Source organism: Lactobacillus sp. ESL0237 (assembly GCF_003692985.1).
Classification (GTDB): Bacteria; Bacillota; Bacilli; order Lactobacillales; family Lactobacillaceae; genus Lactobacillus; species Lactobacillus bombicola.
In genome coordinates this window covers 173,015-230,685 of the sequence record NZ_REHE01000010.1, presented here as the reverse complement: position 1 = coordinate 230,685, position 57,671 = coordinate 173,015, and the positions used below count along the sequence as shown (strand labels likewise).

The following is a 57,671-nucleotide window of genomic DNA, read 5'->3' as shown; positions in this document are numbered from 1 at the left end:
AAATTTTGATCAAGCAGCTAAGTCAGGTTATGATACAATTTATTGGTTATATGTTGAAAGATGCTGTTAAGGCAGCTGCTAAGAAAAATTTTGTTATCATTGATGACATAATTACCAAGCAAAAAAAAAATGTTACATCCGTAACTTTTAAAAGTAATGAAGTGGCTTATCTAGCTGGAGTGGCGGCGGCCTATACAACTAAAACGAATAAAGTTGCTTTTATTGGTGGAGCTAAGGCTGTAACAATTGAATCTTTTGCAAGTGGTTTTAAACAAGGTGTTACTGATACAGCTAAGGCGCTAAATAAAAAAATTGAAGTTACCGAGCAATACATCGGTAACTTCACTGCAACTGATAAGGCAAAATCAATGGCGCAATCGCTATATGCTAATAAATATGATGTGATTTTTCATGCCGCTGGCTCAGCTGGAAATGGCGTTTTTCAGGAGACCAAAGCATACAATCAAATGAGATTGGCTAGCCATAGAGTCTGGGTTGTTGGCGTTGATGTTGATCAAGCAAAACTAGGAAATTACAAGTCAAAGGATGGGCAAAAGGTAACTTTACTCTAACTTCTGTTTTAAAAAGATTAGATGTTGCAACTAAGTCAATTGCAAATCAAGCGGCAAAAGATAAGTTCCCCGGTGGTAAACATTTGGTATATTCTTTAAAGGATAATGGTGTATCCGTGACTAAGGGAAGTATGTCACCTAAGGCTTGGGCTGCCGTGCAAAAAGCCAAGGCACAAATTGTATCTGGTCGAGTTAAGGTGAAATAATAAAAAGTAATTAGGTAAAATAAAAACTCTTTGTGGATACAAAGAGTTTTTTATAAAAGGAAATAGGGCTAAATGAAAAACACGACTAACGTAATTGAAATGCGCCACATTGTCAAAGACTTTAATGGCTTTAAAGCTAATAACGATATCAATCTTACTTTGCAAAAAGGTGAAATTTTAGCACTCCTTGGGGAGAATGGTGCTGGGAAGTCTACTTTGATGAGTATTTTATCGGGGCTTCTTACGCCATCTGCTGGTGAAATAGTTGTTCGTGGGGAAAAAGTCACCATTAAAAATCCGACAATTGCTAAAAAATTAGGAATTGGTATGGTACATCAGCACTTTATGTTAATGGATTCTTTTACTGTATTGGAAAATATTATTTTAGGGCATGAAGTTACTAAAGGGCTAAGGTTAGATTTTAAGAAGGCACAACAGGAAATTAAAGAGTTGTCGCAACGTTATAATCTAAATGTTGATCCTTTAAAAAAAGTTAGTGAAATTACAGTGGCCCAACAGCAACGTGTTGAAATTCTTAAAATTTTATATCGCGGTGCAGATATTATGATTTTTGATGAGCCGACAGCTGTATTGACACCCCAAGAAATTACTGAATTTATTCAAATATTACATGGGTTGGCTAACGAAGGTAAATCAATAATTTTAATTACTCATAAGTTGGAAGAAATTAAGCAAGTAGCCGATCGAGTAAGTGTTATTCGTGCGGGTAAAAGTGTTGGTAATTTTAAAGTTGCTGATGTAAGTAATAATCGCTTAGCTGAATTAATGGTGGGACGACATGTTAATATGCAATTAGATAAAGCTCCTGCCATAATTGGTAAAACAATTTTAAAAGTTGCTAATTTAAATGTTAAAAATAAGCAAAATATTCCTGCTTTAAAAGGATTATCTTTTAATTTACGAGCGGGAGAAATTTTAGGTGTTGCAGGTATTGATGGTAATGGTCAAGATGAGTTAGTACAAGCTTTAACCGGCTTAACACATATTGATTCGGGTCATGTTCTAATCGATGACCAAGAAACAACTAATCAAGAAGTCCGTAAAATTACCGAAAAAGGTGTTTCATGTATTCCTGCTGATCGTCAAAAGTTTGGCTTAATCTTACCCTTTTCAATTGCTGATAATTTAGCTATCCAGTCATATTATAAAAAACCTTATTCTCACCATCATGTACTTAATCATGATTTGATAAAGCAGCATGCTCAAAAATTAGTTAGCCAGTTTGACATTCGGACTACAGGAGTTGAGTCACCAGTGAGTGATCTATCTGGTGGAAATCAACAAAAAGTGATTATTGCTAGAGAATTGAGCCGAGATAGTAATTTGATTATTGCTTTTCAACCGACAAGAGGGCTGGATGTTGGTGCAATTGAATATATTCATCACCAACTGCTAGCTCAACGAGCTAAAGGAAAAGCAATTTTATTAATTTCGTATGAACTAGATGAAATTATGCAACTATCGGATCGGATAATTGTTTTACATGATGGTAATATTTCTGGTGAAGTTAAACCAGATGATACTAGTGATAAGGAATTAGGTTTATTAATGACTGGAGTTAAGAAAGAAGGTACAACTTTTGCTTAAAGTAACTTCCAAGACTAAACAGAATTTAGTACTAATTATTTCAATTTTGGCGGGCTTTTTAGTTGGGGCAGTTATTATGCTCGTTTGGAGTTATAACCCGCTACAAGCATATTCATCAATGTTTATGAGTGCACTGGGGAATATGAATGGGCTTGGTGAAACCATTCGTGAAGCAACACCATTAATTTTCACAGCGATTGGCTTCGCAATTGCTTCAAATGCTGGTTTTTTTAATATCGGTTTACCAGGTCAGGCACAGGCAGGGTGGCTAACCTCGATTTGGCTTGTGTTAGCTAATCCTAATATGCCTAAGTTTGTGCTACTTCCACTAGCAATCGTTGCGGGTGTAATAGCTGGAGCAATTGTGGCTGGTATTGCCGGTTGGTTACGGGCACAATTTGGAACTAATGAAGTTATTACCACCATCATGTTTAACTACATTGTGCTTTATTCTTCGCAGTATTTGATGCAACAAATTATGCCAAGTCGTTTGCGGATTGATACTGACACAACAAAAACAATTTCAGCTAATGGTAGTTTGAAAATTAATTGGTTAAGTTCAATGTTTGGTGATTCCAGAATTAATGCTGGCATTTTTCTAGCAATAATTGCTGTTTTTCTTTATTGGTATTTGATGAAGAAGACAACGATTGGTTTTGAAATTCGGTCAGTTGGAACTAATCCTTTTGCCAGTCGCTATGCTGGAATGTCGACTAAAAAGAATATTATCCTTTCGATGTTGTTATCCGGAGGTTTTGCTGGCTTAGGTGGTGTAGTACAGGGACTGGGGACTTATCAGAATTACTTCACGCAAACAACTAGCCTAGATATTGGCTGGGATGGCTTGTCAGTTGCCTTACTTGGTGGTGGTACTGCAGTTGGTATATTGCTTGCTGCGTTATTGTTTTCTATTTTAAAAATTGGTGGTCTAGGTATGCAGACAATTGCCGGTATCCCCTATGAAATAGTTTCAATTGTGATTGCTGCAATTATCTTCTTTGTTGCCATTCAATATGTAATTGGCTTGTTATTTAAGGATAAAGGCTCAACCCCAGATATAGAAAAAGTCTCACATATTACTGAAGGAGAGCAATAATGAATTTAGTTGCAATTTTATCTTTGATAGTGTCATCAACCATTGTATATTCAACTCCCTTAATTTTTACTGCTCTTGGTGGAGTGTATAGTGAAAATTCAGGAATCACTAACATTGGACTTGAGGGAATCATGACCATGGGAGCTTTTTCGGCAGTGGTTTTTAATTTAACTTTTGCTACTTCTTTCGGCAAATTGACCCCATGGTTGGGGTTAATTGTAGGAGGAGTAGTCGGTTTGCTGTTCTCACTTTTGCATGCTGTTGCAACGATTAATTTTCATGCCGACCATGTCATTAGTGGTACTGTACTCAATCTGATGGCACCACCATTAGCCGTGTTCTTGATTAAAGCAATTTATGATAAAGGGCAAACAGAAAATATTACACAAAGCTTTGGGTATTTTAGCTTTCCTGGATTAGCTAAAATACCGCTTATTGGACCAATTCTTTTTGAAAATACATTTGCTCCAGCTTGGGTTGCAATTTTTGTAGCGGTTTTTTTGTGGTGGATTTTATATAAAACTCGTTTTGGTTTACGATTACGCTCTTGCGGTGAAAATCCCCGAGCAGCTGATACGCTGGGAGTTAATGTTTATGGTATGCGCTATGCTGGTGTATTAATTTCAGGCTTTCTTGGTGGTATTGGCGGTGCAGTATTTGCCCAAGCAATTTCGGGTAATTTTTCAATTTCGACGATTGTCGGTCAAGGTTTTATGGCTTTGGCAGCTATGATTTTTGGTAAGTGGAATCCTTTAGGAGCAATGCTTGCTTCGCTATTTTTTGGTTTCGCCCAAAGTATTAGTATTATAGGCAATCAGTTACCATTTTTTAATCATATTCCGTCTGTTTATATGCAAATTGCTCCTTATGTAATTACAATTGTAATTTTAGTGTTATTCTTTGGTAAGTCAGTTGCTCCAGCAGCTGATGGCCAAAATTATATTAAGTCAAAATAGGAAGATAAAAATGAAAGAAATTTATTTTAATCATGATGGCAATATTGACGACTTAGTGTCATATTTGTTGCTATTACAAGCACCAGAGATTAAGCTACTTGGTGTTAGTGCAATTGACGCCGATGGTTATCTTGAGCCATCAGTAGAAGTTTGTCGAAAAATGACGGATCAATTTAATTTGCGTGGTGATAAGCTAGCGATTGCTAAGTCGAATTCGCGGGCAGTTAACCAGTTTCCAGAAGCGTGGCGTACGGCATCTTATTCCTTTAATTCACTACCATTACTAAATGAGTCTGGAAAAATAACAACTGGTGAAGCGGCTGAGCCAGCGCATTTAGATATGATTGATAAACTAAGAAAGGCAGCTAAGCCAGTTACTTTAGTTATGACAGGTCCTTTAACTGACTTAGCTCGTGCTTTAGAAGTTGATCCCAAAATTGAAACAAAAATTGATCGTTTATTTTGGATGGGTGGTTCACTTGATGGTCATGGAAATGTGGTACAAGTAAATGCTGATGGAACACAAGAATGGAATGCTTTTTGGGATCCATTTGCGGTTGATCGAGTCTTTCAATCTGAGATTCCAATGCAAGTCATCGGACTAGAGAGTAGTGAAGAACTACCACTAACCAATCGACTTAAGATGCACTGGGCAAGTTTGAGAAAATATCCGGTAGTTGATTTAGTAGGTCAAGCATATAGCTTATTAGTAAATCCTCCAATTCAAAGTGCCCAACTTTATTTTTGGGATGTATTGACGACAATTAATGCTTTATATCCAGAAGTGGTTATAGCTTCGGAAAAGCGAACAGTTAAAGTACGTACCGTGGGTGATGCCGCGGGTCGCTTGGAAGATGATGAAAACGGGCGGGAGATTACTTTAGTAACCAAAGCTGATAAGGACTTCTTCTTTAAAAAGTTTGATGAATTAATGATGCAGACTAAGTAAAACTATAAAACAGTTCCAGTTTAGAGCTGTTTTTTTGCTTATTATAAATAAAGTGAGTATATATACTTACTTATAGCGATTTATATCATTTAGTACAAAAATGAGAAGATAGTTAATTAGAAGAGTAGTCTACCTAGATACAAGGATGAAAAAGCAAAATGTAAGCAAGTAGTTAGGAGTCAACCAAAAAGACTAACTCAATAAAATACTGAGTTAGTCTTTTTATTTATAAAACTGGCTAATTTTTTAGAAGCAATCTGTACTAGAATCCTCGCCGGCTTAAGCCAATGAATCCCAAGCTGGTAATTCAGTTGCAGAGCCTTCGGCTAAGGTGATTTGTTCAGAAGTTAGATACTTCTTATGAACAGCAACTTCATAAACGTATTCTTTAAACCATTCATTGTTCATTACAAAAAAGCCCTTGTCACCATTTTTTTCACCCCAGGAATTTTCTACTTTCCACTGGCGAATGTGACCCTGATCTTCGTCGACGCCAACAAGAGCCATGGCGTGACTAAAGTAGCCGGCACCAGTTCGCAAGCGATCAGCTTTTGACATTTTTAAATCAACCCCAAATAGGTCACTTAATTGATATAAGTTGCTGTCTAAATAGCCTTTTTGCCGATCACTTTGCTCACCAACATCATTGCCAAACCAAACAGCTTCGCCATCCTTTAACTGGTTAACACTAGCACGTTCTAAGTATTCAATGGGAACATTGAGCCATTGAATGTGACAAGTGCCATCAATGTTATTGGCATCAGGCAAACTATAAAGTTTATTGTATTCATGGTCGGGAGCGTTAGCTAGAAGTACATAATCATTAAAGTCAACATCGCCCATATATTTATGTAGAAATTCTAGTGGGGTTAATTCTTTGTCTAAGTGATAATTTTTGTCATCATCACGATATTCTAAATCAAACTTCTTAGGTGGCTCTCCTACAGCAATAGCTGTCATTCGATAAACCTCACTTAGGAATTGTTCACGAACGAGTTTGATTTTTTCATCTTCTCCTGCTTGTTTTAATTTGCGGAGAACCAGTGCGTCTTTTTTAAGTTTATCGCCTAAGGCTTTGCCAAAGCCCGCTGTATTATTTGCATTAAAGCTTTCTGGCATCGCATATGAAGGTACAACACCATACTTTTCAATTAAGGCTGTTGCCATTTGAAAATGCCCGCCATCTTCACCAGCATTATTTAGATGGGTTTTAACAATACGAGAATTGAGTGGCTCACTAGCTGTTGCAATAATATAGTTATAGAAATTATTAGTTCGTTCAATTTTGTCCCAGAAAAAGTTATAACTTTGGGAAAAAGTAAAGTTTTTACAATGATACTTTTGCCCAAAATTATGACGTAAAATATTTAGCGTCGCAAATTCCCAGCAGCGACCAGATTGACGTTGATTGGTTACATTATCAGTAGCTAATTCTGTTGAAAAAACGCGGGTTAGTTCATTTTGCACCCGATCATTATAAGCAGCAGCCAAGACACCACTTTTTTGTGCAGCTCTAGCAATAACCTGATTTTGTGGGCTTTTATTAAAATCAGCTGAAAACTTTTCTAATTCTTGTAAGGTAAGTTTGTATCCCATAGGTGAATCTCCTTTTAATTTAATTTTAAATCACTTCATATTTTAATCTAAAAGAAAAACGAGTTCAATAAGTGAACTCGTTTTTAGGAATTATAGGGTTGATAGTTTTGTCAGAATTGTGTTATTTAAGTTAGTCAATTTTTATTGAATTATCATTTTTATCTGTACTTTGCTTTGGTAAGACGACGGTTAAAACACCATTTTCATATTTGGCACTGATTTCATTAGCAGCGACATTTGGCAATCTAAAGCTTCTAGAAATGTGACCAATACTTCTTTCACGGTGAATAATACTACTATTGTGGGAAACATCCTTAAATGCTTTCCTCGACCCAGCAACACTTAAAATACCATTATTGTAGTTTAAGCTAATATCATCTTTATTCATACCTGGCATATCAATATTAATTACATAATCATGATCATTTTCAGCTACATCAGACTGCATTAATTTTGTTATTTCAGTCTCATCAAAAAATTTTCTCGGAAGATCAAACCAATCATTCATTGCATCGAAAAAGTCATTGTGACGATTTATCATTTCATTTGTCATAGTAAAAACTTCCTTTCAAAATTAAATTAATTTATTACAGAAGACTTTCAATTCCTCTGTACAATTATTATTATAGTATTCAGCTCTTAAAAATAAAAATAATTAGCACTCTTATTTTTTAGTGCTAATTATGTGGTAGCTATCCTTTTATTATAAGGATTATAGCTTGTGGATTATTAAAAATGAGGAGAAGAAGTTTTGACTTATTATCAAAAGATGACCCCAGAAGGCTATCGAAAAATTGAGATGGAAATTGCTCGTTTAAAAAAAGAGCGTCCAAGACGAATTAAAATTTTGCAGGCAGCTCGAGCATTAGGCGATTTATCAGAAAATACCGAATATACTGAAGCTAAGCGCGAGTTAGGACATTTACAAAGTAGATTACGTTATTTAAATAAGCAGTTGAATTATGCTGAAATTATTAAAAAAACTACTGATGGTAAAGTTGATTTAGGCAAAATAGTCACACTTGAGATTGGTCAAGAAAAAGAAACTGAGACATACCAAATTGTTGGTCGGATGGAAGCCGATGTCACTAAGGGTAAGCTTGCCTTTGATTCACCATTGGGACAAGCAATTATGAAAAAAACTGTAAATACGACTGTAGAGGTAATAGCTCCTGCGGGAAACTATCAAGTAACAATTAAAGCAATCGATTAAAGACACCCTATTTAGTCGTACTTAATGTTAGTAATATAGTGTCCTATTAGGAATTAGTTGTGTCATATCTGAATTTAGATATTAAGTTTCTAGGAAGGGATTAGAAATCTTATCGAAATGGATGGTCGAAAAAGCTGGCTATTTAAGAAAAGTTAATGGTCATTTCATAAAATTACTTTTTTTTGCTATAATATGGATTTTGGAGAGTATACAATTAGTTAGATAGAGGTAGTTTTGTGAATACACCAGCATCAAGAGAAGGTAACCTAATACGCTATATTGTTTATTTTATTGGCTATTTAATGACAGCTGGCGTAATCAAGCTAGTTATTGAAAATCTGCCAATTCATGTTTGGAATTTTATCTTATTTGCAACAATTTCCTTAATGGTTCTGTTATTTTTTATTTATCGCTTTAATCGCGAGCAACGCTTTTTTGCTCCGGGATTAGCCGGTTCATGGATTAGTAATTTTGCGCTTATTATTGGCATGACCCTGCTAATTACTGTATTCAGAATCAGTATTTCTTGGCTGCAATCGTATAATCACTTGCAGTTGTACGGTATGCAAACAACATATTTGCACCATGAAGGGGTGGCAAATTATTGGTTCTTTGTGATTGCGTTAGGAATAGTTTTACCGATATTACAAGAGTTTTTAATTACTGGCTTTTTGTTTAACTATGCTTTTAGGCGTGATAATGTACCTACCGCTATTTGGGGGATTATTACATCTGGAATTTTATTTAGTTTGCTTAATTGGCAAAATTCAGCAACATTATTATTAGTTAATTTCTTTTTTGGCGCTATTTTTGCTTGGTCTTATTTGTATACACAAACTTTATGGATGCCGATTTATTTATCTGTTTTAAATGGTGTTTTACTTTTAATTATGACGTAAATTTATGAACCAATGTATTTAAGATAACTAAATTGCTTGGTCTGTTTTGGGGCCAATTATAAGAATTAAATTACATAAAAAACGTAGGTTAAACCCTTAGGATTGACCTACGTTTTTTATATAGTATTAAGCGGATAGCGTGAATCGAACCCGCATCTTCAGCTTGGGAAGCTAACATTCTACCATTAAACTATACCCGCATTTCTTCTATATTTTACCATAGTTTTTTAGAAAAACCAACTTTCGGTAAAATTTATGGTTAATGGACCATTTTGGTGGCAACTAGATTTACGTCACGCGTAATTAGTGCGGAAAAATTTTGAAATAACCACTGGCGTAGTTCATCTGGCTCAATAACTAATGGCATCCGATCATGGATTGGTTGCATTATTTGATTAGCGGTGGTAGTAACCATTGAAAAATAATCGTTTTGGTAAATACCAGCAATTAAAGTCAGGGGCTCGTTAGAATTATGAAAACTATATTGTTCATGTGCTTGTTTACCGTATTTAGTAATATAAGTTTCCTGTGCTGTTTCAAAAAAGCAGTTTGTAACAATGATGCATCGTCTACGTGCAAAAGATGAATCCCACATAGATGGACGTTGATTGAAGAAACGCTCTATCCGAGCATTGAAAATAACTTGATTTTGTTTCATTGGCTTGGGATAGCCCCAAGTTTTAGGAATTAAAAGTAACTGATTATTTTGATATAAGAGTACAGGGGCCTTGTTTTTGGGAAAAATATTAGAATTTTGCGGTAGATTCGAATCTGGTTCTATTAATGGTAATTTTAAATCGGTAATTAAGTATTTTTTGATTTCAGCTAAGCTTGGTATTTGGAATTGATGACACATTTGATCCTCTGTATTTTATCATGGCTTGATTTTTGGTAGAATTAGTTGTAATTACTGCATTAAAAAGATTTTAAAATTTTTTTCAACTTTAGGCAAGGAGGATACTAATGAAAAATAAAATACTACTTACGGGTGATCGTCCAACTGGTAAATTACACGTTGGACATTATATTGGTTCATTAAGAAATCGAGTTAAATTACAAGATTCTGGTGAATATCAGCCATATATTATGATTGCCGATACTCAAGCACTTACGGATAATGCACGTAATCCAGAAAAGGTTCGTAATAGTTTAATTCAAGTTGCGCTTGATTATTTGGCTGTCGGTATAAACCCAGATAAATCAACCATTTTTGTTCAATCACAAATTCCCGCCTTATTTGAATTAACAGCCTATTACATGGACTTGGTTACAGTTAGTCGCTTGGAACGAAACCCTACTGTTAAGGCAGAAATTAAGCAAAAAGGGTTTAATGATTCAATTCCAGTAGGTTTTTTGAATTATCCTGTTTCACAAGCTGCTGATATTACGGCTTTTAAGGCCACAACTATACCAGTAGGTGATGACCAAAAACCAATGTTGGAACAGACAAGAGAAATTGTTCGAACTTTTAACCGTATATATAATTGTGATATTTTGGTGGAACCAAAGGGTTACTTTTCGATTAAAGGACAGGGAAGATTGCCTGGGCTTGATGGAAATGCTAAGATGTCAAAATCTTTGGGCAATGCAATTTATCTTTCAGATGATGCAGCAACTGTCCAAAAGAAAGTTATGTCGATGTATACTGATCCTGGGCATATTCATGTACAAGACCCTGGTAAGATTGAGGGTAATATCGTCTTTACTTATCTTGATATTTTTGATTCTGATACAGCCAAAGTGGCAGAATTGAAGGAAGATTATCAAAAGGGTGGATTAGGCGATGTCAAAATAAAACGATATTTAAACAAAGTATTAGAGCAGGAATTAGCACCAATCCGTGAACGTCGGCTCCAATATGAAGAAAAGATTGATGAGGTTTATGAGATGCTCGAAGCAGGCTCTAAACAAGCTAATATTGTCGCAAATCAAACATTGTCTGAAGTACGTGATGCAATTGGCTTAAACTACTTTAAGAGGTAAAAAATGCGTGATCGGATTCCTTGGAAACAATACTTTATGATGCAAGCTTTAGTAATTGCGCAGCGTTCTACTTGTGATCGTGCCTTAGTAGGCAGTGTTTTGGTAAAAGATAATAGAATTATTGGAACTGGTTATAATGGGTCAGTTACCAATGAGCCACATTGCGATGATATTGGGCATCAAATTGTTGCTAATCATTGTGTGCGAACAATTCATTCAGAAATGAATTCATTGATTCAGTGTGCGCGCAACGGTGTTTCAACAGATCATACGGAAATTTATGTTACACATTTTCCTTGTTATAATTGTGCTAAGGCTTTAGTTCAAGCGGGTATTAAAAAGATAAATTATTACTTTGATTATCATGATAATCCCTTGGCAATAGCGCTTTTTAAAGATTGTGAGGTTCCTTATGAGCAAATTAAAATTAATCGCAACTATGTTGAACAGCTGGCACATAAGCTTGAAGATGTTGAAAACTAAATTAAGTTCTATAGTTGTATTAGTTAGTCTATTTTTAACGATGACCGCATTTTCTAATCCTAATATTAAGGATGAATGTCACCTGTTAGATAAAGAAACTAGCCATTTAATTGTTGCTAAAAATGGTCGGTATTTACAAACTAGTGAGCAACCTCAGATTGTGGTGCAAACGGTTCAACGAATAAATGATTTGACGCCGCATCGTTTAGCTAAGGCTAAAAAAACTGTCTTTATCGTTGTAGGGGTCAAAAAAGAAAAGCGGAATGTCCAAATTTATTCTAGTAAGGATTTGCATGGTGCTTTTACAGCAGATGTGCGGGGAAATATTATTCGATCACAGTCTGCCGCATTACTTAGCAAGGACAAAAAAGAATTTAACAAGGGCTTGAGATTTGTTTTTCGCGCTTGTGCAACGACCATTGATCAACGCTACCAATATGCCCTTGATAAATATGATTTAACTAGTAAGGAACGGGCGCAAGTCATTCATCCGCATCGATTGGCTTTGCCGATTGCTATGGCTTTAGTTATTGTAATTGCTGGTCTAGCGTATTTTTTCAAAAGTAATTTACATATAAAAAATAAGTAAAAGGATTGACCACCTTAAGCGTGTGTGTTACTATCGACTTGCTAATTAAATAAAACAAATAAACTGTTAGGTGAGACTCCTACGTGAACATATGCTATCGCTCAGAAACATCCAGAGATGCCAATGAGTCAAATAGTTATCGTCGATTTAAGGCGCTAACCAGATAGCTAGCTTAAGGCTTACGTCACGTAGTGTTAAAACTGAACGACGAGTACTTGATAATACCTTGTTTAAAAGGAGGGAGCGCCTAGCGGATAAAGCAGATTGGGGCTCCCTTTTAGTTTGTTTGAATTTTGGAAAAGAAGGAGTGAGAATAATGTTAAAAAAAGCCAATGAATCAGCTACTAACCAAGATTTAGAGCTGGTTAAAAGTATTGCTAAGGAAAGTAGAACTGAGACACTAGCACGACTACATACTAGCAGTGATGGGTTAACAAGTGAACAAGCTGTTCGCAATAGAGAAGAATATGGTGCAAATACAATTACGTCTAACAAACATAATTCTAAATTGCATTTTTTGACAGAAGCTTTTATTACTCCTTTTAGTTTAGTATTAATTGTTTTAGCATTTTTATCATTATGTACCGATTATATTTTTGTTCCAGCCGGTGAAAAAGATTTAACAACGGTAATAATTATGTTAACGATGGTCTTTATTTCAGGGATAACTAATTTCATTCAGAATATCAGATCATCAAATGCTGTTGATTCACTCTTAAAGATGGTTTCAATTACAACTGACATTATTAGAGACGGTAAGGATCAAGAAATTGATACTAGTGAAGTGGTAGTTGGCGATATAATTCGGCTTGCAGCTGGTGATATGGTTCCAGCTGATATGCGTCTTTTAACGAGTAAAGATTTATTTTGCTCATCGAGTTCATTAAACGGAGAATCGAATCCAGTTGAAAAGATTGCAACCAAGAAACCTAAAATTGGTGCAGATCGTGATTATTTAGATTACCCAAATATTCTTTATGAAGGGACAACGATTGTTTCTGGATCTGGACTTGGTGTTGTATTTGCTACAGGTGAGCGGACAATGTTCGGCAAGCTGGCACATGATATTTCAAATCAAGATGTAAAAAACACTGCATTTGATGTGGGAATTAAAAATGTGTCTAAGCTATTAATAATTATGACGGTTATTATTGCCCCATTGGTTTTTATTATTAATGGTTTAACTAAGGGAGATTGGGTTAATGCCTTAATTTTTTCAATTGCAACTGCAGTTGGGTTGACGCCAGAAATGCTGCCTGTAATTGTGACAACTAATTTAGTCAAAGGTTCAATTGAAATGTCCAAAAAGGGCACAATTGTTAAAAAGATGAATTCGATTCAAAATTTTGGCTCAGCCGATATTTTGTGTACTGATAAAACAGGAACTTTGACTCAAGATAAAGTGGTTTTAGAACGGCACTATGATCTAAATTTACATGAAAATCCCCATATTTTAGAATTAGGGTATCTTAACTCATATTACCAGACTGGAATGAAAAATTTGATTGATAAAGCAATCATTGAGGCAGCTGGTGATGAATTAGATATTAATGAAATTCAACGTGATTATAATAAGATTGATGAAATTCCGTTTGATTTTTCTAGAAGAAGAATGAGTGTAGTCGTTGAAAATGCTGATCTTGAACATGGCGCACACTTGCTAGTAACTAAAGGTGCTTCTGAAGAGATGATGGCTGTTGCCACTAAAATTGAAGTCGATGGGCAAATTTTACCGTTAACGCCAGAACGTAAACAAAAAGTAATGGAAAAAGTTAACGAAATGAATAGCGATGGATTGCGGGTCATCATGTTGGGTTATAAGCGTAATCCAGCTCCTGTGGGAGAATTTTCTGTTAAAGATGAAGAAGACCTGATATTATGTGGCTTCTTAGCCTTTCTTGATCCCCCAAAGGAAAGTGCCAAAGCGGCTTTGGCAAAGCTTAAAGAAGACGGCATTACAGTTAAAATTTTAACTGGCGATAATGAAGCAGTTACGCGAACAATTGGTCTACAAGTAGGTTTAAATGTAGATACGGTTTACTCTGGGGCTGATTTAGAAGGGAAAAAACCGGATGAATTGGCAAAGATGGTAGAAGAATGTAATATTTTTGTGAAGTTATCACCAGAAGACAAAACTAAGATTATCAACTTGTTGAAACAAAATGGTCATACAGTAGGCTACATGGGTGACGGTATTAATGATGCACCAGCAATGAAAGCGGCAGATGTTTCGATTTCAGTAGATACAGCTGTAGATATTGCGAAAGAATCAGCCGATATTATTTTGCTACATAAGGATATGAACGTCTTAGAAACAGGTGTTAGAATTGGACGTAAAGTCTTTGGTAATACGACTAAATACATTAAGATTACCCTATCTTCAAACTTTGGTAATATTTTATCGATTCTAGTTGCATCCTCATTTTTACCATTTTTACCAATGCTGCCCTTGCAATTATTGGTTTTAGATTTATTATATGGAACTAGCTGTTTATCATTACCATTTGATGAAATGTCTGATGATTATCTCAAAGAGCCACGAATTTGGTCGACTAAGAAATTACCAAAATTTATGTTTTACTTTGGTCCAACTTCTTCAGTTTTTGATATTCTAACTTTTGGCTTATTATACTTTATAATTTGTCCGTATTTAGTTGGTGGTAGCTTTAATGCAATTAGCCCTAGTCAAAAAATAGCTTTTATAGCCTTATTCCATACGGGGTGGTTTATTGAATCACTGTGGACGCAAGAAATGGTTATTCATGCCTTGCGTGACCGGCGCTTGCCGTTTATTAAGCAACATGCTACAACCACTGTTGTCTTGTCTACTTTCGGTGCTGGGATTATCGGAACGTTAATTCCATTTTCCTCTTTTGCAAATAAGCTTGGTTTTGGTAAGATGCCATTAAGCTTTATGTGGATTATTTTAGGAATTTTAATCCTTTATATCTTACTGACGACTTTGGTAAAGCATTTTTACTTAAAAGATGAAAAATTTCTAATTTAGAAAATATGGCTAAAGGTTAAAAAGGGAATTCCAGGAGGAATTCTCTTTTTTGTTGGTGTAGTATTATATAATATAATGAATTATACGAATCTTAAGGAGAAAAATGAAAATGGCTGATAAAAAAACTTTTTACATTACGACCCCAATCTATTATCCATCTGGCCGCCTGACCATTGGTAATGCTTACACTACTATTGCTGCTGATGTTATGGCCCGATACAAGCGTAGTCAGGGTTATGATACTTTCTTTTTAACTGGAACTGATGAGCACGGGCTAAAGATTGAGCAAAAAGCTGAAAAGCAAGGAATCAAGCCACAAGAGTTTGTTGATAGTATGGCAGCAGATTACAAAAAATTATGGAAAAGCCTGGATATTTCTTATGATAAGTTTATTCGCACCACTGATGAGCAACATGTTAAAGGCGTTCAAAAAATATTTGAACGTTTGTTAAAACAAGGTGATATTTATCTTGGTGAATATACTGGCTGGTATTCAGTTGAAGATGAAGAATATTTTACTGAGTCACAATTAGCTGAAGTTTATCGTGATGCTGCGGGCAAGGTAATTGGTGGCAAGGCGCCATCCGGTCATGAAGTTCAACTGGTTAAGGAACCATCCTATTTTTTCAAAATGAGCAAGTATGCTGATCGACTTTACCGCTACTATCAAGATCATCCTGAATTTATTCTGCCTAATTCGCGCGAAAAGGAAATGGTCAATAATTTTATTAAGCCGGGGCTAGAGGATTTGTCGGTTACTAGAACCACAGTTTCTTGGGGAATTCCGGTACCAAGTGATCCTAAGCATGTTGTTTATGTCTGGATTGATGCTTTATCAAACTATATTACCGCCTTGGGTTATGGCTCCGCCGACGACTCTTTGTTTAAAAAATATTGGCCAGCTGATGTTCACTTGGTTGGTAAGGAAATTGTTCGTTTTCATACAATTTATTGGCCAATTATGTTAATGGCTCTTGATTTACCGCTACCTAAACATATTATTGGTCATGGTTGGGTATTAATGAAGGATGGTAAGATGTCTAAATCAAAGGGTAATGCCGTTTATCCGGAGTCAATTACCAGCCGTTATGGTGTAGATGCTTTACGTTACTACTTAATGCGAGCATTACCATTTGGTTCTGACGGTATTTTTACACCGGAAGACTTTGTTGAACGAGTTAACTATGATTTAGCCAATGATTTAGGTAACTTGCTAAATCGGACCGTTTCGATGATTAATCAGTATCAAATGGGTCTTGTTAAGCCAGTTAGTGAACAAGATGAATTAGGCAAAAATTTAGCTGAAACTGCGCATAAAGTGATTAATAGTTATCAACAGGAAATGGACACGCTTCACTTTACGCAAGCAATTGATGACATATGGCAATTAGTCAGTCGTGCTAATAAATACATTGATGAGACAGCGCCTTGGATCTTAAATAAAGAAGACAAAAAGAATGATTTAGCGCGGGTAATGGCTAATTTAGCAGAAAGTTTACGTATTATTGCATTATTAATCGCGCCGATTATGACGCGGACTGCAGGCAAAATATACAAGCAATTAGGACTTGATTGGAATATTCCTGCGCAAAAGCAACTCGCATTTGGTGGCTACGATTGGAATATCAAAGTTGCTGCAAAAGCACAGCCAATTTATCCACGTTTAAAGCCAGAAGAAGAAATTAAATATATTAAAGATGAAATGGCAAAAGCTAAGCCCAAGAAGCAATCCCGCAGTGAAAAAGAGCAAAGCAAAGAAATTACAATTGATGATTTTGCTAAAATTAAAATTCAAGTTGGGCAAATTTTAGCAGTTGAGCCAGTTAAGGGCTCTAATAAGTTATTACAATTCCAATTAGATTTTGGTGCAGGAAACAAACGTCAAATTTTAAGTGGAATTAGGAAATATTATCCAGAAGCAAGTGAATTAGTAGGTAAAAAAGTACTGGCAGTAACTAATTTAAAGCCACGTAAGATGCTAGGAAAACTTAGTCAAGGCATGCTTTTATCTAGTGAAAAAGCAGGACAAGTAAAATTAGCTATTGTTGGTGATGAGCATGAAATTGGGGCAGAATTAGGTTAATGGAATTAATTGATAATCACACCCATTTACAAGACAAACCTTTTCAAGGAAAAGAAGAGTTTTACCTTGAACGTGCACATAAATTAGGGGTAACCAAAGTAATTTGTGCTGGGCAAGACCCTACTTTTAACCAACAAGCAATTGCCTTAAGCCAGCGTTTTGATCAAGTTTACGCAATGGTTGGCTATTGTCCTGATATTGCTAAAACTTATAATCAAAAGGCTGAAGACTTATTAATTGAGCAGTTGCAAACTCCTGGTGTAGTAGCGATGGGAGAGATTGGGCTCGACTATTATTGGGACGAAACGCCGCGAGAAAAGCAAAAAGAGGTATTTGCTCGACAAATTGAGGTTGCACATGAATTAAAAATGCCAGTTGATATCCATACGCGTGACGCTTTTGCGGATTGTTACGAAATTCTCCGGCATAGTAATCTAGAATATGGTGCAGTCTTACATAGTTTTAATGGTAGCGTTAAATGGTTAGCAAAGTTTTTAGCTTTAAATGTTAACTTCTCCTATTCAGGTGTGGCATCTTTTACTAAAGCGACGCAGGTGCATGAATCTGTCAAAAATACCCCACTAGATCGGTTACTGATTGAAACGGATGCACCATTTTTAACACCTAAGCCATATAGAGGCAAGCAAAATGAGCCGGGTAACGTTTATTATGTTGCGCAAGCTATTGCTGAATTGAAAGATATACCAATACAAGAAGTTGCTCAAGCAACTTATGCTAATACAATGAGGATTTATGGGCTTAACTAAAAAACATTTTAATGCAGTAGTTGTTGTTGAAGGAAAAGATGACACAATTAGGTTAAAACAATTTTTCCCGGGAATTGAAACAATCGAAACAAACGGTTCCGATGTGCCAGATGCCGTTTTAGTAGAATTAAAAGAATTAGCTAAAAAGCGCGATATAATTGTTTTAACTGATCCTGATTTAAACGGAGAACGGATTAGACGGTTGGTTACTGAAGTAGTGCCAAACGCGAAGCAAGCATTTATCACTCGTCAAGAAGGGCGACCACGTAAAAAAGGAAATTCATTAGGAGTTGAGCATGCCTCAAAGGCTACGCTGATTAAAGCTTTGAGTGATTTACATGAAAGTAAAATGCAAAGCAGTGATTTGACTAGAGCGATATATCGAAAATTAGGTTTAGCTAGTGACTTAAATTCGCGTAAATTACGGGAAAAAGTAGGAATTAAATTGCGAATAGGTTACGGGAATGCACAACAATTTTATAAACGGTTACAAACTTTTGGGGTAACTAGTGCTCAACTTGAGAAAGTGGTAGAGGAGGTTAATAATGAATAGTGATATGCCAATTGGTTCAAGTGTAAGAACCCAAGCCATTATTAATCGTTATTTTTTACGAGCTAAGAAAAATCTAGGCCAAAATTTTTTGGTTGACTTAGATGCTCTCGAAGGAATTGTTCAAGCCGCAGAGATTAAGTACAATGATCAAGTAATTGAAATTGGTCCAGGAATAGGTTCATTAACTGAACAATTGTTATTGGCAGGAGCAAAAGTCTTTGCCTATGAAGTCGACGAAACTTTGCCTGAAATTTTACAAAATGAATTACCTGCAAAAATCAATGGTGTCCCGATAAAAGAGCGTTTTAAGCTTATGATTAAGGATATCTTAAAGGCGGATTTTGCTACTGATTTGGCGGATTTTTTTGATTTAACTCAACCAGTTAAAGTAGTGGCAAATTTGCCATATTATATTACGACGCCAATTATTTTCTTTTTAAATGATACAAAGTTAAATTTTTCCAGTTTAACTTTAATGATGCAAAAAGAAGTAGCCGAGCGGCTTAGTGCGCATCCAGCTACTAAAGAATATGGTCCACTCACAATCTCTGTCCAAACGCAAATGAAAGTAAACCTTGCCTTACAGGTAAAAAGCAAGTCCTTCATTCCAAGACCTAAGGTTGATTCTAGTGTAGTTGTTTTGCAGCCTTTGCTTAAAAAAACAGATGTTGGTAATATTAAACATTTTAATTGGGTAGTCAAATGTTGTTTTGCCCAAAGACGCAAAACATTAAATAATAATTTAAAAACTTTAATTCCTAATACCTTCCAACGGGAAGCACTGATTAGTAACTTGGGTGTTGACCTACATACTAGGCCAGAACAATTGACAATTGACCAGTTTGTCGACCTAGCCCGAGCCATACCAATTAAAAATTAACCAAAATATTCGGGTTTAGCTTTAAAAATGATTGAAAAAATAATGATAACATGGTAGAATTCCCCCAAAGGAGTTGTTATCAGTGCCAACATCAATTATTACCATTAAGCAAAAATTGGATTCACATTTGGGTGATTCATTAACTGTGGTTGCAAGAGCAGGTCGGAAGAAGGTTACTAAGAGACGGGGAATTTTGCGGGAAACATTTCCAGCAGTTTTTGTGGTTGACTTAGATCAAGATCAGAATAATTTTGAGCATGTCTCATATAGTTATACCGATTTGTTAACCAAAAACATCACTTTAAAGTTCGATGATGTGACGGAATAGTTACAGTAAAAAGTAAAAATAATTTTTTTGGTAGTAACATTTTAAAATGTTAGTGCCTTTTTTTGTGGTTCAGAGTATAGTAGAAAAAGTAAACATTAGAGAGGATAATTTATGAAACGTTCAGAAAGACTAGTTGATATGACGAAATATTTAATGGAGCGACCACACAATCTGATTTCATTACCTTTTTTTGCAACGCGCTATGGAGCCGCTAAATCATCAATTTCTGAGGATTTAACTATTTTAAAGCATACTTTGGCTGATAATCAAGATGGTATTTTAGAAACAGTTGCTGGAGCTGCTGGAGGAGTAAGGTACATTCCGTTTTGGGGTAAAAAAAATGTTACCCAATATTTACAAGACTTGGCTAAAAGAATTGAAAGTTCAGAACGAATTTTAGCAGGTGGTTTTGTTTATCTTTCAGATATTTTAGGTAATCCACAAGACTTAGATAAAATTGGGAAAATAATTGCTACTCGTTATGCTTATTCAAATATTGATGTGGTAATGACAATCGAGACTAAGGGAATATCATTAGCTCAAGCAGTTGCACGGTATTTGAATGTACCATTTATTACAGCCCGCAAGCGGTCGAAGGTAACTGAAGGAGCTACTGTCTCTGTTAATTATATTTCTTCTTCGCTTGATCGTGTTTCCAAAATGGAACTTCCCACTAGAGCTTTAAAAGAAAATTCAAATGTTTTACTAGTAGATGATTTTATGATGGCTGGTGGTACCTTGACGGGGATGAGACAGTTAGTAAAAGAGTTTAATAGTAATATTGCTGGAATTTGTGTTTTATGTGAAGCGGACTTTGATGATGAAAAAGTAATTGAGGGACACTTATCTTTAATTAGGATAAAAGATGTAAATGATAAGCAAAAGATAATTGTAGCTGAACCCGGTACACTACTTGGACATACTAACTTTAACCGCTTTTAGCATATAAAATGATATGTTAAAATATGGTAATAACTTAAGAATATAAAAGAGGCTGAATTTAATGAAAAAATTTGTAGTTGTACTTGCAGCCGGTAAGGGTACACGAATGAAGTCAAAGCTATATAAAGTTTTGCATCAAGTTTGTGGAAAATCAATGGTCGAACATGTAGTTGAAGCAGCTCAAGCAATAGAACCAGATAAAATAGTTACAGTAGTTGGTAATGGAGCAGAAAAAGTAAAAACTGTTTTAGCTGGGAAATCTGAGTTTGTTTTACAAAAAAAACAGTTAGGCACGGGCGATGCAGTTTTAACAGCAGAAAAGCAGTTAGCTCAAGAGGACGGCGCTACCTTAGTAATTACAGGAGATACTCCACTTTTTACAAGTAAGACTTTACAAAAGTTGTTTGACTACCATCAAAATAAAGGTAATGCTGCTACTGTTTTAACAGCACAAGCGCCTAATCCATATGGTTATGGTCGAATTATTCGGGATGAACAAGATAATGTTTTACGGATTGTAGAACAAAAAGATGGCAGTCCTGAAGAATTGAAAATTAAAGAAATCAATACAGGTGTCTTTTGCTTTGATAATAAGCAGCTTTTTACTGCCCTTAAGCAGGTAACTAACGATAATGCACAAGGTGAATACTACTTAACTGATGTATTAGAAATTTTGCGTAATAATAATCAGCGTATTGGTGCTTATAAAATGCATGACTTTAGTGAAAGCATAGGGGTAAATGACCGCATAGCTTTAGCACAAGCTACTAAAATTATGCAAAAAAGAATTAATGAGCAGCATATGCGAGAAGGGGTCACTTTTGTTGATCCAGATACTGCCTATATTGATGCAGATGTAAAAATCGGCAGTGACACCGTAATTGAGGGGAATGTCGTAATTAAAGGTAAGACAGTAATCGGTAATAATTGTTTAATTACTGCTGGTTCGCGTATTATTGATTCTCAAATTAGTAATAAGGTGACTATTACTTCGTCAACTATTGAAGGAGCAAAAATGGCCGATCATAGTGATATAGGTCCTAACTCACATCTACGCACCAATTCTATTATCGAAGCGGGCGTTCATATCGGTAATTTTGTTGAGGTTAAAAATGCTGAAATTGGACAAAATTCTAAAGTTGGTCATTTGACTTATGTGGGTGATGCTACTTTGGGTAAAGATGTCAATGTAGGTTGCGGGACAATTTTTGCTAACTATGATGGTGTGCAAAAGGATCATACAACCGTTGGTAATCGATCTTTTATTGGTTCAGGCTCAACATTAGTTGCTCCAGTAAATGTGGCTGATCATGCTTTTATAGCCGCTGATTCAACTATAACTAAAGATGTTAGTCAATATGATATGGCAATCGCTCGCGGTAAACAAGTAAATAAACCTAATTATTGGCATAGGCTTCCTTTAGCTAATGATCCCAATTGGCAGTAAACGCTAAAAGCTCTAGTTTAAACTAGAGCTTTTTTAATTACTAAAAAATAAATGTTGTCCTTAATAAGAAAGTGCTATCATAAGTGATGAAAGGGGGAATGATAATGATTAGTTCGCTTTTAAAACAACCAGATAAGGAGGAGCAAATACCACCAGAAAAAATTGCCAAGACCTACAGATGGCATCAATTAGGTGTCTTGTTAGCTACTTGCATAGGTTATATTGGTTACTATATTATTCGTCTAGTTTTTACAGCTGAACAAAATGACATTATGAAAGCATATCACTTTACAACTGCTAATGTTGGGTTGATTTTATCTTGTTTTGGAATTGGTTATGGTGTAGCTAAGCTATTTATGGGGGTATTAGCTGATAAATGTGATGCCAATCGCTACCTAATGGTTGGCTTATTATTATCAGCATTTATAAATATCTTTTTAGGGTCGACCCGCAACTTATACATCATGATGGCATTGATGTTTATAATGGCAATAACGCAGGGAATGGGGGCTGCTGCATGCCAAAAAATGATTCAACTTTGGTGGGGGCCACGAATGCGAGGCACAATGTATTCGATTTGGTCGTCAGCCCATAATGCTGGCTCCTTTATTTGTGTAGCAATTGTTCAACTGGCTGTTTTTTTATTTTCTGGTTCAATTGCAGCTGTCTTTTATACGGCATCAGCTGTTTCATTTGTGCTTTGTATATTAATCCTAGTTTTAGGAGCAGATCGACCAAAAGCTGTTGGACTCCCAGATATTGCAACTTATACGGATGATCGAGTTATTCTAAACGATGGGCAAATTTCAACTTCTGATCAAACTGACTTGAATGTTGGCCAAATTTTTATTAAGTATATTTTAAAAAATAAACTAGTCTGGGCAGTAACATTAACGTCGATGTCACTTTATTTAGTTAGGTATGGTATTCAAAGCTGGATTCCCGCTTATTTAGTTCAAAATAAGGGTTTTGATCCTGCAAATGCAAAATGGTTAATTGGTATTTTTGAATTAGCATCTGTTCCAGGTGTAATCATTATGGGTGCTATTTCAGATGCTTTAAAGGGTCGACGAGCATTAGTTTCAATTTTTTGTGTGCTTGGTACATTAATTTGTTTAACGATTTATTTTTTTAATAATAATCATACTTTAATTATAGCCGCTTTAATAATCATGGGTAATTTGATTTATGCACCATTGACTTTGGTCGGATTAATGATCAATGAAGTTGTCCCTAAATTTGCTGTGGGAGCATCCACTGGCTTTATGGGCTTTTTCCAATATATTTTTGGTGAATCTTTAGCTACAGCACTGATTGGTATTTTAGTTGCAAAATTTGGTTGGTTAGCAAGTAATACTGTCTTATATGGTGCATCAATTCTAGCACTTGTTTTTTTACTTTATACGGCAGTTAGTGAAACAAAAATGCAAAAAAAAAATCACAAATTAATTTATAAATTGGAAATAATTAATTTGAATTTCCTAGAGTAAGTAGAGTATTAAGAAAAAGTAAGCTATTTTAAAGTCGATTTATTAGAATTACATTTTAGTATATAATAAGAATTAGTAAATTAAATTTTAGTGAGGTAAATAGATAGATGAAATTAAGTCATAAGTTATTGATGGTATCAACTGCTGCGCTTCTTGGCGTTAGTCCAATCTTGAGTGCAAGCCAAGCATCATTAGTACAAGCTGCTAACAAATCAGCTACTAAGACAAATAAAACTGATACCAAAACTAATAAGTCTGTTTCTAAAAAAGATACTGCAAAGAAAACTAGTTCAAAAAAGAATAGTACTTCAAAGCGAGGCACAATTAAATTAAGTCGGAATGCTTATGTTTATGATAAAAATGGTAAACGGCTTAAGAGCTACATGGGCAGTGCTAAGTATACTGTAATAGCTAAGGGTGTTACTTTAAACTACAATACTAAAAAGACAATTAATGATGTTGATTTTTATGACCTTGGTGGTAATGCTTATGTCAAAGCTGCTAATGTAGGTTATGTTGACGGCAAGAAAGTTAATCCTAAAAAAAGTGAAAAAACAGACCAGTCATCTACCACAGCTAAATTAAAGAGTAATGCCTATATTTATGATGAAAAAGGCAAAACTAATAAGAAAAAAATCAAGAAGGGTCAAGTAATTGCAGTTGATCAATTAGTTTATATTGGTGGTAAACTTTATTATCGGATTAGTGGTGAAAAGAATCAATTCATTAAGGCTAATAATGTAGGGTCAACTACTGGTACTGCATTAAAACCAATTAATAAGAAGCCAGAAAAAGATGATGACAAAACACCGTCAGACAATCAAAATGACCCAACGGTAATTACCTTAAATCATAATTCATATCTTTATGATGGTAAAGGTAGCTCAAAAAGCAAAGTAGTTAAGAGCGGTCAAAAGATTCAAGTTGATAAGTTGCAGTACATTGGTAAAAATCTCTTTTATCATGTAAATGATAAAAATTATCCTGGTGATGATAATTGGATTAAGAAAAATAATGTTGGCATCATTACTGGTAAGCAATTAACGCCTTCTAATGCTAAACCTGATGATAAACAAAACGGGACAATTGCCACATTAGGTCGGGATGCTAACGTTTATAATAGCAAAGGGGTTATGCAATCAACTAAGACTTTTGCTAAAGGTCATACAGCCCGTGTAAATGAATTACGTTATATTTGGATTGAAAGTGAAAATAAGGCTGAATTATTCTATAAGTTACAAAGTGATAAGAATGGCTACCTTAAAGCAAGTGATATTAGTACCATTGCAGGTGATAAATTAATCCCTGTTAATACAGCGGAAGCCGCAAAAGAAGAAACTGTTATGGCGACTGATGCAGATAAGAAGACTTTACAAGCTGCGTTAACTGAAGCCACGACTATTAAAACAAGTGATAGCTACAAATTATCAAGTAAAGCTTTACGTGATGCTTACGATGCAGCCATTACTTCCGGTAACCAAGTGAACAGTGCTAATGCAACTGTTGCTAGTGTTAAAGATGAAGTAAATAAAATTAGCAAGGCTAAGGCTGCGCTTAATGGTAAGAAAATTGTAGTTAATGATTTGAAAAACTTAACCATGGATGAAGCAAATCAAATAGTACAATTAGTAGCTACTGCTAACGGTGTTGACAAAAATACTGTTAAATTTAGTAATAACAATACTGTTTTAACGATTACTAGTGCTAATGGGTTTGAACAAACATTAAATATTGAAGATTATGCAACTATTGTTAAGTAATTAAGATAATAAAAGATATAGCTCAAAAAGCAGGTAAAAGGCAAATATGACTTTTACCTGCTTTTTTTAATGGTTAAAGTTAAAACTAATATACTGGAATTAACAAATAGCTAGATTTATTACTTTAGATTGTGTAAGCTAATAAAGCCTTAAATGATTAATTAAATGTAGTTAAGGAAACATTGCCTGCTATATAATAGATACCTTATAATAAATATTAATATCTGTTTTTTTATATAATGTAAAGCGGATACAAATACTATGCTATAATATACGTGGAGTAAAAATAGTAGGAGGGAAATTATGAATGCTTTAATTAATTGGTTAAATAAGCATGTTGTTCCAGTCGCTGCTAAGATTGGTTCAATACGCTGGCTAATTGCCTTGCGTGATGCCTTCATTGCAATGATGCCATTAATGCTAGCGGGTTCAGTTGCCAATGTTATTAATTCTTTAATCAGAGATTTACCAAATCAATTTGGCTGGACCGGTTTTGTCAACTCAATGCAATGGTTAATTGGCATTAATGCAATGGTTTGGACAGGATCAACTGCTATCTTAGGGTTGTTATTTTCGTTTACATTTGGCTACCAAATGTGTGTTCAGTACAAGGTTGAACCTATTACTGGTGGCCTGGTAACTTTAGGAACCTTTATCATGGGCTTGCCGCAAAATTTTTCTTTAGTTTTAAAGGAAGTTTTGACTAAAGGTGATATTAAGACTATGACTGATGCTGGTGCAACTGTTGCTGGTAAAAATATTAGTGCATGGGGTTATTTTAATTTTGGAAAATATTTTGGAGCCGCTGGTTTCTTTACGGTAATGATTATGGGGGCCATTTCAATAACCGTTTACATTTGGCTCATGAAAAAAAATATTACTATTAAGATGCCGGATACTGTACCACCAGCAGTGGCAAAAGCTTTTACCGGTATTATTCCAGCAACTGCAGGTTTATACCTTGTGGGAATAATTAACTATCTTTTCAGTCTTAATCAAATGACTGTAATTGACTTTATTTCAAAGACAATTCAAGAACCATTAATGAAAGTTAGTCAAGGATATTGGTCTGTTTTACTGATAACTTTTTTAGTACAATTGTTCTGGTTCTTTGGTATTCATGGTACAAATGTTTTGGCTCCTGTAATTGAGAGTATTTGGACTACAGCTTTAATTGCTAATATGAATGCTGCTCATAAAGGTCAATCTTTGCCATATTTGTGGACAAGATCGGATTTTGATCTTTATGTTTGGATTGGTGGCGCTGGCTCCACCTTATTACTGATTTTAGCAATTTTAGCCTTTTCAACGCGTGAAGATCAACGAGCAGTAGCTAAGCTATCACTTGTTCCTGGAATTTTTAATATTAATGAACCAGTCATGTTTGGAATGCCAATTGTGCTAGATCCGATTTACTTTATCCCATTTGTTATTTCACCTCTGATTATGGTATCAACGTCTTATGCTGCTTTAACCATGGGGTTAGTTTCACGTGTCAGAACACAAATAGTATGGTCGATGCCACCTATTTTGAATGCTTTTATTGGTACAATGGATTGGCGCGCAGTCGTTTTGCAACTAGTTAATATGGTAATTGGTTTCTTAATCTATGTGCCATTTGTTAAAGCTGCTAACAACGTTAATACACAAGCTGAGGCTTAATAGGAGTTATATTTAATGAAACAATTAGGAATTTCACTTTATCCTGAACAAAGTACTTTTATACAAGATAAGGAATATATTGATTTAGCCAAAAAATATGGCTACCAGCGTATTTTTACATCACTTTTACAATTAAAAAGTGATAGTGGAGAGGATTTGTTGGCCCGTCTTAAAGAAGACGTTGATTATGCTAATCAATTAGGCTTCAAAACAGTTGTTGATATAAATCCCGCACTATTTAAAGAATTAAGAATTGACTATAATGATCTTAGCTTTTTCCAAGATTTAGGTGTTTGGGGATTACGGCTAGATGAGGGATTTAGTGGTATTGAAGAAGCGGCGATGACGCATAATCCTTATGGCTTAAAAATTGAATTAAATATGAGTCGGGGTACTAATTATTTAGACAGTATTATGTCTTATGACCCGGAAGAAGATAATTTAATTGGTTGTCATAACTTCTATCCGCAAGAATATACTGGTCTAAGTGAAGAGATTTTTTACGAATATTCACAAAAATACCGTGACTATGGGTTGCATACTGCTGCTTTTATTTCATCTAAGCATGCTGAATTTGGTCCTTGGCCAGTCCACGAAGGTTTGCCAACGATGGAAAATGATCGCGACAGAAATATTTTTAGTCAAGTAACTCACTTAAGATTAAGTAAAATGATTGATGATATTATTATTGGCAATGCCTTTGCCACTGAAGAGGAGTTGGCTCAAGCGGCTGCTGCTTTTAATAGTCCTTTTCCTACTTTGAGTATAGAATTTACAGATAATGTTTTGCCAATTGAACAAACAATTTGCTTAAAAGATGTTCATCTGTATCGTGGTGATGCTTCAGCATATTTGTTGCGGGATACTAAACCACGAGTAGTTTATGCAAACGAAGCGATTCCAGCACAAACTGAAATTAAAGAAGTTTTTGATTATGGTGATGTGGTAATTGTGAATGACAAATATCCACGTTATAAAGGTGAGTTGCAACTGGTTTTGACTCCATTTGAAAATGATGGTCGGCGTAACTTCGTTGGTCATTTAAGAGAAGACGATCTTGACTTATTGGATGCAATTGAACCGTGGAGCACTTTTATTCTTAAAAATGCCAAAAACGACTAAATAAATTGTTACAGTGATTGTAACGGCTAAAAAATAAAAAAATACACAATATCTGGTCTTAAAGGCTTGAATGTCGCTTTGTAAAGTTGAATAATAAGATAGGAATAACTTTTTCAGACAACTTTTGCTAAAATAATAAGTTGTTAACCAAAGATTAGACGGAGGAAATTATGTCTTATAAAGACAACATGATGTTGTTTGCCCTGAATTCAAATGTACCGCTTGCCCAAAAGATTGCCGAGCGAGTTGGAATACCGTTAAGTAAGTCAAGTGTTCAGCGCTTTAGTGATGGTGAAATTCAAATTAATATTGATGAATCAGTTCGTGGGAAAGACGTTTATTTGATTCAGTCATTGAGCGTTCCAGTAAATGATAACTTAATGGAATTATTAATTATGATTGATGCTGTGCGTCGGGCTAGTGCGCAAACAATTAATATTGTAATCCCATATTATGGTTATGCACGTCAAGATCGTAAAACTCGCCCACGTGAGCCAATTACAGCTAAGCTTGTTGCTGATATGTTGCAAGAAGCTGGTGCAACTAGAGTCTTATCATTAGATTTGCATGCACCACAAATTCAAGGCTTTTTCGATATTCCAGTTGATAATTTAATGGGCGCACCATTATTAGCTGATTACTTTTTATGCAATCATTTGGAAAAAGATGCTGTGGTTGTTTCTCCAGATCATGGTGGTGTTACGCGAGCACGAAAATTAGCTGAGTTTTTAGGCACGTCCATTGCGATTGTAGATAAACGGCGACCACGAGCTAATGTTGCTGAAGTAATGAATATTATCGGTGACGTTAAAGGTAAACGGGCAATTATTATTGATGATATGATTGATACTGCGGGAACCATTACATTGGCAGCCCAAGCTTTAATTGATGCTGGTGCTACAGAGGTTTATGCAAGTGCAACTCATGCTGTTTTATCAGGTCCAGCTATTAAAAGGTTAAATGATTCCCCAATTAAGAATTTGGTTTTGACTGACTCAATTAACCAACCTGAAGAAAAGAAATTGGATAAAACTTTATTAGTTTCGGTTGGTCCATTGATGGGTGATGCGATTAAATGTATTCAAAAGAATGAGCCATTGAGTCCACTCTTTAATACGCGTTATCAAGAAGATCAACACTAGACTAAAAAGCAACATTTTAGTAATTTAGTGAAGTTTATTTAAATATTACTCATTTTAAGTATCGGGCTACTAAGTAGTTTGATACTTTTTTATTTTTAATTCATTAAATAAAAAATAAAAATAACATTTATAATTTAATAATGATTGCATATAATTAAAATGTTTATATTAATTAAAGCGAAAATAATTAAGGTTTACATCAATAAAAATATGACAGATTGCTAATATTTTTCTTTCAATTGCTATCTAAAAGCAGAGTTTATGTAGTTATGAAGAAAAATATTAATAATGGAGAATAATAAATGATTGTTGAAACCAAAAACCTTTATAAAGAATACCAAAAAGTAGTATCAGCCACACTATTTCATAAAAAATACCAGCAAATTCTAGCTGTCCATGATGTTTCCTTTCAAATTAAAGCAGGTGAACATGTCGGCTTGGTTGGCTTAAATGGGTCGGGTAAATCTACTTTGATTAAAATGATTCTTGGTATTTTGCAACCAACTAGCGGTAAAGTAGAAACCTTTGGTTGCGTGCCAGTAGATAATCGTCAAAAAAATGCTCTGAAAATCGGGGTGGTCTTTGGGCAAAGAAGCCAATTACGCTGGGATTTACCGGCGATGGATACTTTTCGTTTAAATCAAGAACTTTATCAAGTACCACAAACAAGTTTTGAGCAGCGAGTAAGGGAGTTATCTCAGATGCTTGATGCGAAAGATTTTCTCTTTCAACCAGTGCGCAGCCTTAGTCTGGGGCAACGAATGAAAGTTGAATTTATTGCAGCTTTAATTCATGATCCAGATTTAATTATTTTGGATGAACCCACGATTGGCTTAGATGTTTTAAGTAAGAATAGCATTGTTCATTTTTTAAAGACGCTAACTAATAAAACAATTATCTTTACGTCACATGATTTGGATGAGGTAGAAAAAGTTTGTTCACGTACAATTATTCTCAATCAAGGATACCTAGTTTTAGATAAGAGTAGTCAAGAGCTAGCTAATCTTGATGTACCAGCTACAATCACATTTACTAGTAAAAAGAGCCGGTACAATGATTTACAAAAAAATTGGTCACAGTTGCAATTGCTTGAAAATGGCAACTATCAACTTAGTGGGATTAGTCATAACGAAATTATGGTTACTTTGAGTAAAATTACGGCTAAAATTCCAATTGATAATATTGAAGTCAAAAGTGGGAAATTAGAGTACCTTCTCGCCCATGTCGGTAAAGCAGGTGAACGCCAATGAGTTATCGCATGATGTTGCTCAAGCTTGGGCTAAAAAAAGGCTTTTCATCGAAATATATTTTGCTTTTTTATCTTTTTTCTTCACTAATTTCAATTGTGGTGCAATATTTTTTATGGCAGGCTGTTTTAGTTAATCGTTCACTAACAGAATTTAAGCAAACACTAAGCTATCTTATTTTAATGCAACTTTTGAGTATTTTGTTTCCTAAGTCAAGCTATGATCTTAATGATCAAATTCGTTCAGGCGATATCGCACTTGATTTATTAAAACCAGTATCAATTGTTACCCAATTATTTTGGGAAAGTTTAGGTTATTCTATCACCAAGTTAGTAATCGTGGGGGGAGTTGATCTTGCCCTTTACTTTTGGGTGCTGGATTTTCAATTCAACTTACTGGCAGTTTTGTTAGTGCTAGTTACAGGTGTTTTAGCCTACATTTTATATTTTGAGCTAGAATTGATTTTGGGTACTTTTACTTTTTATACCTATAGTATCTGGGGGATTGCCACTTTCAAGGAAGCCCTACTTTTGATCTTGGCGGGTAATGTTTTTCCAGCTTACTTTTATCCGCAAGTATTAAAACAGGTAGCGTCCTATTTGCCTTTTCAATATTCATTTAGTGCGGTCGGCATGCTAGCGCAAACTCCTTCTTGGCAATTATTTTTACAGATTGTCGTAATTCAAATTGGTTATATCATATTTTTGATATTGCTATTCAAGGTTCTCTTCAAGTGGTCCAGCACTAAAACTGTTATTCAGGGAGGTTAACCATGCGCTATTTGAAACTATTATTGACTTATTTAAAGGTAAACCTTAAATCACTTGCCATTTATGATTTAGACTTTTACTTTGCAATTTTAGGAATGATAATCCAAAATGGATTAAATATTGTGGCGCTACGTTTTATTTTTAACCTTGTGCCACGAATTAAGGGATACAGTTTTGAACAATTGCTATTAACCTATGCTTTAGCCACTTTATCCTGGGCCATATTTCGCTGTTTTTTTATTAATACCCTTAATATTGCTACTTATATTCATAGAGGCAGTCTTGATACAATTTTAATTAAGCCCGTCAATCCCCTCTTTCAAATAATTAATGAGCGGGTTGATGAAGATTCATGGGGCGATTTATTGGTTGCACTTTTATTATTAATTATTGTTGATTTCCAATTAAATAATCCTTGGTATATTACAGTGATGTTTATTTTTATTGCGCTATTCACGTCGTTAATTTTCTTAAGTCTGGCAGTTTTAGGCAATACCGTCGCTCTATTTTCTAATGGTTTGGCTGATTTGGCAGAAACCACTTTCGACTTCTTTGAAATGAGTAAGTACCCTTTGACAATTTATTCAGGATTATTAAAAGTGATAATGACTTTTATTATACCGATTGGCTGGGTAGCTTCTATTCCACAAGAACGCATTGCAGATAAACACGAATGGGGCTGGTTAGTTATCATTCCGTCAGTTTGTTTACTTTATTTTGTTTTAGTTTATCAGCTCTGGCGCTTATTTTTACGTAAATACCAGAGTACGGGTAGCTAAGTTCTAAAATTTTGCAAGCCTAACTGTTTACTTAAAATTTAAAATAAGCTGAATTAAGTAATTTAAAGTCCAAATTAAATACAGCTTATTTTTTATTTTCGGGGTTTTCTTAAATAACGTAAGGTACCATTTTTAATATAGCGTTGAAATTGCTGGTAAAGGGGATCGAAAATTTGTGGTTCATCACTATTCGACATCATAATTTTAGGAAAAAAGAAACGTTCATCACCTTGTAAAGTTCCGTTAAGAGCGCGTACAAGAGGGCTAAGTTGGGATAACTCAATCAATTGCCCATCGTCTTGCATGATTTCGATTTGGCTATTAGCATTTTTGCCGCTAGGCTTGTAAGCATCATATGGCTCATCAAAAGCGGAGTTGGTGTCCGTGTAATAGGTGGGATCAAAGCCAGCTTGTTTAATTAAGTCCTTGAGCTTGGGTAAGAGATTTTTGGTTTCGACGTCAATCCGGATACTGGCAAACGGTTTACGAAATAAATAAAGATTTGCTAAATCAGCTAGAATTGGGTCATTTGCATCGGTCCACATTAAAAAATTGGTTTCCATAACGCCATCATCTAGTTTAAGATAGTCGTTCAGTGTCCAACTATCTGCTAAAAAATTAGCTAGTTCAGGCGTTACTGGTAAAACTCCTTTGTGGTAAATGATTTTTGCCCGTTCTAGTAAGTGCTGGAGCATTACTTCCATTGCACGACCGACGCGGTGAAAGTAAACTTGTTGGTACATCTGGTAACGCGAGACTATGTAATCTTCTACTGCATGCATGCCGGACATGCTGAAACAAATCCCACCGCTAAATGGTCTGATCTCTTGTAAAATACGAGACAGATCAAATTCACCATAAGTGACACCGGTAAAGTAGGCGTCACGTTTAAGATAATCCATTCGATCAGCATCCGCTTGACTAGAAATCAATTTTACTACTTGGGGATTAGGATAAGTTTTAGCAATTACACTGGCTACTAGTTCAGGGAAATTAGGTGCAACTTGGCGTAATACTTGATTAACTTCAGTGTTCGGGTCGGTAATGATTTTTTGACCAATTTTTTCATGATCAGTGCCAAAAAGGTGTTCAAAAGTGTGTGAATAGGGCCCATGACCAATATCATGAAGTAGCCCCGCACATTCAACTAATAAACGATTATTTTCATCCCAAAGCCCGTCACCTGAACGTTGAGTGGGATATTTTTGGGCAAAGATATTACAAATTCGTCTAGTTAATTCGTAAACTCCGGCGTTATGCTCAAAGCGAGTGTGTGTTGCACCGGGAAAGACATAAGCAATCGGCCCCAACTGTTTAATTCTACGCATACGCTGAAATTCTTTAGTGGCAACTAGGTCTTGGATTACTTGGTCTTCAATATGAATGTATTCGTGAACCGGATCACGCAGCACAATTTCTTTAGTTAATTTAATATTTTGAAATTTAGGCATATGGGACCTCAGATCTGGTTAACTAAGTAGTTAAAAAACGTATATATCTTAATTATAACAAATTTCTAGTAATGCAGGCTAATTGAATTCTATTCCCAGCTCCGTTGATTAACTGTAAAGTGAGCCTAGCAGAATTTCTAGCTAAAAAAAAGAAATTAACTTATAATAAAGCAGAATAAAAGCTTTAAAAATGTGGTTTAGAGTAGCTAATTATAAACTATTTTTAAAGGCTATAAACAGTTTGGCAAGGGAGAATTTAAATTAAACAATGACTAGAGTAAAAGTTAACTTTACCAGTACAATTGTTCAAGAAAAAGAAAGTGAAACATTTACTAAAACTAGTGTGGGTGAATTGATTAAAATTGGAGAGGTTACTAGAGTTTCATACTTAGAAGATGGTCAAGTACCGGTTAAGATTTTAATTAAGCCTAATGATGTGATTATTAAGCGCAGTCAGGACAGTGCTAATTATTCACAGTTACATTTTGTTTTAAACGAACAACGAAATTGTCGATATGTAGCGCAAGGTTACCAAATGGATTTAAAAAGTATGACTAATTTAATTAAATTTTTCCCTAAAATTGATGGTTCACAAGAACTTCGAATTGAATATAACCTCTTTAGTGGTCTATACTTAATAGGTAATTATACCGTCACATTGATTTTTACTTAAACGCCTAGTAAAATGGAAAAGATTGACAAAAGAGAGGAATGCATTGTGGGATTAAACGACTTTAAAGACAAAAATCGCAACGAATTATCAATGATTGAAGTTGCTCGCGCAATTTTGGAAGATAACAATAAGAGAATGGCCTTTGCTGATATTGTTAATGCTGTGCAAAAGTTTTTGGGTGAGAGTGACGAAGAGATAAGAGAACGTTTGCCTCAATTTTATACAGACATGAACACTAATGGTGAGTTTATCTCTATGGGAGAAAATATTTGGGCACTACGTTCGTGGTTTCCGTATGAATCAGTTGATGAAGAGGTTAATCATCCTGAAGATGAGGATGAAGAAGATACTCGTACGCATCATAAGAAGGTTAATGCCTTCTTAGCTAGCGCTACTGGTAGTGATGACATCATTGATTATGATAACGATGATCCTGAGGATGAAGATTTAGATGCTGCCCCTGCTGATGAAACTGATTTTGTTGCGGATGACGATGATTTCACTGATGCAGCTGATGATGAGGATGAAGATTTACCAGACGGTATCGAGGGACAATTATCAGAATTAAATGATGATGAGGATGAAGATGAAGAAGACGAATAATTTTCTTGACTTCAACAATAAAAATAGATAGTATTTTATTTGGGCACCTTATGTGCGTTTATGCTCCCGTTAGGGAGCTTTTTTTATTTTATGGGTTAATTTTATTTTTGCAAAAGGAGTTTGGCTAATGACAAAATATATCTTCGTTACTGGCGGTGTGGTTTCTTCGTTGGGAAAGGGAATTACTGCTTCAAGCCTAGGACGGTTGTTAAAGAATCGTGGTTTAAAGGTAACAATGCAAAAGTTTGATCCTTACATCAACATTGATCCAGGGACTATGAATCCATATCAACATGGGGAAGTTTTTGTAACTGATGATGGAACAGAAGCTGATTTGGACTTAGGACACTATGAGCGCATGGTTGATGTGCGGACCAGTAAATATTCAAATGTCACTACTGGGAAAATTTATAAAGAAGTTCTAGAAAAAGAGCGCCGTGGTGATTACCATGGTGCTACTGTGCAGGTTATTCCGCATATAACTGATATGATTAAACAAAAAATAATGCGTGCAGGGCTAACAACTGATTCTGATGTCGTTATTTCTGAAATTGGTGGAACGGTTGGAGATATTGAATCAACACCTTTTATGGAAGCTATTAGACAGATGCGCCGTGAAGTTGGTAAAGAGAACGTAATGTATATCCATTGTACCTTAGTACCATATTTGCATGCCGCACAAGAAATGAAAACAAAACCAACCCAGCATTCAGTTGCTGAACTTCGTAGTATTGGTATTCAACCTAATATGTTAGTTTTACGAGCAGAAAGGCCAATTAATCAAGAACACAAAGATAAGATTTCGACTTTTACTGATGTTCCAGTTGACCGAATTATCGAATCAATTGATGCACCATCACTATTTGATTTGCCATTGGCCTTTAAAGAACAAGGAATGGATCAAAAAGTTTGTGATTTTCTTAATCTCAAGAGTCCTAAGCCTGAAGCTGATATGGCAGAATGGATTCGACTTGATGAACGGGTCAAAAATTTAAAGCACACAACTAAAATTACCTTAGTTGGTAAATACGTTGAATTAGAAGATGCATATATTTCAGTGACTGATGCCTTAAAGCATGCGGGATATGCCTATGATACTAATATTGAAATTCAAAAAGTCCAAGCAGAAGATATTACTGCAACTAACATTGCCGAATTAATGGAAGGCAGTGATGGGTTAATTGTTCCTGGTGGGTTTGGAACACGAGGGCTCGAGGGAATGATTACTGCAATTAAATATGCTCGTGAAAATGATATTCCTTTCTTGGGAGTTTGTCTTGGGATGCAGATGGCAACAGTAGAATTTGCTCGAAATGTTTTAGGCTATCAAGATGCTAATACGGCTGAAGTAGACCCAGAGGCTGCTCATAATGTAATTGATATTATGGCTGATAAGCGTGATGAAGAGAATATTGGGGGAACTCTACGTTTAGGTCTTTATCCAACAGCATTAAAGCCAGGTACTAAAACTGCGGCGGCCTATGATAATCAAGAAGTGATTCAAGAGCGTCATCGTCACCGTTTCGAATTTAATAATGAATATCGATCAGAATTTGAAGCTGCTGGTATGACCTTTGCTGGCGTTTCACCTGACAATCATTTGGTTGAAGTAATTGAACTATCAAAAAATAAGTTTTTTGTTGCAGCACAATATCACCCTGAATTCTTGAGTAGACCCCAAAGACCTGAAGGATTATATAAGGCATTTATTGGTGCAGCCAGTGGTTTGCCAGAAAAAGAACTTTAATAAAATTTTTTTATTTTTAATGGAGAAGACAAAGGTCTTCTCTTGTTTTTTCTGGTAAATTCCTTTAACATTATTATGATTAAATGAAATAGAAAAGGATTTTTTCGCCAATGAAGCAAATGATAATTCATGGTGGAAAGCCCCTACAGGGTGATGTCTGGATTGGTGGTGCTAAGAACTCAACGGTAGCCTTAATTCCGGCATCTATTTTGTCGCGTACACCAGTTACTTTGGAAGGCGTTCCAAGGATTGCAGATGTTGACAACTTAATGGATTTGCTGAGTGAAATGGATGTTGAAAGTGAATTTCACCAAACAAGTTTGCACATTAACCCAGAAAACATTAAGATGAGTCCATTACCAAGTGGTAAAATTAAGAGTTTGCGTGCGTCGTATTATTTTATGGGTGCACTTCTTGGACGCTTTGGTAAGGCTGTTGTGGGCTTCCCTGGCGGGGATGATATTGGTCCCCGCCCAATTGACCAACATATTAAGGGTTTTGAAGCACTTGGTGCGTGTGTAAAAAATGAAAATGATCAAATAATAATCACAGCTCCGTCTGGTGGCTTGGAAGGTGCTCCAATTCACCTGGAAATGCCATCGGTTGGAGCAACTATGAATATTATCATGGCCTCAGTTACGGCCCATGGTCAAACTATTATTAATAATGCTGCCAAAGAACCAGAAATAATTGATTTAGCTACTTTTTTAAATAATATGGGTGCAATTATTCGGGGGGCTGGTACTGATTCAATAAGAATTGAAGGGGTTGAGCTCCTCAAAGCCAGAACGCCCCATACTATTATTCCTGATCGCATTGAAGCAGGTACTTATATTTCATTAGCAGGATGTATTGGTAATGGTATTTGCATACATAATATTATTGAAGAGCATTTAGATTCTTACCTTGCTAAGGTTGAAGAAATGGGACTCGTCATTGATGCAGATGAAGACTCACTGTTTATTTATCCGGCAGGAGAATTGAAAATGACCCAGATTAAAACCGATGCCTACCCAGGTTTTGCAACTGATTTGCAGCAGCCGATCACGCCGCTTCTTCTTTCTGCTAAAACTGGTGAAGGCGTAATTATTGATCGCATATATCCTAAAAGGATAGGTCACATTGAACAGTTACGTAAAATGGGTGCCAATATTAGTGCGGAAGATAATGTTATTTTAGTTCACCCTACTGATGAACTTCATGGTGCAACAGTTTCAGCAGGCGAGATTCGCGCTGGTGCTTGTCTAATGTTAGCTGGGTTAATGGCTAATGGTGAGACAGTTATTAATAATGCTGGTAATATTTTGCGGGGTTACGACCGAGTACAAGAAAAATTGCGATTACTTGGTGCTGATGTCACTATTCAAGATGTGGCAGATAAATGAGCTTAATCAATAAAAAAGTGGTACTTTTATTGGCAATTCTTTGGATATAATTTAAGTATGAGCTAGTTAATAATTTTGTTGCAGTAAGTATTAAATACACAAAAAGAAAATACAGTAAGTAAAACCGTTTAGTTTTAATTAACTAAGCGGTTTTATGGTTAAGCTTGAATTTAAGATTTTAAACTTAAAGAAAATAGTTTTACGATAGTTCCGCCTTGTGGTTATTTACAAATGGTGAAAAGCAATCCCAAAAAGCACAACTTTATTTTCAAAGTTGTGCTTTTTTGCATTTATGAAACGGGAATATTTACAATCAATCAAGATACAATATAATTTTATCAAATAAGGTGAGGGCTGTTGATAAGCAAAAATAAAGTTTACTTTTAATATATAACTTTTTTTATTTATTTTCATCTGTATCTTTTTTAGTAAAGACTGAAGTCAATCAAATGATTAAAAAATATAGATTGAATGGGCAAAAAAAGAATGTGGCATAAAAAAGGCTTTATCCCGATTTTCATCGGGATAAAGCCTTAAGATAAATGATTTATAGTTAAAATTTAAGTTTAAGCGGTAATTCACAAATTACTTTTTACTTATATCTTAATCTAATAAATCGAACTTCAATGTGGCTAAGTTGTGTCCTTCGTTAACCATGTTGCCGAGCAACTCAATTGTATTGTTGTAAACTTGGTCGGCCATCTTTTGATTAGCTTCTGTTAGGGCATCTTCAACTGCTTTACCTGAAAGTCCAGCGACTTTTTTATCAGTTTCATGTTGAATGAAGTGGCATTGAGCTAACGATTTTTGCTCAAAATCATTTTCTAATTCACCGTAAACTTTAAAGTTAGTGTCACCAAGTTGAGCAGTTAGCTTGTTTAACCAGAAAATCTTGTTCAAGTCAAACTTAGGACCGGTTTGGAAGCTAGCTGGTGTGTCATTAACGTTGGTGTAGAATGGGACAAAACTGTTAAAGGTATTTGGACCAAAGCAAAGCCATTGAACACCAGCGATTTCTTCTGGTACATCGTTTCTAACTTGTAAAATATGTGTTTCAAAGTTACGGTTCAAAGCAATTGGCCGAAAAGCTTTCTTTTGTTCAGGCGTACCTTGATCGCCGTATGGATCAAATGGGGTATCTTGGTAGTGTGAACTTTCAACAAAGCAAATGTCCTCGATACTAATCTTGCGGTTAGCATGACAAATGAATGGTTGATCTTGATCGCTTGGCTTGCCACCAAATTCTGGATCAAAATAATTATGGACATACCAAGCCCGTGGATTATTATAATGAGCATCTTTAATAGTTGAACTACCAAAGATGTGGCGCATATTGTAACCGTCACGATCAGGATTTAAGTGGTAAGTGTCAATTAATTCTTCTAGTTGCGTATCAGCCATAAAGTCATCTTGACCAAAGTGAAATTCGTCAATATTTAAGCGGTTAGGGGCAACTACGTAAGCATCATCTGGAATTCGGCGGGCAATCCAGTGGTGACCGCCAATTGTTTCCAGGTACCAAATTTCATCGTGGTCAGCAAAAGCCATCCCATTCATTTCATAGGTACCGTATTTTTCTAGCAGGTAGCCAACACGCTTAACACCTTCAAGGGCGCTATGGATATAAGGCAAAGTTAGGGTAACAAAATCTTCTTCACCAAGTCCGCCTGCACTAACTAGTGGATCAATTCCCTGAATACGGGAATTTGTTGTAATTGTTTCAGTCGCAGTCATCGCAATGTTATCGGAGTTGATTCCGGCTGCTGCCCAAATACCACTTTCACCAGAAACATCAGGTGCGCTGGTATAACGCATAGGAGTTTCAGCTAAATCTTTATCATCAATTTTTTGGTGACTGATGACACTTTCATAGTGTTTAGGTTGTTTTTCAGGGGTAATAACTTCAAACCCTTCTGGAATAATGGTTCTACCACCATCTTCACTGCGGGCAATCATAGTTGAACCATCAATACTGGCATTTTTACCAACAAGAATGGTTGTACATTCTGCTTTTTTCATAAATATTGTCCTTTCAAAGTTCTTAAGGTATATTGTATTAAAAAATGGACATTAATTGCAAAAAAATGGTTGATTTTTAGGAGAAATTATAGTTGTTTTTGTCGAGGGTAACTAGTAATGGAAATTAAACGGTTGTTAGAGCAAAGGTTGCAGGCAAAACTAAGGGTAATTAGTCATCAGTCGTTTAATCGCACTTTTGTTGGTTTTAGTCAGCAGTATCAGCAGTCAGTTTTTGTTAAAGTCTTTTTACAAGAGCGTAATTGGCTAACAGAAAAAGCAGTTAACGAACAACTTAATTCAAGGGTTCTTGCAGCTTTTAAAGTTGATGTTGAACCGATTTTGTATGTGTTAGTGATGACTGATATGGCACCAGCAGATATTGTCGTACCAGTTTCAAAATCATTGGCCTTTTTAATGGGTGAGAAGTTAGCCACATTTCACGCTCAAGTGCGTCCTTTTGCGGGAATTAGACAAGATAGTGAGCCTTTTATTAAAATTCATCAAAGAATTAAGCAGTTGCGTAGTGGTTCCATGCGCAATAGATTAATTAAAATCTTTAAGTACTTTGTGCACGATCAAATTATGATTGAAACAGAGCTACTTAACTCCAGTACAGTTCTACACGGTGATGTGGGTGTACGTAATTATCAGCTTGTCTCTAATCAGCTGGTATTAATTGATTATGAAAAAGTACAGTTGGGTGTTAGTTACCAAGATTTTATTAAGCTATTTTATCAGGATTTTAAACTGCAGCCAGAATTAATGGCCGCTTTTATGGAGGGATATACACTCAAGTTATCTGAACCTAAAATTAGCCAGTTAATGCAAGCTTTTTTACTTTTTAAAACAGCTTGTGGCATTATGAGTTATACTGACAAAATTGAGGATCAGCCTTTTAAGCAGATTGGGGAAAAGATGTTAGTAAAAGTAGAAGAAGATTTACTCTAAAGCTTAATTAGATTTTTTAATAAAAACTAGTTTATTTAAGAGGCAGAAAACAAAACCCCCATAATTAGGATGCTAAATTATGGGGGTTTGTTTGATTAAATTATCTAAACAAGACAAAAGTGAAATTGTGATGTAAGCAAAAAAATATTGTTAAATCTATTATTCGAGTATATAATAAATTATTATTAATTTGTTATTAAAATTAATTAAAAAATAGTTAATAGGAGAAAAGAAGCAATGATCTTTAAAAACTATTCGCATTTTAAATTCTTTTTACTTAATGTCTTTGGTTTTATTTACAGCACGGAAAATGTCATTATGGCCTACATGGTAGGATCACTGATCAATATGGCTGCAGCCAAGCAATTTGCTAAGTTACCTTGGTTGATTATTCAAGTCTTAATTGCACTAATTTTAGTCTTATTGGCTCACTTAAGCTTTAACTATTTAAAGGCGGATGCAATTAAGCAAACTAATATTAAACTAAGAAGGCAGACACTTAAAGGGATGCTTGCTAGTCCCAGTGAGGATACTGCCAACCTAGGTTTTTTAACTAATGATTTTAAGTTGTTAGAAACAAATCGTTATGAAGCAGAGATTTCTATTTTAACTTATTTTTATACAGTAATTTTGGCCTTATCATATGCCCTGTACTTAAATCCTATTTTAACCGTCATATTTTTTGCAGGTTCATTGCTTCCTATGCTTGTTTCTAATCTGCTTCAAAAGCCAATTCAAACCGCTGCTGATGAATGGACTAAGGCCAATGATCAATATGTTAATCAGACCAAGAACACACTAGCAGGAACTAGGACATTAAACCTTTATGGTCAACAAAATAACGCTGTTAAGCGAGACCTAAAAGTAATTAATTTATTAGAAACCAAGTTGGCAAGAATGAATATCTTGAAAAACAATACGAATGCCTATCTTAATCTCATTGCTATGGGTGGTTCTTACTTAGTTCCCTTTGCTATAGGGATTATGCTAGTAATCAAGGGTTTTACCACTTTAGGTGCACTTTTTGGCATTATTCAGCTTTCGAATTCTTTTGTTAACCCAATCTTACAAATTCTTAGTGAACGCAATAATTTATCTACAACCAAGGGAATTGTTAAGCGCATTACTCAGTTCGGTCAAAAGGCTGCTACTTATCCTCAAACAACGAGTATGACAGCAAATTTAGTAGAATTGGAGGTTAAGGATTTGTCTTTAATCCGACAAGGCCAGCAGTTAGCTAGCGATATCGACTTGACAATTGAGAATGGTCAAAAAATTGCAGTTATCGGACCATCTGGAGCCGGTAAGTCAACTTTATTACAGTATTTGTTATATGGTGACTATGGTCAAGCTAGCAAGATTTTACTCAATCACCAGCAAGTAGACGCGGGGGCGTTTACTAATCTTTTTGCTTACTCAAGTCAAAATGCCGTAATTTTTGCTGACACTTTACTCTTTAACTTAACTTTAGGCGCTGACATTGCGCCAGACAAAATAATGGCCGTTTGTCAGGGTGTTGGTCTAGCTAAGCTAATTCAAGAAAAAGGGCTAAACTACGGCCTAGGTGATAATGCTGATCAATTGTCAGGCGGCCAATTATCTAGGATTGAACTCGCGCGGGCAATTTTGGCTCAGCGTCAGATTCTTTTACTCGATGAAGTCAATGCTTCTCTGGATCAAGTAACCTCCAAGCAGGTTCATGATTACCTCTTCGCTTCTGATTTGACTTTTATTGAGGTAATTCATCACTATAAACCAGCAGACCTGGCACGTTATAATCAGGTAATTGATTTTAATTCATACCTTTCTTCGTAGCGACTATGTTTCAGCGAGTATGACTAATTTTTGAAGTAACCGCTTAGTCTAGGATGCAAATTAAGTTGAGTATGTAAAAATTTACGGCAATAGTTTTTATTAAAATGGCACTCCTTTTCTTTATATAGAAAAAAAGTGCCATTTTGCGATGGATAATAGTATAGCTATAATTTGGTTAGCTACTAATTTTTTTAGAATTTGCACCATTGAGTAGTAAGTTTAAGATAGTAGCCGATAAACTGGTAATCACAATACCATTATTTAGGAAAAGTTGAATTGTTGCAGGTAAATTATGGAAAAATTGTGGATAAATAGTAACACCTAGTCCCAGGCCAATTGAAATAGCAATAATTAAAATATTATTGTTATTACTTAAATCAACTTGGACTAAAGTTTTAATGCCCTGAACGGCAATCATGGTAAACATTACTAGCATGGCCCCACCTAATACTGGTGTTGGAATAATGGTGACGAGAGCGCCAACTTTGGGTAGCAGTCCCATCGTCATCAACAATCCAGCGGCCCAATAAATGGGGCGTTTAGTTTTAATGCCTGACAATTGTAAAAGTCCAACATTTTGCGAAAAGGTCGTGTAAGGAAAAGCGTTGAATAAACCACCTAGGATTTGAGCGAGTCCTTCTGCCCGATAGCCTTTTTTAAGATCATCTTCTGAAACTTGATGCGTGATCAAATCACCCGTGGCAAAGAAGACGCCAGTTGATTCAACCATTGAAACTAAGGCAATGATGATCATTGTTAAACTGGAAGACCATTCAAAATGAGGCGCTCCAAAGTAAAAAAGTTGCGGTAAATGAAACCAGGATGCTGTAATTACTGGGGTAAATGAAACTAGACCTAGGCACGCAGCAATAAGTGTGCCGCTAATTAATCCTATTAAAACTGAAACTGATTGTAAAAAGCCTTTTGTCCAAATTTCTAAAGCTAAAATAATGAACATAGTGCAGAAGGCAAGTAATAAATTTTGACTACTACCAAAATCCTTAGCAGTAGCATTTCCTCCGCCCATATTTTGAATGGCAACTGGGATTAAGGTTAGACCAATTGTGGTAATTAAGGTACCGGTGACAACAGGGGGAAAGAATTTTTTGATTTTGGCAAAAACTCCAGCAATTAAAATTACGAAAATGCCGGCAATAATAATGGCCCCATACATATCATTAATTGAAAATTTGCGACCAATCATTTGTAAGGGAGCAACCGCCTGAATAGCGCAGCCAAGAATTACAGGAAAGCCAATACCAAAAAAGCGATTAGTAATTAACTGTAAAAGAGTTGCCAACCCACACATAAAAATATCAATTGAAACTAAGTAGGTCATTTGTTCAGCGTTGAATTTTAGAGCTGTCCCAATTAAAAGTGGTACTGCGACTGCACCAGAATACATTGCTAACAGATGTTGCAGCCCAAGGACGGCGGCTTTTTGTTGACTGACTTCTTTTTGCATTAATTTTCCCCTACAAAATGTACTTGATTATCAGCTAAACTAGCAATGTTTGCTAAAGCTTCAAGTTTATAGCCATGTTTTTTAATCCAAGTGCTACCGCCTTGAAAAGACTTAGCTACGACTACGCCCACGCCAGCTATTTCCGCATAGGCTTGATGAGCAATATTAATCATGCCCTTAACGGCTTCACCATTAGCTAGAAAATCATCAATAATTAATAAACGGTCGTTGGGATTGAGAAATTTTTGTTCAACACAAATTTGGTTAGTGGTTTTCTTGGTGTAAGAATAAACATCCGCCCAATATACTTCATCGTTAAGTGTCGAGGGCTTTTTTTTACGGGCAAAGACCATGGGTACGTGTAACTCATAGGCAGTCATTACCCCGGGCGCGATTCCTGAAGCTTCACAAGTTAAGACTTTGGTGATACCGGCATCTTTGAAAAGATGAGCAAATTCTGTTCCAACGGCCATCATTAATTCAGGATCAACTTGATGATTTAAAAATGAGTTAATCTTTAGGACATTTCCGGGTAAAACTTCGCTATCGTTGCGAATACGATCTTCCAGCAATTTCATACTTTTCCTCCTAAAACAAAAAGGTCTTTTCTACCAAAACTATGGTAAAAAAGACCAATAAGACAGTGACACTGCGCTATTTGTACTTGATCCATAGTTCAGAATTCACGGTTCTGAGTAGAGACTGCCGACCAGATTACGGCAATATATAGACATAATACTTGCTTGTGTATGCATTCTAACAAAGTAAATTTAGTTGTGCAAGATTAAGGGGGATTTTAAAAATAAATTAGTTCAGGCATATATCGATATAATTTTTGAGAAAAAATTTTTTATTTAAAAAGTAGTTGACCCCACCTTAAATTCTTAGTACAGTTTAGATGATTTGATATTTAATTAGCAAAGGAGCCAGAATGTCAGTGAGAAAAAAGATTCATGATTTTGATGAAATTATTGTTTTAGACTTTGGTAGTCAATATAATCAACTAATCACGCGGCGCTTGCGTGATTTTGGCATTTATTCTGAACTATTACCGCACGATCTTAGCTTAGAAAAAATTAGAAAAATTAATCCTAAGGGCATTATTTTTTCCGGTGGTCCTAACAGTATTTATGATGACAATGCTTTAAAGGTTGATCCTAAAATTTTTGAATTAGGAATTCCTATCTTAGGTATTTGCTATGGCATGCAATTAATGTCGTCTTATTTAAACGGTAAAGTTGAAAAAGCTGATAATTCTGAATATGGTAAAGCTGACATTCAAGTAGAAGATGCAAATTCGGTTTTATTTGATGGCTTACCAAAAGATGAATTTGTTTGGATGAGTCATGGTGACTTAGTTAAGCAGGCACCAAGTGGTTTTAAGACAATTGCTTCAAGTAAAAATTGCCCGATTGCGGCGATTGCTAATGAACAAAGCAAGTTTTATGGCATTCAATTTCATGCTGAAGTTCGCAATACTGAATATGGCTTAGATATTTTGCGTAATTTTGCTTTTAAAGTCTGCAAAGCTAAAGCTAACTGGTCAATGGCTGATTTTATTGAGCTGGAAATTGCTAATATTCAGCACACAGTTGGTGATAAAAAGGTAATATTAGGCTTATCTGGTGGGGTAGACTCTAGCGTGACGGCTACTTTGTTACATAGGGCAATTGGTGATCAATTAACTGCCATTTTTGTTGATCACGGGATGTTGCGCAAAAATGAAGGTGACGAAGTAATGGCCGCCTTGAATCGTGATTTAGGTGTGAACATTGTGCGGGTAAATGCCCAAGAGCGCTTTTTAACTAAATTAAAGGGTGTAACTGATCCCGAGCAAAAGCGTAAAATCATCGGTAAGGAATTCATCGAAGTTTTCAACGAAGAAGCGCAAAAGATGCATGAAGTTGATTTTTTGGCGCAGGGTACACTCTATACTGACGTAATTGAAAGCGGCACCAATACAGCACAGACAATTAAGTCCCACCACAATGTCGGCGGTCTGCCTCAGGATATGCACTTTCAACTAATTGAACCATTACGAAAATTATTTAAGGATGAAGTGCGTCAGCTTGGTGAAGAATTAGGGATTCCGCATGACTTAGTTTGGCGTCAGCCGTTTCCTGGTCCTGGTCTTGGGATTCGGGTGTTAGGTGAAGTCACTGCACCTAAATTAGAATTAGTACGTGAAAGTGATGCCATCTTACGTGCAGAAATTAAAAAGGCTGGTCTAGAAGAAGACGTCTGGCAATATTTCACAGTTTTACCAGGAATTAAATCAGTTGGCGTCATGGGCGACGAGCGGACTTATGACTATACGATTGGCATTCGGGCAGTAACTTCAATTGATGGGATGACAGCTGATTTTGCGCGCTTGCCGTGGGATGTCTTGCAAAAAGTTTCAACGAGAATTATTAACGAAGTTGATAACGTTAACCGCGTCGTTTATGATGTAACGAGTAAGCCACCTTCAACTATTGAATGGGAATAAAGTTAGTTAGTATTGTTAAAATTGGAATGTCAATATTATATTTTTACATTGTATAGGACTGCTCAAAAAGGTATTAATTAACATTAAAGTATACAAAAATAAAACTCTCCAGTTAAATTAAAATGGAGAGTTTTTGATTATTATAAGTTTTAGTGGATATTGAATTAGTTTAACTTTTTAAGGATAATAGATAATAATAAAAAATTTTACTGAAAAATAATCATTGGAGGAACTATGCGAAGTATAGAAGAAAAGGTCGAAGAATATTTTAAAGCACTGTTCGATCATTATAATATTAGGCATTTTGGCAAAACTGAAACTGTTAACGAAGAAATAGGAAAAGCATTAAGTGTGGCAGAATCAAAGTCTGGAGGAGTTGGAAGCAATTATCCTGATATTCAGTTGTTATTGGAAAATAATAACTCAAGAAGAATTCCTGTAATGATTGAGGCTAAGGGAGGAAAAAATAAACTTGAGAAGTTAGATAAAGCTGGAAATATAGTGCAAATAACAAATTATCCGTCCGACTCAAAGCTTAATGCTAAATCACCTCATAAAAAGGATGATAAGAATTATTCGACAATTAATAATTTCGCTACTAATGGTGCGTTTCATTACGGTAAAGCTATTTGAGAATATTCTAGTTACAATGAAGTTCTCATAATTGGCGTAAATGGTACAACTTTAACAAATAGTGGAGAAGTGGCAGATCCTGAATGTAAAGCATATTATGTATCTAAGAAGAATAATGAGGTTCCTAAACACGTAGAGGAACTTGATAAATCCTTGAGCTTATTAAAGAAAGACAATATGGATAGATTGTATTCTATTTTGGATAATTTAAGTTTGTCTGAAAAAGAAAGAGAACAATTGAAATCAGCTACTGAAACTGAATTAGAGTCTAAAATAAAGGTTATTCATCAGCGTTTATGTAATGATAAATCTCTAAGAGCTACACTGTCTACTAATGATAAACTGTATGTTTTCACTGGTTTAATCATGGCTGGTTTGACCAAAAAAGGAGTAAAATGTTTTGAAGTTAGTGATCTAACTTCAAATGATAGCGATACTTTAAACGATGGAACAATGGTTTTAAATCATATTGAAACATTTTTGAAATCCAGAAATGCAGCAACCGATAAAGTTAACTTAATAATCTCTTTATTGGGAAATGTATTTAAAAATAAAGTTATGTGGAAACCTATAAATGGTGAAAACTTGACAAGGAGCCTTTATGGTCAAATTAGCAAAAATATTATTCCACTTCTAGAAGGCAAATCACACCTGGACTTTACTGGCAAAATTTTAAATTCGCTAAGTGATTGGGTTTCAATTGATAATGATTCTGCGAATGACGTTGTTCTAACCCCAAGCTATATTACTCATTTTATGGCTAAACTAGCAAGAACTAATAAAGATTCATTTGTTTGGGAAATTCGCCTCGTACTTAGGATACAAGGGGTAGCCGCATAATAGGGGGTATCGTTTTTACAGAAGGGGTATCACTTTTCTACATTTTAGAATTTGCACTTGATTCTTTATCTCTCACCTCCGAATATAATGTTATAAAGACTTTTTTGACAGACAATATTTAGGAGCATGTGTATGGTTTCAGATGAGTTAAAAAGCATTATCGATAAGCTCAAAGAGCAGGGGAAAATGAACTTCCTTAAAGCTGTTACAGATGAGCAGATCGAAACCTTTGAAAAAGAGCACAACATAAAATTCCCATCACAGTATCGGGAATGGTTAACATTCTCCGATGGTGGAGAGTTTTTTATTCCAGCCGGTATGCAGTTACGGTCATACTCGTGATACTGACCTTCCGGGATTTCAATCCAGGTACGACTTGCTTTGTTATAGATACGCTTGCTAGGATTTTCATTGATTTTCATTTGCGATACCTCTGTTCGCTGTTCCCGAACCGGAGGCCGCAAAAAAGAGCGTGACTGACCACACGGAATGGGAAATTAACTCGTTTCGTTTGGCCAGCCATGCTCGTAGGCTAATGCCCCGTTATTCAGTTGTCGCCGTCACATCCGCTCGAGCCACTCTGCATCCCGGGTGAACGTCTGTGATGACCGGGCGGTTTTACGACATATCCGGGGTCAATTGCCTTCCCACAATACTACAGTTAACCGCCAGATTGATTGGTATTACTCTCTTTCTGTGGGTGAAATGGCTTCTTTACAAGCGTCCTTAACGCAAATATTTAATTTGACATTAGAACTTAGCTGAGGTAAAATATTTTCAATGATTTTGCGTGTAGTGTCGCTCTTTTGAAGCCATCTCAACTATACAAAATGAGGTGTCGGTGGGGATGGTTTGGTACAATAATCAGTGAGTAGGAAGGTCTGTGGAATTCAAAACACTGTTCCAGATTTTGAAAAAGCATCTGGCAGATGGACATGATGTGCCATATTTCTTCCGTGACCTTATGGCCATGCTTACTGACGTTCTTGAGAATGAATGGGGTACATCAAAAGATCCATCTCAGCAGGGTAAGGACAAGTCGTTAAAAAGTTATGCGAAGCGTGGCCTTCCGAAAAAGAGCGCGAGAAAAATTATGTACAAGCTCACGCCTAAAAATGTGATAGAGAGTATTAACAGTCGAAATGATACTCAACGAAAATTGCTCGCTGCTGATCTTGTTGTATATGACTCTTCAATCGATGCCAGTAATGTAGCCGAAAAGGTTGCTGCATGGTTGGTGAAAATAATTCAGAAATCTGCGGGTCTTGTGCAGCAAGATGATTTAGAAAGGCAAAAACAGCAAGAAGTAGATTTGGATTTGAAATCGAAATATGGTAGTTACCTTCTGGCAGAGGAAGAAAATCATTGTGTGTCTCCGGGGGTGCGTTCGAGAACTTGTTCGTACGAACAATGGAAAAATCTCATATGTCTATGAGGTGAGCCTGATTGACCGGGCGGAGCCGGGAACTCAGTAGATCTTCTGGCAATGTGTCCGCAGTGCCATGCTACTTAGCTATTGGATTCAGACAAAAAGGTCTGCAAAGAGCTTCAACAAGTAAAGAAGGTGCTGGCAACTTATCAGCATAGTGCGCACTTGTTAGATGATCTGCCGCTGGAAAAAGAAATCATTAGTGTTATTACTAAGATTTCTAAGTTGAACGAGAAGGACCTTGCGGATGCGTTGCTGGATCCGAAAGAAATAAAGCAGAAATTAGACCCGGCAAAAGGTGCAGCTATCTATTACACAGTTAAGGGATATGTGAGCGTTTATTTCTTTCGGATCAAGGAAATAATAATCAATCTTGATAAAGGGAATGTAATTGACTATGAAGAGATTAGAGATCAGATGCATACCTTATATCGGAAACTTAAAAAGGCAAACAAGTCACGGTTAGAGATTTTTAATGAGATCACGGATAAAATCCACAGAGTCTCATTACAAGATAATTTGTTCTGCCAGATTGTCGCCGCTTACTTTATCCAGAGCTGTGAGGTGTTTGATACAATTACCAAATAAGCTTTATTCATATGAAAATAGCACCCTGGCGTTAATGCCGAAGGTGCTAAAAAGGCTTTCACAGGCTCCAGTTTTGGTAAAGGAGCTATATGTTTCGATGTGTGGTGAACTTGCAAGACCCTACAGATTTTTTGTCAGTGATGGATTGCATTTATGCTCTAAGGGCTATCGACATGGATAAGGACGGGGAGGTGTTTATATGCTTGCAGAGATAATGTTTCCTGTTTTTCGTGAATACGGAAAAGAACGCCCACCGATTATTTTTCATAAAGGCCTGAATGTTGTACTTGGGATGGTTGACGAAAATTCAATCGGGAAGTCTTCTGCACTACAGGTAATAGATTTTGTGTTTGGTGGAGATACATATCTAAAGGGAGATTGGGAGAAACATGTAGGCGAGCACACAATGTTTTTTGCCTTTATATTCGACCAACCGTATTATTTTGCCAGATCCACATAAAATGCGGATGAGATTATTGTGTGCGGTCATGATGAGCAGGGGTACCACCAGACAGAGAAAAAATGGCCTAAACATAGGTATACAGAATGGCTAGCTGATAAGTATGGAATAATTATCCCGGACTGTCTTTTCGACAGGTGCTTAGTAGTTTCTTTCGTATTCATTATAAAGAGTGATGTCAGCGAATATGAACCCCCTTTATATGGAATCAAGGGCGACAACATGCAAAAGTCGCTGGATAGGCTGGTCACTCTCTTTGACCGATATAAGGACATTGAGGTCTATAAAGAAAAGCTTTCGGCCTATAAAGCCGCTAGGAAGTACAGATTCGTATCGGACCTTGCTGGCGGCGACAAGCAGTATGAGGCCAATGTTCAGAAGATCAATTCTTTGCAGGTGGAATTTAGATAACCTTACTTCTGAATAGGCTGAGATTCATTCGGAAGAGGACATAGAGAAAAATAAACAGAAAGTTGAATTGCGAGGCCAGAAATTACAGATTGAAACGCAAATCTAGGCCAACAACGAAGGCTAAAACTGCTTGATATGAGTCTGGAATATGGTCTTTATTCATCAGAAGCGGATCTCGATTCGCTACAGGAGTTCTTTCCAGATACAAATATAAGGAAACTGTATGAAGTAGAAAATCATCACAGAAAATTGGCTCAGATTCTTGATGACCAGTTTGAAACAGAAAAGCAGGAGGTTCAATCCGATATCAGGGATCTGGAAGACCAGAAAAGATCAGTGGATGAACAAATTAAGGAACTTGGGTTCGTCGGAAATATATCAAAAGAGTTTCTTGATAAACACTCAGAAATAAAGAGAGTGATTGATGCACTGAAGACGCAGAATGAATCTTATCTTACATTGAAGGATTTGAAGGATGCGAAAAAATATGCAGATAACCAGTTGAGAAAGGTGACAGAAAAGATTATATCTGATATTCAAAATACGATTAATGACCGGATGGCTGAGTATAACAGCACGCTGTACGCGATTGAACATAAGCCACCGGTGCTAAAAATCAATGCATATAACAGGCTATAGTTTCTAGATACCTGATGATATAGGGTCAGCTGCTGCCTTCAAGGCCAAAATAATATATGACTTGGCTGTTCTTAACAGTACGGGTCTTCCAGCCATTGCTCATGATTCCCTGTTGTTTGGAGATCTTGGCTTTGGTCTTGTTGAAGGAATAATGGAACTGTATGAGCAGAATGACAAGCAGATTTTTATCTCGTTCGACCGTCAGAGTGCTTATACAGCGGAAACGCAGCGGATTCTAAATGAGCATACTGTTTTACGACTCTTTGGAGGCGATGAAAAACTGTATGGACAGTCATGGAATACAAAAGAGGGTAAGTCATGAAGATAAAAATGAGCTACAAAAAATTATGGAAGCTACTGATTGACAGAGATATGAAAAAAACGGATTTAAGGAAGGCGGCTGGCATTAGTTCATCGTCACTGGCGAAGTTAGGGAAAGATGAGAATGTTACCACTGACGTCCTTCTTAGAATATGCGAATCGTTAAATGTTAATTTGAACGATATTGCGGAAACCGTTCCTGATAGAAGCAAGTCGGCAAAACACTAGGAACTAAAATAAGCGAAAAGATAAAATCGTCTTGTATTGGAGGACAACATATATGGCTGATATGGCTGACAAATTAAACAAATTACAATTACTGGTCGATTCATTTGGTCGTAATTTACGATATATGAAGGCAACGAAAAATAAATATAATGAGACTTCCTGCAGAAATGAGTTTATTGACCCATTTCTTGAAATACTTGGCTGGGATGTTACAAACAAGAAAGGAGTAGATGCCCAGTATAGAGAGGTGATTGTTGAATTCAATTTATCTCGCAAAGAACGGCCGGATTATTCATTGACATTAAGTGGTGTTCCGAAATTGTTTGTGGAGGCAAAAAAACCGTCAGTAAATATCCTTACTGATTCCGATCCTGCTGTTCAAGCAAGAAAATACGGATGGAACGCCGGCCATAAAATTGTTGTATTGACTAATTTTGAAAATCTAGCCATATATGATACAACAACCGTTCTGCAAGAGGGGGAAGCTCCGAATGTTGCACGATTCAAACTGTATAATTATACAGAGTATGTATCAAAATTTGATGAAATATACCATCTCCTTTCTAGGGAGTCAGTATATTCTGGTGAGTTCGATGATTATTTCAATGAGAAATTTTCGGGTGCTGGTCATGATACTGAATCTGTTGATGAATATTTCTTAAAGCAGATTAATGAATGGAGAGTCGAATTAGCCAATGTTCTCTATAAAAAGGGTGTAGAATATACTAATGCTGAAATTCTCAATGATTTTGTTCAAGAATTTATTAATCAGATTGTTTTTTTACGAATTTGTGAAGATAGGAATTTACCGGTTTATCATAGTCTGCAAAAAAATATACAGGATCATTCCAAGTTGCATTCTGAACTGGAAAAAATGTTTAAAGAGGCCGACAGACGATATAATTCCGGACTTTTTGCAAGTGATCCGATAATATTTGATCTTAATAATGAAGTTATTGAAGAAATGATAGAAGGCCTATATTATCCACAAAGCCCTTATCTTTTTAACATCATTGAGCCTAATATGCTTGGGAAAATGTACGAGATGTTTCTTACAGAGGAGCTGACAATTGAGGACAATCGTGTAAAACTCACGCAAAAAAAGGACTGCAAGAATCGCTCGGTCGTTACCACACCTGTGGAAATTGTGCGTTATATGGTGTCAAAAGCGCTCAAACCTCTGTGTGATGGAAAAACTCCCGAAGAAATAAAAGCCTTAAAAGTTGCGGATATTGCATGCGGCTCCGGTATTTTTTTGGAGGAGTCTTTTCAATATTTACAGGATTACTGTGTTGCTTGGTACTTAAAGAACGGTGACGTTGGTCACTTGGAAGAAATTTCAGGTAAACGCTATAAGCTACCTCTTTATGAAAAAAAGGAAATACTTGTAAATTGCTTATACGGCATAGATATTGATGTGCACGCAGTTGAAGTAGCAAAGTTCTCTTTGCTTATAAAACTTATCGAAAATGAAACGAAACCGTCTGTATCCTCAAGCAAAAAGATTCTTCCGGATTTATCTGCAAATATTTTTTATGGCAACGCATTGGTTGATAATAATCTGCTTGAAGGTATCTCAATTTCAGAAAATGAACGGATGGAACTCGTACCATTTGATTGGGACGATATGGGGGTAAATGGTTTTGACGCCATTATCGGCAATCCACCTTATGTAAGCACATCGGATATGCATAATCTTTTGCCGGGCATTGAGGTAGATAAAATTTATAAGAAAAAATACACTACCTCCTATAAGCAGTTCGATAAGTACTTTATTTTTATAGAAAGGGCTATCTCTAAATTAAAGGACAGGGGATTCCTTTGCTATATTGTGCCTAATAAATTTTTTAAGATCGTAGCAGGAAAGAATCTAAGAGGACTTATTGCCAAAGAAAAAATATTGAAAAGCTTGGATGATTTTGGAGATGCTCAGCTTTTTTCAAATAAAACAATATACAGCTCGATTCTTTTAATCCAGAAGAATCAACAGCAGACTTTTGAGTACTCAAGTTTGAATTCCGTAGCATCATTATGGGACGAAAAGAAGAAAGACTCAATTGAACTTAATGAGGATATTTTAACATCTGACTCCTGGAGACTGACTTCTGATATTACATTCATGAAGCTATTAGAAAGGATTCAGGAAAAAGCTAGTCCAATTACAGATTACGTGGATATTTTTAATGGTATTCAAACAAGCGCAGAAAGACCAAAACCAATTTACTGGTTTACAAAAGATGAAACAGTTTCAGATGACGGAAAAACTGTTGAGATAAAAAGAAATGGGAAGAATTACAGAATTGAGAAAGAAATACTTAGACCGTTTTTTAAACCGGTAAAACGGGAGGAAAAAAGCCTTAACTCATATAGTATATTGAACACCAACAAATTTATCATTTTTCCTTATGATAAAAATGGTAAGTTGATTCCAATTTCAGAAATGAAGAGCAAATACTCTGGGACGTTGGAATATCTTGAGGATAATTACAATGCGCTTGTTCCTAAATCAATTTCCCCAGAGGGTACACGAGATATCCCCTTTGCTACAGAAGATACATGGTATCAGTATGGACGCTCTCAGGCGTTGTCTGCTTTTACAGATACACCAAAATTGATCGTTGGTATTCTAAGCAAGGAACCTATGTATGCATATGATGATAAAGACTGGTTAATAGCATCAGGAGGAACCGCTGGATATTGTGCCATTGCTAAAAAAGAAAACTCGCCATATAGCTTGGAATATATTCAAGCGTGGCTTACAAATCCATATACTGAAAAGATTATTTCTATTTACGGAAGTGATTTCGAAAATGGTTTTGTGTCACGTGGTACAGCTGTTTTAAAAAGTCTCCCATTTATTCCGTTAAATTTGGAAGACAAGGATCAAAAGGAACTATATGACGATGTTGTAAAAAGCTCGAAAGAAATTTATTCGATTAATGATCAATTATCATCAAGAGATGTATCGAAAGCTCAGCTTAATGTATTAGAACGACGAAAAAAGAAGCTCATATTGGACATCGAGAAAAAGATACAATATGTGTACAAGATGAGGTACAGCAATGCTCTTAAAGGAAAATAATCCGGAAAATAAATTAAGAGGAATTTATTATACTCCGAGGATTTTAGCAAATGCCATAGTCGATAAAATAAATCTGGCTAACATAAAAAGTATTTTAGAACCAAGCTGTGGAGAAGGGGTGTTTATTAATGCTCTTGAGAACGAATGTTCCAATGCGCATATAACTGCTATTGATAATGATAAAGATGCTATAAAAGCAGCTAAAAGGAAATTTAGCGAAAATCATAAACTCAATATTTCGTGCGAGGATTTTTTCGATTTTTATAATTCAGAACGAAAGTACGACTTAATAATAGGAAATCCTCCTTACATAAGGTATCAATATCTTACTGATAACCAGCGCAATCTCCAGGCAAAAATTTTAACTACAAATGGGATGAAATCTAATAAGTTAATAAATGCCTGGGTTGCCTTTTTGGTGGCATGTGTCAGGATGCTTTCCAATGATGGCATTATAGCATTTGTCATACCGGCAGAACTACTTCAAGTGGCTTACGCAGAGGACTTGAGAACTTTCTTAATGAGTAAGCTAGATTTTATAACAGTTATTACTTTCAAAGAGCTGATTTTTTCTGATGTACAGCAGGAAACAATTGTTCTTTACGGTAAGAAGGGTGTTGGTAATGGAAAAATCCGAATCGTTGATGCTGCCGATGCTAACGATTTTAGGAAAATGGATTTAAGTAAGATCACTTATCAAAATGTTGCTGATAAACACGATAAATGGACCAAGTATTTTACCTCTGATAAAGAGACAGGGCTACTTGACAAAATACGAGCTGATTCTCGGTTTAAGAATCTTAGTGATTATGGAATCATAAATGTTGGGATCACTACGGGAAATAATAAATACTTTTCTATCACAGAGGAAACAGAAAAGAATTACGGATTGGGTAGCACTACGTTGCCGTTAATTGGTAGAAGCTCACACGTTCATGGGATTTATTTTACCAAGGAAGATTGGACTCAAAATCGTAAAGCTGGGAAAAGAGCCATGCTTTTAAGCTTTCCTGATGAACCGTATGATGAATATCCGTATGGCTATAAACAGTATATAGCCTATGGAGAAGAACACGAAGAAAACAGAGGCTATAAGTGTCAAATTCGTAATAGATGGTATATTGTTCCATCAGTTTGGGTGCCAGATGCTTTTTTATTAAGACGAAACTACCTTTACCCAAAATTTGTATTAAATAAATGCAGAGCTGTTTCAACAGACACAATGCATAGAATGAAATTTCATGAAGGTGTTAGTGGCGAAGATGTATTGCTTTCCTATTATAACAGCATATCATTTGCTTTTACAGAAATCTGTGGAAGAAGTTATGGCGGAGGCGTACTAGAAATACTGCCAAGAGAAATGGGAAAAATAAGAGTACCAGATATTTCTAATGTGGATAAAGTCCTGAAAGTGAAACTGTTACAATACATTGACCAGATTGTACGACAAGATGACGATATAGCTAAGGCTCTTGAAAAAGTTGATAATGAACTCTTAGTTGAGTGCTTAGGTATTCCTAAAAGCTGGTGTGAAGAAGCTAGAAATATTTGGAAAACCTTACAACAGAGGAGATTGAACCGGGGAGAAAAATTATAGATGTTGTTGAGCACAATGGGATAACCTTTCGAGAATATCTTGCACGTTTCAAGATTATTCTGTACCGTTTAAGAATATACTTTACCTTTCAAGGTTAGTGTAAGTGTTTACCGAAGGAGATGTCAACGGCCATGATGGCAGCAGTGAAAACTCAAAACCAGACCAGATTCCGTGGCCGGGCATCGTCCGCCTGGAGCCGGAGAACGGCGGGAAAACGCGCAGTTATGGGCTTTCTACGCCCTTTTGTATTTCGTAAAGTTGGTATCCAAGATAACAAGAAAATAGATTTGGCTATAGGTAGTTGGTGGATTCCTAGTTTCTGCGATGGATATTATGATTAAAGATGCAGAAGACAGTATTAGCTGAACAAATTAAAAATATTAAGCAAAATCAATTATTAGTGTTGAGATTTTAGGTAATATTTATATCTTAGCAGTTCTAAATATGATACTAATAGGGGACGGATCAACTCATATGTATAATGACGACACTCATAACATCTATAACAATTTAGCTAAATCATTTCCAGCAACAGTTTTCTTATTAAATTCATCTTATTCTGCAGAATGCAAAGGACTTATATTTGTAGAAGAAGAACTATCTAAAATGACACAAGGCTATGCAGCAATACTAATTCAAGAAAATGCTGGAAGTGGGAGTGGATTACCGTTTGCCAAAAGAATTTTAGAAAAAAATACATTAGTAGCAGCTATACATATG

Annotated in this window: 55 protein-coding genes, 1 tRNA gene, 1 pseudogene and 2 riboswitches (2 of these 59 running past the window's edge); of the genes and pseudogenes, 49 read left to right on the top strand and 8 right to left on the bottom strand. The window is 35.8% G+C overall.

Annotated elements, in window-relative coordinates:
* From F5ESL0237_RS06475 to F5ESL0237_RS06455, 6 genes are all read left to right on the top strand, one after another.
* Nucleotides 1-572: the 3' portion of a BMP family protein gene (locus F5ESL0237_RS06475; RefSeq protein ID WP_158592433.1), read on the top strand. It extends 232 nt beyond the left edge of the window; 572 of the gene's 804 nt are visible here — the last part of the coding sequence; its start codon lies beyond the left edge, outside the window; it ends in the stop codon at nucleotides 570-572.
* A gap of 83 nt (nucleotides 573-655) precedes the next feature.
* Nucleotides 656-778, top strand: coding sequence for a hypothetical protein (locus F5ESL0237_RS08580; protein ID WP_255409284.1), 123 nt, complete (start codon nucleotides 656-658; stop codon nucleotides 776-778).
* 72 nt (nucleotides 779-850) lie between these two features.
* Complete coding sequence (locus F5ESL0237_RS06470) at nucleotides 851-2,386, top strand: ABC transporter ATP-binding protein (protein WP_122022205.1); 1,536 nt, start codon at nucleotides 851-853, stop codon at nucleotides 2,384-2,386.
* Nucleotides 2,379-3,482: an ABC transporter permease gene (locus F5ESL0237_RS06465; RefSeq protein WP_122022204.1), complete on the top strand. Its 1,104-nt coding sequence runs from the start codon at nucleotides 2,379-2,381 to the stop codon at nucleotides 3,480-3,482. Before F5ESL0237_RS06470 ends, F5ESL0237_RS06465 begins: the two co-directional genes overlap by 8 nt.
* Nucleotides 3,482-4,438 carry an ABC transporter permease gene (locus F5ESL0237_RS06460; protein ID WP_122024943.1) on the top strand — a complete coding sequence of 319 codons (957 nt, stop codon included), beginning with the start codon at nucleotides 3,482-3,484 and terminating at the stop codon, nucleotides 4,436-4,438. Before F5ESL0237_RS06465 ends, F5ESL0237_RS06460 begins: the two co-directional genes overlap by 1 nt.
* 10 nt (nucleotides 4,439-4,448) lie before the next feature.
* Nucleotides 4,449-5,387, top strand: coding sequence for a nucleoside hydrolase (locus tag F5ESL0237_RS06455; RefSeq protein WP_122022202.1), 939 nt, complete (start codon nucleotides 4,449-4,451; stop codon nucleotides 5,385-5,387).
* Nucleotides 5,388-5,666: 279 nt separating this feature from the next.
* On the opposite strand, the gene F5ESL0237_RS06450 is transcribed toward F5ESL0237_RS06455, so the two are convergent.
* Nucleotides 5,667-6,983, bottom strand: a complete 1,317-nt coding sequence (locus F5ESL0237_RS06450) for a C1 family peptidase (protein WP_122024942.1) — start codon at nucleotides 6,981-6,983, stop codon at nucleotides 5,667-5,669.
* Nucleotides 6,984-7,113: 130 nt separating this feature from the next.
* Nucleotides 7,114-7,536 carry an Hsp20/alpha crystallin family protein gene (locus F5ESL0237_RS06445; protein WP_122022200.1) on the bottom strand — a complete coding sequence of 141 codons (423 nt, stop codon included), beginning with the start codon at nucleotides 7,534-7,536 and terminating at the stop codon, nucleotides 7,114-7,116.
* Between the two features lie 198 nt (nucleotides 7,537-7,734).
* On the opposite strand from F5ESL0237_RS06445, the gene greA reads away from it, so the two are divergent.
* Nucleotides 7,735-8,196, top strand: coding sequence for a transcription elongation factor GreA (gene greA, locus F5ESL0237_RS06440; RefSeq protein WP_122022199.1), 462 nt, complete (start codon nucleotides 7,735-7,737; stop codon nucleotides 8,194-8,196).
* Nucleotides 8,197-8,432: 236 nt separating this feature from the next.
* The gene (locus F5ESL0237_RS06435; RefSeq protein WP_122024941.1) at nucleotides 8,433-9,095 is read left to right on the top strand and encodes a CPBP family intramembrane glutamic endopeptidase; all 663 of its coding nucleotides are present in this window, start codon (nucleotides 8,433-8,435) and stop codon (nucleotides 9,093-9,095) included.
* 129 nt (nucleotides 9,096-9,224) lie between these two features.
* Here F5ESL0237_RS06435 and F5ESL0237_RS06430 read toward each other — a convergent pair.
* Nucleotides 9,225-9,295: transfer RNA gene (locus F5ESL0237_RS06430), tRNA-Gly, on the bottom strand.
* A gap of 59 nt (nucleotides 9,296-9,354) precedes the next feature.
* Nucleotides 9,355-9,951: an SOS response-associated peptidase family protein gene (locus tag F5ESL0237_RS06425; protein ID WP_122022197.1), complete on the bottom strand. Its 597-nt coding sequence runs from the start codon at nucleotides 9,949-9,951 to the stop codon at nucleotides 9,355-9,357.
* Nucleotides 9,952-10,058: 107 nt separating this feature from the next.
* On the opposite strand from F5ESL0237_RS06425, the gene trpS reads away from it, so the two are divergent.
* The 19 genes from trpS to F5ESL0237_RS06330 all read left to right on the top strand — a co-directional run bounded on the left by trpS (nucleotide 10,059) and on the right by F5ESL0237_RS06330 (nucleotide 32,129).
* Nucleotides 10,059-11,078 carry a tryptophan--tRNA ligase gene (trpS, locus tag F5ESL0237_RS06420; protein ID WP_122024940.1) on the top strand — a complete coding sequence of 340 codons (1,020 nt, stop codon included), beginning with the start codon at nucleotides 10,059-10,061 and terminating at the stop codon, nucleotides 11,076-11,078.
* A 3-nt stretch (nucleotides 11,079-11,081) separates the two neighbouring features.
* A complete protein-coding gene (locus tag F5ESL0237_RS06415; RefSeq protein WP_122022195.1) occupies nucleotides 11,082-11,561 on the top strand; it encodes a deaminase in 480 nt (159 codons plus the stop codon).
* Nucleotides 11,548-12,150, top strand: coding sequence for a TPM domain-containing protein (locus tag F5ESL0237_RS06410; protein ID WP_122024939.1), 603 nt, complete (start codon nucleotides 11,548-11,550; stop codon nucleotides 12,148-12,150). Before F5ESL0237_RS06415 ends, F5ESL0237_RS06410 begins: the two co-directional genes overlap by 14 nt.
* A gap of 55 nt (nucleotides 12,151-12,205) precedes the next feature.
* A riboswitch (M-box (ykoK) riboswitch) is annotated at nucleotides 12,206-12,370 on the top strand.
* A 96-nt stretch (nucleotides 12,371-12,466) separates the two neighbouring features.
* Nucleotides 12,467-15,157: a magnesium-translocating P-type ATPase gene (gene mgtA, locus F5ESL0237_RS06405; protein ID WP_122024938.1), complete on the top strand. Its 2,691-nt coding sequence runs from the start codon at nucleotides 12,467-12,469 to the stop codon at nucleotides 15,155-15,157.
* Between the two features lie 109 nt (nucleotides 15,158-15,266).
* On the top strand, nucleotides 15,267-17,240 hold the full coding sequence (gene metG, locus F5ESL0237_RS06400; RefSeq protein ID WP_122022192.1) for a methionine--tRNA ligase: 1,974 nt from the start codon (nucleotides 15,267-15,269) through the stop codon (nucleotides 17,238-17,240).
* Nucleotides 17,240-18,007: a TatD family hydrolase gene (locus F5ESL0237_RS06395; protein WP_122022191.1), complete on the top strand. Its 768-nt coding sequence runs from the start codon at nucleotides 17,240-17,242 to the stop codon at nucleotides 18,005-18,007. The genes metG and F5ESL0237_RS06395 overlap by 1 nt, the downstream gene beginning before the upstream one ends.
* Nucleotides 17,994-18,560 carry a ribonuclease M5 gene (gene rnmV, locus F5ESL0237_RS06390; RefSeq protein ID WP_122022190.1) on the top strand — a complete coding sequence of 189 codons (567 nt, stop codon included), beginning with the start codon at nucleotides 17,994-17,996 and terminating at the stop codon, nucleotides 18,558-18,560. Before F5ESL0237_RS06395 ends, rnmV begins: the two co-directional genes overlap by 14 nt.
* Nucleotides 18,553-19,440, top strand: coding sequence for a 16S rRNA (adenine(1518)-N(6)/adenine(1519)-N(6))-dimethyltransferase RsmA (rsmA, locus tag F5ESL0237_RS06385; RefSeq protein ID WP_122024937.1), 888 nt, complete (start codon nucleotides 18,553-18,555; stop codon nucleotides 19,438-19,440). Before rnmV ends, rsmA begins: the two co-directional genes overlap by 8 nt.
* An 82-nt stretch (nucleotides 19,441-19,522) precedes the next feature.
* Nucleotides 19,523-19,768, top strand: coding sequence for a Veg family protein (locus F5ESL0237_RS06380; protein WP_090092443.1), 246 nt, complete (start codon nucleotides 19,523-19,525; stop codon nucleotides 19,766-19,768).
* 111 nt (nucleotides 19,769-19,879) lie between these two features.
* Nucleotides 19,880-20,710: a pur operon repressor gene (gene purR, locus F5ESL0237_RS06375; RefSeq protein WP_090092441.1), complete on the top strand. Its 831-nt coding sequence runs from the start codon at nucleotides 19,880-19,882 to the stop codon at nucleotides 20,708-20,710.
* A 61-nt stretch (nucleotides 20,711-20,771) separates the two neighbouring features.
* Nucleotides 20,772-22,157, top strand: coding sequence for a bifunctional UDP-N-acetylglucosamine diphosphorylase/glucosamine-1-phosphate N-acetyltransferase GlmU (glmU, locus tag F5ESL0237_RS06370; protein WP_122024936.1), 1,386 nt, complete (start codon nucleotides 20,772-20,774; stop codon nucleotides 22,155-22,157).
* A 104-nt stretch (nucleotides 22,158-22,261) separates the two neighbouring features.
* Complete coding sequence (locus F5ESL0237_RS06365; protein WP_122024935.1) at nucleotides 22,262-23,647, top strand: MFS transporter; 1,386 nt, start codon at nucleotides 22,262-22,264, stop codon at nucleotides 23,645-23,647.
* Between the two features lie 107 nt (nucleotides 23,648-23,754).
* The gene (locus tag F5ESL0237_RS06360) at nucleotides 23,755-25,407 is read left to right on the top strand and encodes an SLAP domain-containing protein (protein WP_122024934.1); all 1,653 of its coding nucleotides are present in this window, start codon (nucleotides 23,755-23,757) and stop codon (nucleotides 25,405-25,407) included.
* Between the two features lie 303 nt (nucleotides 25,408-25,710).
* Nucleotides 25,711-27,069, top strand: a complete 1,359-nt coding sequence (locus tag F5ESL0237_RS06355; protein WP_122024933.1) for a PTS sugar transporter subunit IIC — start codon at nucleotides 25,711-25,713, stop codon at nucleotides 27,067-27,069.
* 15 nt (nucleotides 27,070-27,084) lie between these two features.
* Complete coding sequence (locus F5ESL0237_RS06350) at nucleotides 27,085-28,191, top strand: DUF871 domain-containing protein (RefSeq protein ID WP_122024932.1); 1,107 nt, start codon at nucleotides 27,085-27,087, stop codon at nucleotides 28,189-28,191.
* A 170-nt stretch (nucleotides 28,192-28,361) separates the two neighbouring features.
* Nucleotides 28,362-29,333 carry a ribose-phosphate diphosphokinase gene (locus F5ESL0237_RS06345; protein WP_090092432.1) on the top strand — a complete coding sequence of 324 codons (972 nt, stop codon included), beginning with the start codon at nucleotides 28,362-28,364 and terminating at the stop codon, nucleotides 29,331-29,333.
* Nucleotides 29,334-29,635: 302 nt separating this feature from the next.
* Entirely contained in the window at nucleotides 29,636-30,583 is a 948-nt protein-coding gene (locus tag F5ESL0237_RS06340; protein ID WP_122024931.1) for an ATP-binding cassette domain-containing protein, read from the top strand.
* Nucleotides 30,580-31,350: an ABC-2 family transporter protein gene (locus tag F5ESL0237_RS06335; RefSeq protein ID WP_122022183.1), complete on the top strand. Its 771-nt coding sequence runs from the start codon at nucleotides 30,580-30,582 to the stop codon at nucleotides 31,348-31,350. The genes F5ESL0237_RS06340 and F5ESL0237_RS06335 overlap by 4 nt, the downstream gene beginning before the upstream one ends.
* Before the next feature lie 2 nt (nucleotides 31,351-31,352).
* Nucleotides 31,353-32,129 (top strand): ABC transporter permease, encoded by a 777-nt coding sequence (locus F5ESL0237_RS06330; RefSeq protein WP_122022182.1) that lies wholly within the window; start codon nucleotides 31,353-31,355, stop codon nucleotides 32,127-32,129.
* A gap of 92 nt (nucleotides 32,130-32,221) precedes the next feature.
* Here F5ESL0237_RS06330 and F5ESL0237_RS06325 read toward each other — a convergent pair whose 3' ends face one another.
* Nucleotides 32,222-33,580 (bottom strand): HD domain-containing protein, encoded by a 1,359-nt coding sequence (locus F5ESL0237_RS06325; RefSeq protein WP_118897737.1) that lies wholly within the window; start codon nucleotides 33,578-33,580, stop codon nucleotides 32,222-32,224.
* A 268-nt stretch (nucleotides 33,581-33,848) separates the two neighbouring features.
* Between F5ESL0237_RS06325 and F5ESL0237_RS06320 the strand changes: the two genes are divergently transcribed.
* The 4 genes from F5ESL0237_RS06320 to F5ESL0237_RS06305 all read left to right on the top strand — a co-directional run bounded on the left by F5ESL0237_RS06320 (nucleotide 33,849) and on the right by F5ESL0237_RS06305 (nucleotide 37,988).
* The gene (locus F5ESL0237_RS06320; protein ID WP_090092427.1) at nucleotides 33,849-34,253 is read left to right on the top strand and encodes a DUF1934 domain-containing protein; all 405 of its coding nucleotides are present in this window, start codon (nucleotides 33,849-33,851) and stop codon (nucleotides 34,251-34,253) included.
* Between the two features lie 45 nt (nucleotides 34,254-34,298).
* Nucleotides 34,299-34,856, top strand: a complete 558-nt coding sequence (gene rpoE, locus F5ESL0237_RS06315; RefSeq protein WP_118907028.1) for a DNA-directed RNA polymerase subunit delta — start codon at nucleotides 34,299-34,301, stop codon at nucleotides 34,854-34,856.
* A gap of 127 nt (nucleotides 34,857-34,983) precedes the next feature.
* On the top strand, nucleotides 34,984-36,603 hold the full coding sequence (locus F5ESL0237_RS06310) for a CTP synthase (protein WP_122024930.1): 1,620 nt from the start codon (nucleotides 34,984-34,986) through the stop codon (nucleotides 36,601-36,603).
* Nucleotides 36,604-36,713: 110 nt separating this feature from the next.
* A complete protein-coding gene (locus F5ESL0237_RS06305; protein WP_122024929.1) occupies nucleotides 36,714-37,988 on the top strand; it encodes a UDP-N-acetylglucosamine 1-carboxyvinyltransferase in 1,275 nt (424 codons plus the stop codon).
* Nucleotides 37,989-38,591: 603 nt separating this feature from the next.
* Here the strand turns inward: F5ESL0237_RS06305 and F5ESL0237_RS06300 are convergent.
* Nucleotides 38,592-40,007, bottom strand: a complete 1,416-nt coding sequence (locus F5ESL0237_RS06300) for a C69 family dipeptidase (RefSeq protein ID WP_122024928.1) — start codon at nucleotides 40,005-40,007, stop codon at nucleotides 38,592-38,594.
* A 117-nt stretch (nucleotides 40,008-40,124) separates the two neighbouring features.
* Between F5ESL0237_RS06300 and F5ESL0237_RS06295 the strand changes: the two genes are divergently transcribed.
* Nucleotides 40,125-40,955 carry a phosphotransferase gene (locus F5ESL0237_RS06295; RefSeq protein ID WP_122022177.1) on the top strand — a complete coding sequence of 277 codons (831 nt, stop codon included), beginning with the start codon at nucleotides 40,125-40,127 and terminating at the stop codon, nucleotides 40,953-40,955.
* Nucleotides 40,956-41,192: 237 nt separating this feature from the next.
* A complete protein-coding gene (locus F5ESL0237_RS06290; protein WP_122024927.1) occupies nucleotides 41,193-42,770 on the top strand; it encodes an ABC transporter ATP-binding protein in 1,578 nt (525 codons plus the stop codon).
* Between the two features lie 175 nt (nucleotides 42,771-42,945).
* Here F5ESL0237_RS06290 and F5ESL0237_RS06285 read toward each other — a convergent pair whose 3' ends face one another.
* Together F5ESL0237_RS06285 and F5ESL0237_RS06280 are read right to left on the bottom strand one after the other, a co-directional pair.
* Nucleotides 42,946-44,235 (bottom strand): nucleobase:cation symporter-2 family protein, encoded by a 1,290-nt coding sequence (locus tag F5ESL0237_RS06285; protein WP_122022176.1) that lies wholly within the window; start codon nucleotides 44,233-44,235, stop codon nucleotides 42,946-42,948.
* Complete coding sequence (locus tag F5ESL0237_RS06280; RefSeq protein WP_118896033.1) at nucleotides 44,235-44,813, bottom strand: xanthine phosphoribosyltransferase; 579 nt, start codon at nucleotides 44,811-44,813, stop codon at nucleotides 44,235-44,237. Before F5ESL0237_RS06280 ends, F5ESL0237_RS06285 begins: the two co-directional genes overlap by 1 nt.
* Before the next feature lie 74 nt (nucleotides 44,814-44,887).
* Nucleotides 44,888-44,985: riboswitch (purine riboswitch) on the bottom strand.
* A gap of 181 nt (nucleotides 44,986-45,166) precedes the next feature.
* On the opposite strand from F5ESL0237_RS06280, the gene guaA reads away from it, so the two are divergent.
* The 16 genes and pseudogenes from guaA to F5ESL0237_RS06220 all read left to right on the top strand — a co-directional run.
* Complete coding sequence (guaA, locus tag F5ESL0237_RS06275; RefSeq protein ID WP_199688776.1) at nucleotides 45,167-46,723, top strand: glutamine-hydrolyzing GMP synthase; 1,557 nt, start codon at nucleotides 45,167-45,169, stop codon at nucleotides 46,721-46,723.
* Nucleotides 46,724-46,957: 234 nt separating this feature from the next.
* Complete coding sequence (locus F5ESL0237_RS06270; RefSeq protein ID WP_122024926.1) at nucleotides 46,958-47,356, top strand: hypothetical protein; 399 nt, start codon at nucleotides 46,958-46,960, stop codon at nucleotides 47,354-47,356.
* 69 nt (nucleotides 47,357-47,425) lie between these two features.
* The gene (locus tag F5ESL0237_RS06265; RefSeq protein ID WP_122024925.1) at nucleotides 47,426-48,196 is read left to right on the top strand and encodes a hypothetical protein; all 771 of its coding nucleotides are present in this window, start codon (nucleotides 47,426-47,428) and stop codon (nucleotides 48,194-48,196) included.
* 132 nt (nucleotides 48,197-48,328) lie between these two features.
* A complete protein-coding gene (locus F5ESL0237_RS06260) occupies nucleotides 48,329-48,538 on the top strand; it encodes an SMI1/KNR4 family protein (RefSeq protein WP_122024924.1) in 210 nt (69 codons plus the stop codon).
* 541 nt (nucleotides 48,539-49,079) lie between these two features.
* The gene (locus tag F5ESL0237_RS08485) at nucleotides 49,080-49,631 is read left to right on the top strand and encodes a hypothetical protein (RefSeq protein ID WP_199688775.1); all 552 of its coding nucleotides are present in this window, start codon (nucleotides 49,080-49,082) and stop codon (nucleotides 49,629-49,631) included.
* A gap of 81 nt (nucleotides 49,632-49,712) precedes the next feature.
* Nucleotides 49,713-50,213, top strand: a complete 501-nt coding sequence (locus F5ESL0237_RS08480) for an ABC-three component system protein (RefSeq protein WP_199688774.1) — start codon at nucleotides 49,713-49,715, stop codon at nucleotides 50,211-50,213.
* Nucleotides 50,197-50,428: pseudogene (locus F5ESL0237_RS08635) on the top strand (ABC-three component system middle component 7). Before F5ESL0237_RS08480 ends, F5ESL0237_RS08635 begins: the two are co-directional and overlap by 17 nt.
* A complete protein-coding gene (locus F5ESL0237_RS08475) occupies nucleotides 50,413-50,673 on the top strand; it encodes a hypothetical protein (RefSeq protein ID WP_199688773.1) in 261 nt (86 codons plus the stop codon). The pseudogene F5ESL0237_RS08635 and the gene F5ESL0237_RS08475 overlap by 16 nt, the downstream one beginning before the upstream one ends.
* A gap of 18 nt (nucleotides 50,674-50,691) precedes the next feature.
* A complete protein-coding gene (locus F5ESL0237_RS08470) occupies nucleotides 50,692-51,084 on the top strand; it encodes a hypothetical protein (RefSeq protein ID WP_199699526.1) in 393 nt (130 codons plus the stop codon).
* Between the two features lie 135 nt (nucleotides 51,085-51,219).
* Complete coding sequence (locus F5ESL0237_RS08465; protein WP_199688771.1) at nucleotides 51,220-51,723, top strand: hypothetical protein; 504 nt, start codon at nucleotides 51,220-51,222, stop codon at nucleotides 51,721-51,723.
* 61 nt (nucleotides 51,724-51,784) lie between these two features.
* Nucleotides 51,785-52,045, top strand: coding sequence for a hypothetical protein (locus F5ESL0237_RS08460; protein WP_233551945.1), 261 nt, complete (start codon nucleotides 51,785-51,787; stop codon nucleotides 52,043-52,045).
* Between the two features lie 2 nt (nucleotides 52,046-52,047).
* Nucleotides 52,048-52,272, top strand: a complete 225-nt coding sequence (locus tag F5ESL0237_RS06240; protein ID WP_122025073.1) for a helix-turn-helix transcriptional regulator — start codon at nucleotides 52,048-52,050, stop codon at nucleotides 52,270-52,272.
* A gap of 52 nt (nucleotides 52,273-52,324) precedes the next feature.
* A complete protein-coding gene (locus F5ESL0237_RS06235) occupies nucleotides 52,325-55,354 on the top strand; it encodes a type I restriction endonuclease (protein ID WP_122024923.1) in 3,030 nt (1,009 codons plus the stop codon).
* A complete protein-coding gene (locus F5ESL0237_RS06230; protein ID WP_122024922.1) occupies nucleotides 55,335-56,951 on the top strand; it encodes an N-6 DNA methylase in 1,617 nt (538 codons plus the stop codon). The genes F5ESL0237_RS06235 and F5ESL0237_RS06230 overlap by 20 nt, the downstream gene beginning before the upstream one ends.
* A 131-nt stretch (nucleotides 56,952-57,082) precedes the next feature.
* Complete coding sequence (locus F5ESL0237_RS06225) at nucleotides 57,083-57,292, top strand: hypothetical protein (RefSeq protein ID WP_122024921.1); 210 nt, start codon at nucleotides 57,083-57,085, stop codon at nucleotides 57,290-57,292.
* 133 nt (nucleotides 57,293-57,425) lie between these two features.
* On the top strand, nucleotides 57,426-57,671 hold the 5' portion of the coding sequence (locus F5ESL0237_RS06220; RefSeq protein WP_122024920.1) for a hypothetical protein. Its footprint extends 66 nt past the window's final position; the window shows 246 of its 312 coding nt (coding positions 1-246); its start codon is at nucleotides 57,426-57,428; its stop codon lies beyond the right edge, outside the window.

What these genes read in the sequence shown, in the direction of transcription:
- F5ESL0237_RS06470 (WP_122022205.1), top strand. Translation starts at nt 851, where the DNA reads ATGAAAAACACGACTAACGTAATTGAAATGCGCCACATTGTCAAAGAC.
- F5ESL0237_RS06460 (WP_122024943.1), top strand. Translation starts at nt 3,482, where the DNA reads ATGAATTTAGTTGCAATTTTATCTTTGATAGTGTCATCAACCATTGTA.
- F5ESL0237_RS06455 (WP_122022202.1), top strand. Translation starts at nt 4,449, where the DNA reads ATGAAAGAAATTTATTTTAATCATGATGGCAATATTGACGACTTAGTG.
- F5ESL0237_RS06450 (WP_122024942.1), bottom strand. Translation starts at nt 6,983, where the DNA reads ATGGGATACAAACTTACCTTACAAGAATTAGAAAAGTTTTCAGCTGAT.
- F5ESL0237_RS06445 (WP_122022200.1), bottom strand. Translation starts at nt 7,536, where the DNA reads ATGACAAATGAAATGATAAATCGTCACAATGACTTTTTCGATGCAATG.
- F5ESL0237_RS06425 (WP_122022197.1), bottom strand. Translation starts at nt 9,951, where the DNA reads ATGTGTCATCAATTCCAAATACCAAGCTTAGCTGAAATCAAAAAATAC.
- trpS (WP_122024940.1), top strand. Translation starts at nt 10,059, where the DNA reads ATGAAAAATAAAATACTACTTACGGGTGATCGTCCAACTGGTAAATTA.
- F5ESL0237_RS06415 (WP_122022195.1), top strand. Translation starts at nt 11,082, where the DNA reads ATGCGTGATCGGATTCCTTGGAAACAATACTTTATGATGCAAGCTTTA.
- F5ESL0237_RS06410 (WP_122024939.1), top strand. Translation starts at nt 11,548, where the DNA reads ATGTTGAAAACTAAATTAAGTTCTATAGTTGTATTAGTTAGTCTATTT.
- mgtA (WP_122024938.1), top strand. Translation starts at nt 12,467, where the DNA reads ATGTTAAAAAAAGCCAATGAATCAGCTACTAACCAAGATTTAGAGCTG.
- metG (WP_122022192.1), top strand. Translation starts at nt 15,267, where the DNA reads ATGGCTGATAAAAAAACTTTTTACATTACGACCCCAATCTATTATCCA.
- F5ESL0237_RS06395 (WP_122022191.1), top strand. Translation starts at nt 17,240, where the DNA reads ATGGAATTAATTGATAATCACACCCATTTACAAGACAAACCTTTTCAA.
- rnmV (WP_122022190.1), top strand. Translation starts at nt 17,994, where the DNA reads ATGGGCTTAACTAAAAAACATTTTAATGCAGTAGTTGTTGTTGAAGGA.
- rsmA (WP_122024937.1), top strand. Translation starts at nt 18,553, where the DNA reads ATGAATAGTGATATGCCAATTGGTTCAAGTGTAAGAACCCAAGCCATT.
- purR (WP_090092441.1), top strand. Translation starts at nt 19,880, where the DNA reads ATGAAACGTTCAGAAAGACTAGTTGATATGACGAAATATTTAATGGAG.
- glmU (WP_122024936.1), top strand. Translation starts at nt 20,772, where the DNA reads ATGAAAAAATTTGTAGTTGTACTTGCAGCCGGTAAGGGTACACGAATG.
- F5ESL0237_RS06365 (WP_122024935.1), top strand. Translation starts at nt 22,262, where the DNA reads ATGATTAGTTCGCTTTTAAAACAACCAGATAAGGAGGAGCAAATACCA.
- F5ESL0237_RS06360 (WP_122024934.1), top strand. Translation starts at nt 23,755, where the DNA reads ATGAAATTAAGTCATAAGTTATTGATGGTATCAACTGCTGCGCTTCTT.
- F5ESL0237_RS06355 (WP_122024933.1), top strand. Translation starts at nt 25,711, where the DNA reads ATGAATGCTTTAATTAATTGGTTAAATAAGCATGTTGTTCCAGTCGCT.
- F5ESL0237_RS06350 (WP_122024932.1), top strand. Translation starts at nt 27,085, where the DNA reads ATGAAACAATTAGGAATTTCACTTTATCCTGAACAAAGTACTTTTATA.
- F5ESL0237_RS06345 (WP_090092432.1), top strand. Translation starts at nt 28,362, where the DNA reads ATGTCTTATAAAGACAACATGATGTTGTTTGCCCTGAATTCAAATGTA.
- F5ESL0237_RS06340 (WP_122024931.1), top strand. Translation starts at nt 29,636, where the DNA reads ATGATTGTTGAAACCAAAAACCTTTATAAAGAATACCAAAAAGTAGTA.
- F5ESL0237_RS06335 (WP_122022183.1), top strand. Translation starts at nt 30,580, where the DNA reads ATGAGTTATCGCATGATGTTGCTCAAGCTTGGGCTAAAAAAAGGCTTT.
- F5ESL0237_RS06330 (WP_122022182.1), top strand. Translation starts at nt 31,353, where the DNA reads ATGCGCTATTTGAAACTATTATTGACTTATTTAAAGGTAAACCTTAAA.
- F5ESL0237_RS06325 (WP_118897737.1), bottom strand. Translation starts at nt 33,580, where the DNA reads ATGCCTAAATTTCAAAATATTAAATTAACTAAAGAAATTGTGCTGCGT.
- F5ESL0237_RS06320 (WP_090092427.1), top strand. Translation starts at nt 33,849, where the DNA reads ATGACTAGAGTAAAAGTTAACTTTACCAGTACAATTGTTCAAGAAAAA.
- F5ESL0237_RS06310 (WP_122024930.1), top strand. Translation starts at nt 34,984, where the DNA reads ATGACAAAATATATCTTCGTTACTGGCGGTGTGGTTTCTTCGTTGGGA.
- F5ESL0237_RS06305 (WP_122024929.1), top strand. Translation starts at nt 36,714, where the DNA reads ATGAAGCAAATGATAATTCATGGTGGAAAGCCCCTACAGGGTGATGTC.
- F5ESL0237_RS06300 (WP_122024928.1), bottom strand. Translation starts at nt 40,007, where the DNA reads ATGAAAAAAGCAGAATGTACAACCATTCTTGTTGGTAAAAATGCCAGT.
- F5ESL0237_RS06295 (WP_122022177.1), top strand. Translation starts at nt 40,125, where the DNA reads ATGGAAATTAAACGGTTGTTAGAGCAAAGGTTGCAGGCAAAACTAAGG.
- F5ESL0237_RS06290 (WP_122024927.1), top strand. Translation starts at nt 41,193, where the DNA reads ATGATCTTTAAAAACTATTCGCATTTTAAATTCTTTTTACTTAATGTC.
- F5ESL0237_RS06285 (WP_122022176.1), bottom strand. Translation starts at nt 44,235, where the DNA reads ATGCAAAAAGAAGTCAGTCAACAAAAAGCCGCCGTCCTTGGGCTGCAA.
- F5ESL0237_RS06280 (WP_118896033.1), bottom strand. Translation starts at nt 44,813, where the DNA reads ATGAAATTGCTGGAAGATCGTATTCGCAACGATAGCGAAGTTTTACCC.
- guaA (WP_199688776.1), top strand. Translation starts at nt 45,167, where the DNA reads ATGTCAGTGAGAAAAAAGATTCATGATTTTGATGAAATTATTGTTTTA.
- F5ESL0237_RS06270 (WP_122024926.1), top strand. Translation starts at nt 46,958, where the DNA reads ATGCGAAGTATAGAAGAAAAGGTCGAAGAATATTTTAAAGCACTGTTC.
- F5ESL0237_RS06260 (WP_122024924.1), top strand. Translation starts at nt 48,329, where the DNA reads ATGGTTTCAGATGAGTTAAAAAGCATTATCGATAAGCTCAAAGAGCAG.
- F5ESL0237_RS08475 (WP_199688773.1), top strand. Translation starts at nt 50,413, where the DNA reads ATGCTTGCAGAGATAATGTTTCCTGTTTTTCGTGAATACGGAAAAGAA.
- F5ESL0237_RS08465 (WP_199688771.1), top strand. Translation starts at nt 51,220, where the DNA reads ATGAGTCTGGAATATGGTCTTTATTCATCAGAAGCGGATCTCGATTCG.
- F5ESL0237_RS06235 (WP_122024923.1), top strand. Translation starts at nt 52,325, where the DNA reads ATGGCTGATATGGCTGACAAATTAAACAAATTACAATTACTGGTCGAT.
- F5ESL0237_RS06230 (WP_122024922.1), top strand. Translation starts at nt 55,335, where the DNA reads ATGCTCTTAAAGGAAAATAATCCGGAAAATAAATTAAGAGGAATTTAT.
- F5ESL0237_RS06225 (WP_122024921.1), top strand. Translation starts at nt 57,083, where the DNA reads ATGATGGCAGCAGTGAAAACTCAAAACCAGACCAGATTCCGTGGCCGG.